Annotated in this window: 45 protein-coding genes (2 of these 45 cut by a window edge); 13 read left to right on the top strand and 32 right to left on the bottom strand. The window is 52.6% G+C overall.

The window, feature by feature from the left end; genetic code table 11:
• Positions 1–578, top strand: partial view of an archaetidylserine decarboxylase gene (gene asd / locus MKY59_RS25450; RefSeq protein WP_236414578.1) — the 3' portion only. 217 nt of this gene lie to the left of the window's left edge; the window shows 578 of its 795 coding nt (coding positions 218–795); its start codon lies off the left edge, out of view; it ends in the stop codon at positions 576–578.
• Positions 579–705: 127 nt separating this feature from the next.
• Here asd and MKY59_RS25455 read toward each other — a convergent pair whose 3' ends face one another.
• Both MKY59_RS25455 and MKY59_RS25460 read right to left on the bottom strand, forming a co-directional pair.
• Positions 706–1,491, bottom strand: a complete 786-nt coding sequence (locus tag MKY59_RS25455; RefSeq protein WP_236414579.1) for an AraC family transcriptional regulator — start codon at positions 1,489–1,491, stop codon at positions 706–708.
• Between the two features lie 148 nt (positions 1,492–1,639).
• Positions 1,640–3,091 (bottom strand): PLP-dependent aminotransferase family protein, encoded by a 1,452-nt coding sequence (locus MKY59_RS25460; protein WP_339274420.1) that lies wholly within the window; start codon positions 3,089–3,091, stop codon positions 1,640–1,642.
• Positions 3,092–3,237: 146 nt separating this feature from the next.
• Between MKY59_RS25460 and MKY59_RS25465 the strand changes: the two genes are divergently transcribed.
• The 3 genes from MKY59_RS25465 to MKY59_RS25475 all read left to right on the top strand — a co-directional run bounded on the left by MKY59_RS25465 (position 3,238) and on the right by MKY59_RS25475 (position 5,709).
• Entirely contained in the window at positions 3,238–3,855 is a 618-nt protein-coding gene (locus MKY59_RS25465) for a pyridoxamine 5'-phosphate oxidase family protein (RefSeq protein ID WP_339274422.1), read from the top strand.
• A gap of 177 nt (positions 3,856–4,032) precedes the next feature.
• Complete coding sequence (locus MKY59_RS25470; RefSeq protein WP_236414582.1) at positions 4,033–5,331, top strand: aminotransferase class I/II-fold pyridoxal phosphate-dependent enzyme; 1,299 nt, start codon at positions 4,033–4,035, stop codon at positions 5,329–5,331.
• A gap of 252 nt (positions 5,332–5,583) precedes the next feature.
• A complete protein-coding gene (locus MKY59_RS25475) occupies positions 5,584–5,709 on the top strand; it encodes a YjcZ family sporulation protein (RefSeq protein WP_236414583.1) in 126 nt (41 codons plus the stop codon).
• Between the two features lie 138 nt (positions 5,710–5,847).
• Here the strand turns inward: MKY59_RS25475 and MKY59_RS25480 are convergent, their stop codons facing one another.
• The 5 genes from MKY59_RS25480 to MKY59_RS25500 all read right to left on the bottom strand — a co-directional run bounded on the left by MKY59_RS25480 (position 5,848) and on the right by MKY59_RS25500 (position 10,681).
• The gene (locus MKY59_RS25480; RefSeq protein WP_339274424.1) at positions 5,848–7,065 is read right to left on the bottom strand and encodes an ABC transporter permease; all 1,218 of its coding nucleotides are present in this window, start codon (positions 7,063–7,065) and stop codon (positions 5,848–5,850) included.
• 2 nt (positions 7,066–7,067) lie between these two features.
• Complete coding sequence (locus tag MKY59_RS25485; RefSeq protein WP_236414585.1) at positions 7,068–7,817, bottom strand: ABC transporter ATP-binding protein; 750 nt, start codon at positions 7,815–7,817, stop codon at positions 7,068–7,070.
• Positions 7,818–7,844: 27 nt separating this feature from the next.
• The gene (locus tag MKY59_RS25490) at positions 7,845–9,212 is read right to left on the bottom strand and encodes a DEAD/DEAH box helicase (protein WP_236414586.1); all 1,368 of its coding nucleotides are present in this window, start codon (positions 9,210–9,212) and stop codon (positions 7,845–7,847) included.
• Between the two features lie 181 nt (positions 9,213–9,393).
• Positions 9,394–10,167, bottom strand: coding sequence for an SDR family oxidoreductase (locus MKY59_RS25495; RefSeq protein ID WP_236414587.1), 774 nt, complete (start codon positions 10,165–10,167; stop codon positions 9,394–9,396).
• A 55-nt stretch (positions 10,168–10,222) separates the two neighbouring features.
• Positions 10,223–10,681 carry a chemotaxis protein CheX gene (locus tag MKY59_RS25500; protein WP_236414588.1) on the bottom strand — a complete coding sequence of 153 codons (459 nt, stop codon included), beginning with the start codon at positions 10,679–10,681 and terminating at the stop codon, positions 10,223–10,225.
• 690 nt (positions 10,682–11,371) lie between these two features.
• Here MKY59_RS25500 and MKY59_RS25505 point away from each other — a divergent pair.
• Complete coding sequence (locus MKY59_RS25505) at positions 11,372–12,274, top strand: LysR family transcriptional regulator (RefSeq protein ID WP_236414590.1); 903 nt, start codon at positions 11,372–11,374, stop codon at positions 12,272–12,274.
• A 29-nt stretch (positions 12,275–12,303) separates the two neighbouring features.
• Positions 12,304–13,113, top strand: coding sequence for a histidinol-phosphatase (locus MKY59_RS25510; protein ID WP_236414592.1), 810 nt, complete (start codon positions 12,304–12,306; stop codon positions 13,111–13,113).
• 232 nt (positions 13,114–13,345) lie between these two features.
• On the opposite strand, the gene MKY59_RS25515 is transcribed toward MKY59_RS25510, so the two are convergent.
• The 6 genes from MKY59_RS25515 to MKY59_RS25540 form a co-directional block, all read right to left on the bottom strand.
• Positions 13,346–14,002 (bottom strand): GNAT family N-acetyltransferase, encoded by a 657-nt coding sequence (locus MKY59_RS25515; RefSeq protein ID WP_339274428.1) that lies wholly within the window; start codon positions 14,000–14,002, stop codon positions 13,346–13,348.
• A 140-nt stretch (positions 14,003–14,142) separates the two neighbouring features.
• The gene (locus MKY59_RS25520) at positions 14,143–14,877 is read right to left on the bottom strand and encodes a metallophosphoesterase family protein (RefSeq protein ID WP_339274430.1); all 735 of its coding nucleotides are present in this window, start codon (positions 14,875–14,877) and stop codon (positions 14,143–14,145) included.
• Between the two features lie 29 nt (positions 14,878–14,906).
• Positions 14,907–15,683, bottom strand: coding sequence for a metallophosphoesterase (locus MKY59_RS25525; protein WP_339274431.1), 777 nt, complete (start codon positions 15,681–15,683; stop codon positions 14,907–14,909).
• 412 nt (positions 15,684–16,095) lie between these two features.
• A complete protein-coding gene (gene sdhB / locus MKY59_RS25530) occupies positions 16,096–16,860 on the bottom strand; it encodes a succinate dehydrogenase iron-sulfur subunit (RefSeq protein ID WP_236414600.1) in 765 nt (254 codons plus the stop codon).
• A gap of 428 nt (positions 16,861–17,288) precedes the next feature.
• Entirely contained in the window at positions 17,289–19,031 is a 1,743-nt protein-coding gene (sdhA, locus tag MKY59_RS25535; protein ID WP_236414602.1) for a succinate dehydrogenase flavoprotein subunit, read from the bottom strand.
• Positions 19,032–19,070: 39 nt separating this feature from the next.
• Complete coding sequence (locus MKY59_RS25540) at positions 19,071–19,739, bottom strand: succinate dehydrogenase cytochrome b558 subunit (protein WP_236414604.1); 669 nt, start codon at positions 19,737–19,739, stop codon at positions 19,071–19,073.
• A gap of 295 nt (positions 19,740–20,034) precedes the next feature.
• Between MKY59_RS25540 and MKY59_RS25545 the strand changes: the two genes are divergently transcribed.
• Positions 20,035–20,961, top strand: coding sequence for a LysR family transcriptional regulator (locus MKY59_RS25545; protein ID WP_236414606.1), 927 nt, complete (start codon positions 20,035–20,037; stop codon positions 20,959–20,961).
• Positions 20,962–20,998: 37 nt separating this feature from the next.
• On the opposite strand, the gene MKY59_RS25550 is transcribed toward MKY59_RS25545, so the two are convergent.
• Together MKY59_RS25550 and MKY59_RS25555 are read right to left on the bottom strand one after the other, a co-directional pair.
• Positions 20,999–21,670: a TrkA family potassium uptake protein gene (locus tag MKY59_RS25550; RefSeq protein ID WP_236414608.1), complete on the bottom strand. Its 672-nt coding sequence runs from the start codon at positions 21,668–21,670 to the stop codon at positions 20,999–21,001.
• Positions 21,671–21,687: 17 nt separating this feature from the next.
• A complete protein-coding gene (locus tag MKY59_RS25555; protein WP_339278476.1) occupies positions 21,688–23,019 on the bottom strand; it encodes a TrkH family potassium uptake protein in 1,332 nt (443 codons plus the stop codon).
• Between the two features lie 474 nt (positions 23,020–23,493).
• Between MKY59_RS25555 and MKY59_RS25560 the strand changes: the two genes are divergently transcribed.
• Positions 23,494–25,191, top strand: a complete 1,698-nt coding sequence (locus MKY59_RS25560) for a type II CAAX endopeptidase family protein (protein ID WP_339274434.1) — start codon at positions 23,494–23,496, stop codon at positions 25,189–25,191.
• Here MKY59_RS25560 and uvrC read toward each other — a convergent pair.
• Complete coding sequence (uvrC, locus tag MKY59_RS25565) at positions 25,160–27,250, bottom strand: excinuclease ABC subunit UvrC (protein WP_339274435.1); 2,091 nt, start codon at positions 27,248–27,250, stop codon at positions 25,160–25,162. The two genes, MKY59_RS25560 and uvrC, sit on opposite strands and share 32 nt — an antisense overlap.
• Before the next feature lie 85 nt (positions 27,251–27,335).
• Positions 27,336–27,653: a thioredoxin gene (gene trxA / locus MKY59_RS25570; RefSeq protein ID WP_236414614.1), complete on the bottom strand. Its 318-nt coding sequence runs from the start codon at positions 27,651–27,653 to the stop codon at positions 27,336–27,338.
• A 260-nt stretch (positions 27,654–27,913) separates the two neighbouring features.
• Between trxA and MKY59_RS25575 the strand changes: the two genes are divergently transcribed.
• Positions 27,914–28,069 (top strand): YqzM family protein, encoded by a 156-nt coding sequence (locus tag MKY59_RS25575; protein ID WP_236414616.1) that lies wholly within the window; start codon positions 27,914–27,916, stop codon positions 28,067–28,069.
• A 133-nt stretch (positions 28,070–28,202) separates the two neighbouring features.
• On the opposite strand, the gene dnaI is transcribed toward MKY59_RS25575, so the two are convergent.
• Positions 28,203–29,156, bottom strand: a complete 954-nt coding sequence (dnaI, locus tag MKY59_RS25580; RefSeq protein ID WP_236414618.1) for a primosomal protein DnaI — start codon at positions 29,154–29,156, stop codon at positions 28,203–28,205.
• Between the two features lie 443 nt (positions 29,157–29,599).
• Here dnaI and MKY59_RS25585 point away from each other — a divergent pair, with 443 nt between their 5' ends.
• Both MKY59_RS25585 and MKY59_RS25590 read left to right on the top strand, forming a co-directional pair.
• Complete coding sequence (locus MKY59_RS25585; protein ID WP_339274437.1) at positions 29,600–30,205, top strand: TetR/AcrR family transcriptional regulator; 606 nt, start codon at positions 29,600–29,602, stop codon at positions 30,203–30,205.
• An 86-nt stretch (positions 30,206–30,291) separates the two neighbouring features.
• Positions 30,292–30,747, top strand: a complete 456-nt coding sequence (locus MKY59_RS25590) for a DoxX family protein (protein WP_236414622.1) — start codon at positions 30,292–30,294, stop codon at positions 30,745–30,747.
• Positions 30,748–30,877: 130 nt separating this feature from the next.
• On the opposite strand, the gene MKY59_RS25595 is transcribed toward MKY59_RS25590, so the two are convergent.
• The 12 genes from MKY59_RS25595 to MKY59_RS25650 form a co-directional block, all read right to left on the bottom strand.
• Positions 30,878–33,694, bottom strand: a complete 2,817-nt coding sequence (locus tag MKY59_RS25595) for an alpha-mannosidase (RefSeq protein ID WP_339274439.1) — start codon at positions 33,692–33,694, stop codon at positions 30,878–30,880.
• Complete coding sequence (locus MKY59_RS25600) at positions 33,691–36,918, bottom strand: alpha-amylase family protein (protein ID WP_339274440.1); 3,228 nt, start codon at positions 36,916–36,918, stop codon at positions 33,691–33,693. Before MKY59_RS25600 ends, MKY59_RS25595 begins: the two co-directional genes overlap by 4 nt.
• On the bottom strand, positions 36,915–38,234 hold the full coding sequence (locus MKY59_RS25605) for a glycoside hydrolase family 125 protein (RefSeq protein ID WP_339274441.1): 1,320 nt from the start codon (positions 38,232–38,234) through the stop codon (positions 36,915–36,917). The genes MKY59_RS25600 and MKY59_RS25605 overlap by 4 nt, the downstream gene beginning before the upstream one ends.
• 246 nt (positions 38,235–38,480) lie before the next feature.
• Positions 38,481–41,789, bottom strand: a complete 3,309-nt coding sequence (locus tag MKY59_RS25610) for an alpha-mannosidase (RefSeq protein ID WP_339274442.1) — start codon at positions 41,787–41,789, stop codon at positions 38,481–38,483.
• A gap of 4 nt (positions 41,790–41,793) precedes the next feature.
• Complete coding sequence (locus MKY59_RS25615) at positions 41,794–44,130, bottom strand: glycoside hydrolase family 3 N-terminal domain-containing protein (protein ID WP_339274443.1); 2,337 nt, start codon at positions 44,128–44,130, stop codon at positions 41,794–41,796.
• Between the two features lie 60 nt (positions 44,131–44,190).
• Entirely contained in the window at positions 44,191–45,105 is a 915-nt protein-coding gene (locus MKY59_RS25620) for a carbohydrate ABC transporter permease (protein ID WP_339274444.1), read from the bottom strand.
• A gap of 24 nt (positions 45,106–45,129) precedes the next feature.
• The gene (locus tag MKY59_RS25625) at positions 45,130–46,059 is read right to left on the bottom strand and encodes an ABC transporter permease subunit (RefSeq protein ID WP_236414633.1); all 930 of its coding nucleotides are present in this window, start codon (positions 46,057–46,059) and stop codon (positions 45,130–45,132) included.
• 79 nt (positions 46,060–46,138) lie between these two features.
• On the bottom strand, positions 46,139–47,620 hold the full coding sequence (locus MKY59_RS25630; RefSeq protein ID WP_339274446.1) for an ABC transporter substrate-binding protein: 1,482 nt from the start codon (positions 47,618–47,620) through the stop codon (positions 46,139–46,141).
• Between the two features lie 280 nt (positions 47,621–47,900).
• Complete coding sequence (locus MKY59_RS25635; protein ID WP_339274448.1) at positions 47,901–49,430, bottom strand: response regulator transcription factor; 1,530 nt, start codon at positions 49,428–49,430, stop codon at positions 47,901–47,903.
• Between the two features lies 1 nt (position 49,431).
• Positions 49,432–51,219: a histidine kinase gene (locus tag MKY59_RS25640; protein ID WP_339278477.1), complete on the bottom strand. Its 1,788-nt coding sequence runs from the start codon at positions 51,217–51,219 to the stop codon at positions 49,432–49,434.
• A gap of 1,088 nt (positions 51,220–52,307) precedes the next feature.
• Positions 52,308–53,843: a DnaD domain protein gene (locus MKY59_RS25645; RefSeq protein ID WP_236414636.1), complete on the bottom strand. Its 1,536-nt coding sequence runs from the start codon at positions 53,841–53,843 to the stop codon at positions 52,308–52,310.
• 381 nt (positions 53,844–54,224) lie between these two features.
• The gene (locus MKY59_RS25650; RefSeq protein ID WP_236414637.1) at positions 54,225–54,518 is read right to left on the bottom strand and encodes a YuiB family protein; all 294 of its coding nucleotides are present in this window, start codon (positions 54,516–54,518) and stop codon (positions 54,225–54,227) included.
• A gap of 229 nt (positions 54,519–54,747) precedes the next feature.
• Between MKY59_RS25650 and hemQ the strand changes: the two genes are divergently transcribed.
• Positions 54,748–55,494, top strand: a complete 747-nt coding sequence (gene hemQ / locus MKY59_RS25655; protein ID WP_236414638.1) for a hydrogen peroxide-dependent heme synthase — start codon at positions 54,748–54,750, stop codon at positions 55,492–55,494.
• Positions 55,495–55,584: 90 nt separating this feature from the next.
• On the opposite strand, the gene MKY59_RS25660 is transcribed toward hemQ, so the two are convergent.
• Entirely contained in the window at positions 55,585–55,836 is a 252-nt protein-coding gene (locus MKY59_RS25660; RefSeq protein ID WP_236414639.1) for a hypothetical protein, read from the bottom strand.
• The gene (locus MKY59_RS25665) at positions 55,833–57,026 is read right to left on the bottom strand and encodes an NAD(P)/FAD-dependent oxidoreductase (protein WP_339274451.1); all 1,194 of its coding nucleotides are present in this window, start codon (positions 57,024–57,026) and stop codon (positions 55,833–55,835) included. The genes MKY59_RS25660 and MKY59_RS25665 overlap by 4 nt, the downstream gene beginning before the upstream one ends.
• Positions 57,027–57,668: 642 nt before the next feature.
• Here MKY59_RS25665 and MKY59_RS25670 point away from each other — a divergent pair.
• On the top strand, positions 57,669–57,671 hold the beginning of the coding sequence (locus MKY59_RS25670) for an NAD(P)/FAD-dependent oxidoreductase (protein WP_339274453.1). The gene runs 999 nt beyond the window's last position; only the first 3 of its 1,002 coding nucleotides appear in the window; the start codon lies at positions 57,669–57,671; its stop codon lies off the right edge, out of view.

Consider the following 57,671-nt stretch of genomic DNA (forward strand, 5'->3'; position numbering starts at 1 on the left):
CGCTTGATCTTTCGGAGCATGCTCTGATCAGTCCGGTCGATGCCAAAATCACGGCCTCCGGACCCATCTCTTCGGGCACGCTCCTTAACGTGAAGGGACAAAATTATACACTTGCCGAGCTGTTGAACCATTCTCCCCACCAGGAGAAGTACAAACATGGTTATGCCTTTGTCCTTTACCTCAGCCCTCGCGACTATCACCGCATTCATGCACCCGTAAGCGGCCACAAAATCGAGACGGAGCACGTTAAAGGCAAGGTTTACCCCGTGAACGATTTCGGACTCACCCATATGCGAGCGGTGTTAAGCCGGAATGAACGGCTGATTACCTACATTGCTCACGATTTTGGCGAAGTGGCCGTCGTCAAGGTCGGCGCCATGAACGTAAGCAGCATCCAATACGCCGATGAAACAACAAGTGCCTGGGCACAAGGCGATGATTTGGCTTATTTCGAGTTCGGTTCAACCGTCGTCCTGTTAACGCAAAGCGGGACATTTGAACCTCGAACGGACTTGCAGCCTGGAGATACCGTCAAAATGGGAACACTTCTTGGACGGTTTAAACGGGTCAATCCATAACGACTGAACGCAGGCAAAAAAGGCACAGCCCCTGAACCAGGTACTGTGCCTTTTTTGGTTTGATCGGAAAACCCGTCCGCCGCATTTCTCCCATTACGTGGTGTTGAGATTGTAAACTGTCATTAACTTAACGGATCTCGGATGGGCTTTTGCCGGTGTATTGCTTGAATTGACGACTGAAGAAAAAAATGTCGCGATACCCGAGCGCATCGGCCACCTCGGTAACGTTCATGCCTGTATGCACGAGCAGATGCTCGGCACGCTCAATGCGCATGCGGATAATGTACGATTGCACGGAGGAACCGACAAGTTCCTTGAATTTGATGGAAAAATATCGCGGGGATAATCCCGCACGAGCTGCCAGATCCTCCACGCGATGGGTTATTCCGGGATGCTGCCGGACATAATTGGCGACTTCCTGGATCACATCGGAGAGCTGGTTGCTTACTTTCCGTTCGGCAGGCGGTTCCGTATCGGCCCGCAGCAGATGAATCATAAGCTGTTTCAGAATCAGCTTGCTCTCCTCTTCCCGTCCGTACACATCGGACAAAAACAGCCTCACATACCGGGCAAGCAGATGCTCAAACTCCACCGTCTCCTGTACCGTGCGGTAGGGCTGCGGAGTTTCCGTAACATGCCCTTCCACATCAAAATGAATGTACGTGAGCACAAGCGGCTTTTGCCGATTATGAGTCGCACTGGTATGGTCGCCCGGCCGAAACAGGAAACAACTGCCCTTGCCAACCTCATACGGCTGATCATTGAGGACAACCGTACCTTCACCGCTCCATACATAAAACAAATCGTAATTCTGCATCGGTTTTTCCCGCTTCTGCCACTTCCAGCCCGGCTCGCAGACAATTTTGGCGACTGCGGGCAAAATAACAAAAGATGACGGCGATGCCTGCAGCATGTCGCCACTCCCCCTTGAATGTTGATCTCTCTTCATGCGTGCCATACTGTTCGTCCAACATAAAACGACGCACGGCACGCTCATCTATGGATGTCAGCTCCCTCCGGAGCATAAAACCATACAACCTTATCCTATTATACAGCGGAATTCACCGAAACGAAAATATGCACTTCTCCCACGCACGCCGCATGATGGCGATGCCTTCGGCCAATGCCTTCTCGTCGAGATGGGCAAATCCAAAGCAAACGGCAGAAGAGAACGGCTTCAAGTGATACCGGGCCGCATCACGAAATCGAACGCCTTCCTGCGCAGCCAACCGTTTGAACCGTTCAAAGGATTCGGAACTGCCGTTCCATGTCGCATAAACGTGCAAGCCTGCATCTCCCGGCTGCACCGTAAAAGCTTCCGGCAGCTGCCGCTCCAGCTCGTTCACGAAAAAATCATGCCGCTCCCCGTACAGGCGCGTCAACCTTCTCACATGCCGCAAATAACAGCCCCGGGTCATGAATCGGGCCAATGCACGCTGCTCCAGCAATGCGGGGGAAACGGGTTCATACAACGTTTTTGCCGCCAAAACAGGACCTACGAGGCTTTGCGGCAAAACGGCATACCCCAGCCGAACCGCCGCCGGCATCGTCTGCGAGAACGAGCCGATATAGATCACTCGCTGTTCGCGATCAAGTACTTTGAGCGGTTCGATCGGCCTGCCTCCCCACCGGAATTCGCTGTCATAGTCATCCTCAATAATGACGGCATTCCGCTCCGAAGCCCAGGTCAGCAGTTTTTTCCGACGCTCCAGGCCCAGCACCGCCCCTGTAGGATATTGTCTGGTCGGCGTAACGAACAACACGCCTGCTTCCCACGCTTGCGGAATGATTCCGCCCGCATCCACGGGAGCCGGCAGGAGACGGCCGCCTCCCGCCTTTACAGCTTGGGCAATGCCCGGATAACCTGGATTTTCCAGCACAACGGAGTCTCCTTCGGAAACGAGCAGCTGGGTCAGCAGCGTTATTCCCTGCATCGACCCGCTGAACAGCACAATCTGCGAAGGATCGGCGTGTATTCCTCTCGTCCATCTCACATGCGAGGCGATGGCCTCACGCAGTTCCAGATCCCCTGCCACGCTGCTCTGCCTCCTCCAATCACTGCGCTGGGCAGCGGCAAGCGCACTTCTCCACTCGGCTTGCGGAAAATGCTCGGCAGGCATGCGCTGCATGTTGAAATCGATGACGGGCTGGCGGACGGCGTCGATGGGCACGTCCCCGTTCACCATATGAAAGTTGGCTACCCTCTTCCCCCAAGGGGACAAGCTGATCTTGGCCTCGCGCCCAGTATACTCCTTTTCCGTCAGCGTGTCTGAAACATATGTCCCTTTCCCACGGTAGGCGCGCACGTATCCGTCTGCAAGCAGCATGTCGTACACCTGGGCAACGGATCCGCGCGAAAGATTGTATTGGCGGGCCAGATCTCGCGTCGACGGCAGCCTCGTTCCGCTTGCGAGCGTTCCCGCATGGATGGCATCGCGGAGCGCGTGATACAATGCGGCATATTTGAAACGGTGCTGGCGTTCATAGCTTTCCATGGGGAGCCAAAACTCCATAACAACCATCACCTCCACGTTACCCGATTCAAATTGGCCTATAAAAATGAATGTAAATTGGATCTATTTTATTGTCAATATAGCTTATATCTTAGAAGTACGCTCTACGACGATTCAGGCCATACCAACCAAGGGGGATCTTGCAGATGAGAAGAAAAGAATTCAGCGTGAGTGAAGAACAGGAAATCGAAGCATTTTTGAACGAGGCTTCATTTGGTTTTCTGGGAACGATTGGCACGGACGGCTCGCCTCGGGTAACGCCGCTGAACTTTGTTTATATGGAGGGATGCTTCTATTTCCATGGCAGTCTGGCCGGAGAGAAGATGAAACAGATCAAACAGGATTCCTCCGTCAGCTTTACGGTCGCCGAGGAGTTTTCCTTGATTCCTTCCTACTTCAGCGATCCCGAGCTCGCTTGCCCGGCAACCTCGTTTTTTAAAAGCGTCATGGCTTTCGGACAAGCCGAAGTCGTCTCCGACCTGCACACCAAAGGGAAGGCGCTGCAACGATTCATGGAAAAGCTTCAACCGCAGGGCGGTTACGTTCCCATCGATGCGAATGATTCCCGTTATGCAGGCCGCCTCAAAGCGGTCGCGGTGGTCCGCATCGTTCCCGAACGCCTCAGCGCCAAATTCAAATTCGGGCAAAACCTGGCGGCAGACCGGTTCGAGCACATTAACGGCGAACTGCAGCGCCGAGACGAAGGCCGGGATGCCGAAACCGCCGAAATGATGCGAAAGTACTGTCCTTTTCACCAGAAGTGACCGTTCATTGTATGTGAAAACAGGGAGCGCTTTTTCGTCTTTCCAAGCCAATTCTCCTCCTGCAACAACGCGGTGAAGTGTAATAACTGTCATTATGCGTAATTTCCGTGACGGGTTGCATGCAAGGTGATATAATGTTAGGCAGTTGAATCCCAAAGACTTGGAAGGATGAAAATAATGAATCCACTGGCTGAACAGTTGAACGAAAGTATTCAGGCAGGCAGCAGTCACGTCTACTCCATGCTGTCGCAGCTCGGAAAGGAAATCTATTTCCCGAAAGAAGGCATTCTGAGTCAGTCTGCCGAAGCGGCAAGCCTGGCCAAAACCTATAACGCAACGATTGGTATTGCCCTTGAAGGCGGCGTACCGATGCATCTTCCTGTCATTCAGGAGAAGCTCTCCGCATATGAACCCAAGGATCTGTATCCTTACGCTCCGCCTGCGGGCAAGCCTGAGCTGCGGAAAGTTTGGAGAGAGAAGTTGCTGAAGGAAACGCCTTCCCTGGAAGGCAAAAGCTTCGGCAATCCGATTGTAACCAATGCATTGACGCACGGACTCAGCATCGTAGCCGACCTGTTTGCCGATGAAGGGGACGCTGTGATTTATCCGGATAAAAACTGGGAAAATTATGAGCTGACCTTCGGAATTCGCCGTCACAGCCAGTTGGTTCATTATCCCCTGTTTAACGAAGACTTGACGTTCAACAGCGAAGGTCTGCTGAATGCACTTCTTGCACAGAAAGACAAGGGCAAAGCCATCGTGCTGCTTAACTTCCCGAACAATCCGACAGGTTACACGCCGGGTGCCGAAGAAGCAGACCTGATCGTGGATACGATTCGCCAGGCTGCGGAAGCAGGCGTCGATGTGGTTGCTGTTACGGATGATGCCTACTATGGCTTGTTCTTCGAAGATTCCATTCACGAGTCGTTGTTCGGTAAGCTGGCCGGCATTCACCCGCGGGTCCTTGCTGTCAAGATCGATGGCGCGACCAAGGAAGAATTCGTATGGGGCTTCCGCGTCGGTTTCATCACGTATGCCCACGAGGACGCCGGCGTTCTGAATGCACTGGAGCAGAAGACGCTGGGCATCATCCGTGCCACGATTTCCAGCGGTCCGCATCCGTCTCAAACCTTTGTGCTGGATGCACTCAAGGCAGAAGGGTTCGAAGCCCAAAAACGGGAGAAGTTCGAAATTATGAAAGGCCGTGCCAACAAAGTAAAGGAACTGCTTGACAGCGGCAAATACGGCGATGCACTGCAATATTATCCGTTCAACTCCGGTTATTTCATGTGCCTGAAGCTTAAAGATGTCAGTGCGGAAGCACTCCGCAACCATCTGCTGCAGCAATACGGCGTAGGTACCATCGCATTGGGAGAAACGGATTTGCGCGTAGCCTTCTCCTGCATCGAGGAGTCCTCGCTTGAGGATCTGTTTGATACCATTCATCGCAGCGTTCTGGAACTGCAAGCCAATTAAATATAGGATAAAACGCCTATTCCATAAAAACGGAGACGGGGCTGCATTGCTCTCCTCATTCCGAACACCTCTCTTGAAACATGCCCGCATGCGACAAGGGAGGTGTTCTTGCGTTTACGGAAGTGCAATCCGGCGCCCAAACCTTCTTTTTCCTTTGGAAACGGGGCACTTGCCCAATCAACTTATACCCACGGCTCATAATATACGGTGTACGCAAAGGCGTGCCAACAACGAACCGAAAGGGGAATGACCATGTCTGGCGTTGAAGAAACAAGAGGCGGTTACGGATACTGTGGCGGTGGATTCACAAGTACAGGTGCTATTCTTGTACTGTTCATCCTGCTCGTGATCATTACGAAATCGTTCCTCTGTTGTTAGTACCATAACTCCGGCGCGGTATAAACGCTTCGGCCCGAACTAACGCAAAAACGGTTGACCCGGAACTTCCCCTGGATCAACCGTTTCTTCAACTCTAAGAACTGTCGCAAATGCCATTAACCAAATAGCGAATGAGCTCTATATGTCCTCTTCTTCCTTCAACCATTTGTTTCTTTGGGATCTTCTCATCAGGTACGCAACCGCAACGCCAAGGACCAGTGCTGCCCCGATGATCCCCAAACCGTCCATTCCCGCGGTGAGCATCGGCAGCCATAGCAGGAGTGCGAAACCCGCATGGAGGTGAAAAATAAAACCAAGCACCTGGGAACGACGGCTTTCTTCGGTAATCGGATAAATCATGATCCAGAACGATTCGGCATGGGCACGGCGCAACGACCCCAGCTGGACCCCGGCGATCAGCAGGAAGAACAAATACACGCCGAGGCCAAAGTAAGTGCCTGCCGTCCACCACGTCAATAACATGCCCAGCAAAATCAGACGCACCACGATCGGAAATACTTCGGTCCGAATAAACGTTTTGGTGATCAAATACTGGTAAGCCTTCTCGGGTTTCCAAGGCAAGCCGCTTCCCCACTTGCTCAACCAGCGGCGTGCGCTGACCTTCTGCCCTGAAGATGGGACATCCACAAACCATCCCAGCGTTTGCATGACTCTCGCGCTTTGGGATTGCTCCACTCGAATCAGGCGTTCCCAGGCTACCCGATGTTTATGCGGAATTCGCAATGCCACGAGGTAAAGCACGGCAAGCAGCAATTCGAACCAGATGCTTCGCTGCAGCGGATGCCACAACCAGGCGGCCACCGCCAGAATGACCACAGCCCAGCGCAGCAGCCGGTACCCTCGGGCTGCGCCGTATTGGACCATGCGGAGCTCCTGCCAAGCTCCATAGCTGGACACTCCTTTCCATGCGAGCAGCAGCAGCAAAAACCACCCGAACGGACGCGCATCCGCGTCGGCGCGCACATAGAGCGGCCATAACGTCACGTAAACGATCAGTAGTCCGATACACTTATAGATCACGCCGCGCGAGAAACTGTTTTTCAAATACTCTTGCATCCGATGCTCCTGCGGCCTGAGAAAAACGATGTCTGCCGGCTGTAAATACGTACGATATCCCGCAAAAATGGCCAGCGGGGCAAGCAAAAGCAACGCGACCCAGCGAATTGGAAAACCTGCAGGAATACGTTGTACGAAAGAGGTATACCAGGCGGAAAATGCAATGACCACAAACAGAAAGACCATGGCAACGCCGCTCTGGATCACGTAACCTATGTACGGAACGATGTTGTTCCAGAACCCTGTGCGTCTTTGCTTCCAAAGCTGTTTCAGATCCATGCCTAATCCCTGCCTTGCACGAGCGAATAGAACATTTGCTCCAGCGTGGCATCCGGCTGCCCGGACTGGTTCCGAAGCTCGCCCAGCGTGCCTTGGGCAATGACATGCCCGCGATGCAGCACCACGAAACGATCGCAGTAATTCTCGATGGTCGACAAAATGTGGGAACTCAGCAAAATGGATGATCCGGCCGCTTTCATCTCAAGCATGAAATCCAGCAAGGAACGTATCCCTAGCGGATCAAGCCCGAGGAAGGGTTCGTCAATGATATAGAGCGGCGGCCCGGCCACGAACGCACACATGATCATCACCTTCTGCCGCATGCCTTTGGACAGATGCGTGGACAAGCTGGCGCTCTTTTCGCGCATGCGGAACAAGTCCAGCAGCTTCTCCGTACGCTGCTTGAAATCGGCTTCCGATACGCCATAAGCCCGTGCCGTGAATTCCAAATGCTCCATGACGGTCATCTCATCATATAACTCCGGCGACTCGGGGACAAAAGCCATCGCAGACTGATAGATTTGCGCATCCTCTTCCCGCGTCTTGCCCATCACCCGCACATCGCCCTGCTGCGGGCTCATCAAACCCAAAATATGCTTCATGGTTGTGCTCTTGCCCGCGCCGTTCAGGCCAATCAGTCCAACCATCTCTCCGCGTCCGACCTGAAGGTCGATGCCATGCAATACAGGGCGCTTGGCACTGTAACCTCCGCTCAGGCCGCTGATTTGCAACACAGGTTCAGTGTTATTCATGCATCCATGCACCTCTTTCGTCAGCGATTATTGTTCGGAACGAGGCTTGTTCTCCTTGCTCCATTTCGGCGCTCCTTTGTTTTTTCGATCCTGTTCGCGCTCGGATCTGCCGCCGGCGGCTTTGCTGCCTCCGCGCTGGTTGGATATCGCTGCCCGCGCTCCGCTGCCACGGCTCGCCTGACCAGGTTTGCGCCCCTTGGAAAGGCCGGCAGCCCCTGCTGCTCCACGTTCGCCGCCTGAGCGTGCATCGGTATGCTTGTCGGATTCGATGACCTTGCCGCCGTATAGTGCACGTTCCTTGATGTCGATACCCAGTTCACGCGCAAATTTGCGCATGATAAACACCTGTTTCTCGTCCACGATCGACAGCACGATCCCGCTGCGTCCCATTCGCCCCGTTCGGCCCGCACGGTGGACATAATGTTCCGAATCGAAGGCCGGGTCATAGTTGATGACCATAGGCAAGCCTTCGATGTCTAGCCCTCTGGCCGCCACTTCGCTGGCGATCAGCAATTTGATTTTTCCGTTGCGGAAGCTGGACAGCACGTTGCTGCGCGTCACTTTGTCGGCATCCCCGTACAATGCGGCGGCGGACAAGCCGAGATGGTTCATTTTCGCCTCAACCTCGCCAATGTCCTCGGTTGCGTTGACAAAAACGATGGCCCGATCCGGATTATATTGTCTTACCAGACGACGCAGCAGGTCGATTTTATCCCGTTCCTCCCCGACGAAGTAATAATGCTCCAATCCTGAAGCCGTAGCTTGGTCCGGCGCAATCCCGATATGCACCGGTTCCTTCATTTCGCGTTTGGCCAGCGCCGACGTATGTTCGTCCATCGTGGCCGACAGGAAGACGAGTTGACGATCCCGCAGCGCGCTTCGCAGAATGAAATCCACGTCGCTGGCTCCGCCAAGCTGGAACACCTGATCCGCTTCATCGATCACGATCGTCGATACGTTGTGCATTTTCAGCTTTTTCATCGTAATCAATTCCTTGAGCCGTCCTGGCGTACCTACGACCAATTCCGGGTGTTCACGCAATTTCTCTACCTGACGTTTAACCGCTGCGCCTCCGATGAGTCCCAGCACGCCAATGCCGCGACCTTCTCCATACCGTTGTCCCTCCCGCACGATTTGCATGGCGAGCTCTTGAGTCGGGGCGATGACCAGCTTCTGCGTTCCTTTCACGTCGCTTTTGACGGTTTGCAGCAGCGGCAGCAAATATGCCAGCGTTTTGCCTGTTCCCGTTTGGGATTTGGCGACTACGTCGCGCCCTTCCAGCATGACCGGGATCGTCTGAGCCTGCACGGGGGAAGGCTGTGTAATGTCATGGCTGGCCAGTACCGCTTCCAGGTCCTGATCCACGCCAATTGAAGCAAATGTTTCATTCGTCATGATTGTCCATCCTTATTTAAAGTAATAGTTGCGCCAGTCTATCTTCACATTACCTTTCATTATATGCGAAAAAAGTCCACACACCAAATATCGGTTTGCAAAAAGTGGCATGTTCAAAAAAAATAAAGCCCCTCGCGGAGCTTTTTCGGATGTTCCATATGATAAAACGATGGGTGCGACCTTATTTCTGATTCATCATGCCGTGGGTCAGACGGTCGGCAAGACGTGGGAACAGCTGGTACAGGCGTATGCCCGCCGACGCCAGTCGGGGCAGATTCACTTCTTCCTTGCGTTTCTTCATCGCCCGGATCATGTGCGCGGCAACATCCTCCGGCTTCAGCATCATCCAGCGCACATTGTTGACATAGTTACCGGACGGGTCGGCACGGTCGAAAAACGGCGTATCGATCGGTCCTGGATTAATCGTGGTCACCACCACGCCCGTTTTGCGCAACTCCTGGCGCAGCGCATTGCTAAAACCAAGAACGGCATGTTTCGTCGCCGTGTAGGAAGCCGACTTGGCTGTACCGATCTTTCCGGCCATAGAGGCCACATTGACGATCTGGCCCTTGCCACGTTTCAGCATTTGGGGCAGCACGGCTTTTGTACAGCGCACAATCCCCATGTAGTTGACATTCATCATCTCTTCGAACTCCTGCACCGTCATGTCTGCGATTGCCGCAAACCTGCCGTAGCCTGCATTGTTCACCAAAATGTCCACTTGGCCGTACTTCTTCATCACGCTGTCCACGGCTGCCTGAACCTGTGTATCATCGGTGACATCCAGCTCAAGCAATTCATGTCGTCCTGTTAACGAAGCTCCGATTCCTTCGAGCCTGTCCCGCGAACGGGCAGCCAAAACGGGAATGGCACCTTCTTCAATCAGCATTCGGGCACAGAGCTCGCCGATGCCGCTCGATGCGCCCGTAATGAAAACGATCTGGTCCTTCAACATATCCGAAATCCTCCCGTAATGAACGCTAATGCCCTTTCAGGCGTTTGGTTCCATTTTACGAGATCATGACTTGAATATCCATCTCACCGATACCGTCCATCATAAGCGGTATGCATAGTGCTTTCGAGGCATTGAACTCCGTCAGATGTTCCGACTTCATGACTTGTGGAGGCGTAATGTCTACAACTACGCCCTGGCTGGATAGTATGGTGCTTGCATTCCCGCTGATCATGTTGCCAAGCTCCGAAATGGCGCTTTTGCTCATGTCATCCATCTCCGTAATCACAAAACCGCCCATCATGGCAGAAACGATTTTGAGCGCAACCTGCTCCTGAATGCCAAATACGATGTTTCCGCTCAGCTGCCCTGTCATGCCGATCACGATCCAAACATGGTCAGCAATGTACTCCACGTTCTTCACGCCCAGATTCCCGGTGGAAGGTGAAACCTGAATAAGTTGCTCAAATACGTTTCGCGCGGATTCCAGGAAAGGATTAATCACTTCCGCTTTCACTGTTTAATGTCCCCCTTACACTGGGTTATGGGTCACACACCAAAAGTCCCATTTTCAATAATTTCATTATACTTTATCACGTCCAAGAATTCATCATGAATTCGGCAAGGCATGTGCTCTATAATTTATCGTCATTGATAGATCAAATGTTTATAGCTGTTATTGGCGAATTCTCACAGCTTTTCTCCCCTGCCGGGCAAGAATTGGCGATTCCAGGGGGTAGAACTTTGGTTTTAGGACTATTTTACCTATATTTCGATGAGCTTCGGCGGGGAAAGAGAAAAATCATGTCCAGTGATATATGTACCAACCCGTTGTACAGATTGTGCAAAAGTTGCTTCCATCTGCTTCATTGCCGTGCTGCCCCGTTTCCCATATAATTTAAAGTAACAGAACGATGACATGTTTGCGGGATTTTTTTACTCCCCCCTATATAAGTTGAACTATATATTTACACAACAACGGAGAGGACAGAACAAATCTGGAGAAGCGAAGCGTTCGCTTAAAGCTTTCTGAAAGAAAGCTGCATCGGAAGCGTAGGCTTATCCCCGGATTTCCCTCTTTGAGACAAAATTCAAAAAAATCTGGGGATAACAGCGATCGGAAGATGGTTCTGACCGCGCAGTGGTCCCGTGTAAAATCTTTTATTCAACTTATATAGTTGACAAGTTGATCGCAAGGAGGCCAACCATGAATATCAGCCAACTGGAAACGCTGATTACGATTTCCAAAACGATGAGCTTCCGCAAGGCAGGCGAGCTTTTGAATCTGACTCAACCTGCCGTTTCCGCCCAGATCAAAAGTCTGGAGGACGAATTCAACACCGTGCTCGTGGATCGCAATCAGCCCGTTACCCTCACGGACCGGGGGAAAGTATTTTTGGAGCATGCAGAGCGCATGCTGGATATCGTGGATGAGCTGAAGCAAAAACTCTCGGATCTGGATGAGACCCCTCAAGGACATATCGTATTAGGGACAACCACTTCCATTGCCATTCAGATTTTGCCGCGCGTGCTGTCCTATTTTCAGGATCAATTTCCCTTGATCAAGACGAGCATTCAATCCATGCCCTCCTCGCAAATTTATACGCTGGTGGAGAGCGGGTTAATCGATATCGGCATCGGTTATCTGACGGAGCGCAATCCAAACCTGAATACGTCCGTGTTGTATTATGATACGTTTGAACTCATTGTTTCTCCTGCCCATCCTTTGGCCAAACTAAAACATGCTTCAGTGGACGTACTGCGCGATATCCCGCTGATCCTGCTGTCGCCGGACACGGTTGGCCGCAAGTTTACGGAAGGCATTCTCAAAAAACACGGCATCGAACCGAATGTGGTCATGGAGCTGTCCAGCAGCGAGGAAATCAAAAGGATGGTTGAAATCAACCTCGGAGCCTCGATCATTTCCAAGCAGTCGGTCGCGCATGAACTCCGGCAAGGGACGCTGAAAATGATCCCGCTCGGCGAGCTTGAAGTCAGCCATCCTGTGGGCGTCATTTACAAAGCAAGCCGTTATCTCAACTCGGCCATGCAGCAGTTTTTGAGCGACCTCAAAGGCATGCCTGAAACGCAGTTCATCAGTTCGGAATAAGAAATTTGCCCGAGAAAGGAAGAACAGTCATGAAATTCGATCTTCATACCCACCATTTTCGCTGCGGTCATGCAGACGGAAACATTCGCGATTACATCGAAGCAGGCATCCGTGCCGGACTGCAAGCGATCGGCATCTCCGATCATACGCCGTATTTCGGCAGCGAAGAAGAGCATGCATTCCCCCGAATTGCCATGGCTAAGTCGGAATTGCGTCATTACGTGGAAGAAGTGCTTGCATTGAAAGCCGAATATGCAGGCAAAATCGACGTTCTGCTTGGCATCGAGTCCGACTTTTTCCCAGCCCATGCCGAGTTATACCGAAGCACGCTTGGTCAATATCCTTTTGATTATGTGATTGGTTCCGTCCACCATACCGAAGATGTCAGCATCTTCAACAAAACACGTTGGAAAGGACTAAGCGATGCAAGAAAGATCGAAGTCAAAGAAAAGTATTACGATTTGATCAGCCAATCTGCACGCAGCGGCATGTTCCAGATTCTCGGCCATATCGACGCCATGAAGGGCAACTATCCTCCTTTCTCGGAAATCAAGACGGATCAAGCGATCGATCATACGCTTAAAGTCATTGCCGAATGCAACGTGGCCATCGAAATCAACACTTCAGGCAAAACCAAACTGAGCGGCGGCTGGTATCCTTCGGATGCCATTTTGGAAAGAGCCCGTTTTTACGGGGTCAAAGTCACGTTCGGATCGGATGCCCACAAGCCTGCACGCGTAGGAGACGAACTGGAAGCGGTCCGCGACAGGCTGAAGCAGATCGGTTTTACCGACTGGGTATATTTCAAACAGAAGCAGATGCAGGTGGTGCCACTGTAACCATAACCCGTTGCCAAGAGCAGTGCTCTCTTCAGGCAATGGGTTTCTTTTTGTTCATGGAACCCTGATTCTGGAGGCAAAAAAAATGAACCCGTTCGCACGGGTCCCAACAGCATAATCTATTTATCAAAAAGGGGGTCATGAGATAAGTTTACCCCTTGTCTGTTAGAGTTCAATTGCAGCTATATTTCAATTGTGTAACAAATGATCGATGTTTGTTACATCCTGATGGCTAATATAAATTATGCGCTTCAGGTTTGCCGAATGCCACCGGTTGCAACGTATGCAGAAAATCTTGTTTTTGAGCGAATTCATGCTGTTCCTTGCAAATGCCGTAAATGTGCACGTCCAGCTCATGGCCTGGCATGGCTGCATCCGCCCGAGCCGGCCCGTATGACGCAATTGTCCGTTCCCGGCTCATCCCGAGTTTGCGCAGTACCTGAAGGGACATTTGGTTTGCTTCATAACAGCGTGCCTCCACTTTGGAGAGCTGCAATTCGCCAAAACCAAATTGCAGCAAACGGCGTACAGCTTCCGTCGCGACGCCTTTGCCCCACATCGACTTGTCCACAATGTACCCCACTTGCGCGGTTCGCCCATGTTCGTTCCAATTCTGAAAGGAAGCAAGGCCAATTACGCTTCCCGTCTCCCTCCAGCAAATGCCGTAATGAATCGAATCGAGATTGGCGCTGCTGCTGCGGATTTGATTCAGCAGTCTTCTCGCACGAATGGGCGCAGGCTGACTCCCCCTGTTCACGTACTGGATAACCTGCGGATCGGAAAGCAAATCGGCGATCATGCCGAAATCGCTCTGGCGCAATGTCCGCAAAACCAGACGCTCCGTCTGCAGCATGGGCAATCCTTCCATCAGCATCTCTCGCGTCAACATGATCATCGCTCCTTTTGCCTGTCGAATAAGGTTCCGATAAGACAAGCTTGCTCCCAAGAAATTCCGGCAGCAACCGTATGCATCGACGATCCAAATCAAAGTGTAGCTTTCCTTCAAACGCCCTTTTCTATACTGCGGCTCTATTGATCCTGCAAACCGCGATAAACGCCTGTTCGCAGCTCACGGATATAAAAATCCAGAAACGGCACATTGGCCTGCTCCGCCGCGCGCACCTCTTGTTCGATATCATAAGGGACACGCACGAATTGCAGATTAAAGGCACTTTTAACATCATTGCTGTTTTCGCCTTCGATAATGCAATAGGACGCTTGAGTCATATCCAGAGGATTGCCCACGCTTCCAACATTAAAAAGCATCTTGCCGTTCAGATGCTGCAAAAACGCATTGTGCACATCACCATAACCGACGATATCGGCTGTTCCGAATCCCGTCGCCTCTTCCGGAGCATCGAACATCGCCATTCTCTGCTCCAGCTCATCCCATGGCTGCACGCGATGATATACGCTCTTCGGCGAAGCATGCACCAGACGGATGGCACGCCCGCTAAGCCGAAGCTCATAGCTGAACGGAAGATTGGCCAAATAGGCCAGGCGGTTTGCTCCCAACCGTTCTGCCTGCCAGGTGAAATTTTCATTGTCCTTGTTCACGGCCACCAACTCGTCCCAATTGCCGCGGATCACCTGCTCGCAGGTTGTTCTCACGGAATCCACAGCCTCGGCAGGTGCCGGGCCTTTGCCCACGAGGTCGCCGAGACAAAATATGCGCGTGATTCCGCGATGACGAATATTATCCAGCACTGCATTCCACGCCGTCATGTTACCATGAATGTCCGAAACGATCGCTATTCTTTCCATCCGGCTGCCCTCCTTTGCCAAGATCATATTTATATGTTCTCCAATGAAGCGGACGATCCTGCCGTTCTTTCAGGCATCCCTTTAAGTTGAAATACCGTTAACTCCGGCCTGCACAAAAACCGGATCGGCAGCTGTGTCATGCCAAACCCTCGGTTAACGTAGACCGGCATCCGCTGCTGCCCAACGTGATACAAGCCTTTAATATACTTGCGGGAACCCCGTGGTGTCGTCATCGCCCCAAGCAAAGGAAAACGCACCTGCCCTCCATGGCTGTGTCCGGATAGCTGCATTCCAAAGCCGAGGGGAGCGGCGAAATCTGCATAATCCGGCTCATGCATCAGCAGCAGCTTCCATATTCCGTCGTCCAAGCCCTGAACTGCCTTTTGTGGATCCGGATTGCCCGTGAGCCCATCATCCAGACCGACCAACGCAATCCGGGAATTACCGTTTTGCAGCACGGCATGACTATTGCATAACAAAATAAATCCGGCCTCCTGAAGCATGGCGGCTACTTGATTCTGCTCTTTGCCCCGATAATCATGGTTCCCCAACACTGCGAATTTACCATACTTCGCTTGCATGGAGCCCAGCACGGAAATATAGTCACGCATCGGAGCGGCTTCCCGTTCGACCATATCTCCGGTAAAACAAATCACATCCGGCTGCAGCTCCCCGATTGCGGAAGCGAGCTTCTGTACCTGCTTCAGATGGGTATGGAATCCGAGGTGCACGTCACTGAACTGGACGATGCGCAGCCCGTTCCATTCCTTGGGGAATCCCGGCAAACTCAGATCGACTTTCACCACATCGAGTAAGCGAGGCTCCCATAAGGCATACCCTCCAGAGAAAATAGCGGCTATGGCCAACATCAACCTTTTTTTGAGCCGATCACCCCATCGGGAGGCGTCATGATTTTTCTCCTCTCCGGGGAATAAAGGGGGGGCTGTGTGAAGATTCGGGATTCGAGACGACGGTTGGCTGTTTCTGTGTCCGTAGTTTCCCATTCCTGTCTCACCATCCGCTCATATTAATTCCATCAGTATATCATATTCTTTACCCATTCACGCTCCCCTTTTCTGTGTTACGGGTCGGGGGATGTATTTGTTATATTTATGCCGAATGCGTTCAAGCGAAACATGTTCAGTCGAGGAAAAAAAAGAAGCCGAATCCTCGGCTCCTTTGTTCGTGTTCGTGGTTTGTTCCTTTGGCAAAACGGAACTACATGCCCAACCAACGCTTGAACATGTGTTTCGTTGTTTGTTTGTTCATTTCTGCAATGGATGTCGTAAGCGGTATGCCTTTTGGACAGGAACGAACGCAGTTTTGCGAGTTTCCGCAACCTTCGATGCCCCCGGACTCCATGATGGCGTCCAGGCGCTCCTCCGCGTTCATTTCACCTGTCGGATGAGCATTGAACAACCGTACCTGCGACAGTGGCGCTGGTCCCATGAAGTTGGTCTTCTCATTGACGTTCGGGCAAGCTTCCAGACATACGCCGCAGGTCATGCATTTGGACAATTCGTACGCCCACTGGCGTTTTTTCTCGGGCATCCGTGGTCCTGGCCCAAGATCGTATGTGCCGTCGATCGGAATCCAGGCTTTGACCTTTTTGAGCGAGTTAAACATGCGGCTCCGGTCAATGACGAGGTCACGTACGACCGGGAACGTTTTCATCGGCTCGATCCGGATCGGCTGTTCCAATTTGTCGATCAAAGCGGCACAAGCCTGACGCGGCTTACCGTTAATCACCATCGAACAGGCGCCGCAAACCTCTTCGAGACAGTTCGATTCCCAACATACAGGGGCAATCGACTCTCCCTTGTTATTGACGGGATTGCGCTGAATTTCCATCAGGGCGCTAATCACGTTCATGTTCGGGCGATAGGGAAGCTCGAATTCTTCATTGTACGGAGATGACTCCGGACTGTCTTGACGGGTAATGATAAACTTGACGGTTTTGCTGGCTGTTGCTGTTTCCGCCATATCGCTGTCCCCTCCTTGTGGTGACGATGATTGATCGTTGCTCGTTATTAGGATCGATAGTGTCAGCACACAGTCACTCCGCTGCAAAAGTTACTTCCGATCGCTGTTATCCCCGGATTTTCTGGAACGCTTCGCTTCTTCAGTAATCTTTTGACGCTTCGTTTGATGTGCAATCCATTTCATCCTGCTAGACATCAACGTAAATAATCTTTGGGACGTATTCAGAGGAAGCGCCGCTTCTACAGGATATTGCCGCTACCTCCGCTACGCCGTGCAGCACTGCAACGTTTTACTGAAAATTGCAATATTCATGCTGGAATATAGCATTTAAAAGCTTACTGTACGCTTCGCTTCTTCAGTAATCTTTTGACGCTTCGTTTGATGTGCAATCCATTTCATCCTGCTAAACATCAACGTAAATAATCTACTTAATCTTTAGAATAGTCGCGTACCCGCGGCGGGATCAAGGAAACGTCCACAGGCTCGTACGAGATTTGCGGGCCGTCGGCTGTCCATGTCGCGATCGTTGTTTTGAGGAACTCCTCGTCGTTGCGTTTCGCAAATTCAGGCTTGTAGTGTGCGCCGCGGCTCTCGTTTCTGAGCAGCGCGCCCAGCGTCATCGCTTCGGCCAATTCGAGCATGTTCCACAGCTGACGGGTAAATGCCGCTCCCGGGTTGTTCCAGCCGGATGTGTCGTACATGTTGATTTTCCGGTAACGCTCTTTCAGTTCCTTGATTTTGCCGATCGTTGCTTCGAGCTTGTCGTTGTAACGAACCACCGTCATGTTGGCGGTCATCCACTCGCCCAGCTCTTTATGGATCACGTAGGCATTTTCGTTGCCTTGCATTTTCAGGATGCCTTCGTATTTGTCGGTTTGGCGCTTCGTGTATCCGTCAAACACGCTGGAACTGATGTCTGCCGACGACTTTTTGAGTCCTTTGATGTATTCAACCGCTTTGGGGCCTGCGACCATGCCGCCGTAGATGGCGGACACGAGCGAGTTCGCGCCCAGACGGTTTGCGCCGTGGTATTGATATTCGCATTCTCCGGCAGCGAACAATCCCGGAATGTTGGTCATCTGATTGTAATCGACCCACATGCCGCCCATCGAGTAGTGGACCGCCGGGAAAATTTTCATCGGGATTTTGCGCGGATCGTCGCCCATGAATTTTTCGTAAATCTCGATGATGCCGCCCAGCTTGACGTCGAGTTCTTTCGGGTCTTTGTGGGACAGGTCCAGATAAACCATGTTTTCCCCGTTAACGCCCAGCCCCATGTCCACGCACACGCTGAAGATTTCGCGGGTTGCAATGTCGCGCGGGACCAGGTTACCGTAGGACGGATATTTTTCTTCAAGGAAGTACCATGGTTTTCCGTCTTTGTACGTCCAGATCCGTCCGCCTTCGCCGCGTGCCGATTCGGACATCAGGCGCAGCTTGTCATCCCCCGGGATGGCTGTCGGGTGAATCTGGATGAACTCACCGTTGGCATAGTTCACGCCTTGTTGATACACCGCGCTTGCAGCCGTGCCCGTGTTGATGACCGAGTTCGTCGTTTTGCCGAAAATGATGCCCGGCCCGCCGCTGGCGAGAATAACCGCTTCCGCAGGGAACGTCTGCACCTTCATCGTTTTCAGGTCCTGCGCTACGATGCCGCGGCAAATGCCTTCGTCGTCAATAACGGCCTGCAGGAACTCCCAGTTCTCGTATTTTGTGACGAGTCCGGCAGCTTCCCAGCGGCGCACCTGCTCATCGAGCGCATACAGCAGCTGTTGGCCTGTCGTTGCACCCGCAAATGCGGTGCGGTGATGCTTCGTTCCGCCGAAACGGCGGAAATCGAGCAATCCTTCCGGCGTGCGGTTAAACATAACGCCCATCCGGTCCATCAGGTGAATAATGCCCGGTGCTGCTTCACACATCGCTTTGACCGGAGGCTGATTGGCAAGAAAGTCGCCGCCGTACACCGTATCGTCAAAGTGTACCCACGGGGAATCGCCTTCCCCCTTGGTGTTTACCGCGCCGTTGATGCCGCCCTGGGCGCATACGGAGTGGGATCTTTTTACGGGTACCAGCGAAAATAAATGAACATGGACTCCGGCTTCAGCCGATTTGATCGTCGCCATCAAACCTGCGAGACCTCCGCCCACGATGATTACGTTAGATGATGCCATTTCTTTCACTCCCTTATATGTCGGCATTGAGCCCAATGCTTAGATGAAAACCGATTTGACTGCTTCGATCATTGAAGTGGTCGTTTGGAAATCCACGTTACGGAACGCGATCAGCGATGCGATGAACATGATCGACACGATGCCGAACAAGCTCATGCAAATGTAGGAGGATACGCGTTGAGCACGCGGCCCGACGGTAATGCCCCAACTGACGAGGAACGACCACAGACCGTTCGCGAAGTGGTAGGAAGCCGCGATCACGCTGATCAAGTATAAAATGAACGTCACGGGATTCGTTACGACATCATGGATGATGCCTCCAAGTTCCTCATGCGTGACCTTGCCGAGCGCAACCTGTACCCGCGTCTCCCAAACGTGCCAGATGACGAATACAAAGGTAATGACGCCGCTGACCCGCTGAAGCGTATAACGCCAGTTGCGCTCATTGCCAAAGCGGCCAACGTTGGGCTTCGCCTGATAGGCTATATACAGTCCATACACGCCGTGATAGAATAGCGGCAACCAGATCAAGAGCGTTTCAAGTACGATCACGAGCGGCAGGCTGTTCAGAAAAGCAACAGCGCCGTTGAAGCCTTCTTTGCCGCCCTCTACCGCAGAGAAGTTTGTCACCAGATGCTCAATGAAAAACAAACTGAGCGGGATGACGCCAAGCAGGGAGTGCAGCTTTCTGGAGTAAAACCCTTTCATAAAATGTCGTTCCCCTTTCGAAATAACAACGTTTTCATAAATTCGTTCACACATCCGATGAGTTGATCTCCCCAATGGGGGGATTCAAACAAATTGTTCTGTTTTATTCAGGTGTGAACAACTTGTGTCACAATTCATGTTACTCTTTTTTTTCTTATAAGGGAATTGCAATATAATTATTAAAAGATATACCCTATATGCATAAGGGATAAACACTGATGCATCTTTTCTTACCTTAAAGGAACGCCACCATCTATGACAATCATCACTCTCACTGGAAATGGGGTCTGCCGACATGTTCGAGGAATTAAACGCATTTGCCGCAGTTGTGGAGCAATCCAGCTTGAACCGCGCCTCCAAACTGTTGAATCTGTCTCAACCTGCTCTCTCGCGCAAAATTGCCAAACTGGAAGACGAGCTCGGGGTCACTCTCTTCCATCGCCGCGGCAAACGTCTGGAGCTGACCAGCGTGGGGCAGCTCGCTTACACCTTTGCCGTGGAGCAGCAGCAGCAGCAGCACAAATTTTTGACCATGCTGGCACAATATAAAGAAGAAGAACAGAGCTCAATCACGCTGGGAGCCAGTCTCACGACGCTCCAAACGACGCTTCCGCCGCTCGTAAACGCCTTCATGGAGAAACACCCCAATGCGGAAATCAAGCTGCTGACAGGCAAAACCCATGAGATCGTCTCCTTTGTCCGGGAAAGGAAGGCCGATGTCGGCATCGTTGCATCTTCCATCAATGAAGCGGGTCTGAACTGCATTCCGCTGTTCGATGACCATCTTGAGCTGGTTGTTCCGCGAACGCATTCGCTCGCCGGACAGGAGGCAGGCATGGAGCACCTGCAGGATTTGCCGATGATCATTTTTTCCAAAGGCACTTGGTACCGCAAACTCACCGATGACCTGTTTCAGCGCTGCGGGGTCATGCCTGACATACGCATGGAGATCGACTCGTTCGAAGCCATCATTCGGCTCCTTCCTACGGGAAAAGCGGCGGCACTGCTGCCCAAATCGTATCTTCGCCCCCAACTGCTGGCCGACAATGACCTGGTATCCGTTTATTTGCCCCAGCTTCAGCAAACCCGCCGCACCACAAGCATGATCTACGGCGGAAAGGAATTCCTGAGCGAAACGGCCAGGCAATGGGTCAAGGAGACGGCCGCTTTATTTACGACGAAAGCGCCGTTATCCTCCAGGAGGACAACGACGCCTACGTAAAATACACGGCGATGTAGATCGCCTAAGAAGCAATACATCAGCCTTCCTGACTGACGACCTGTTCTTCGAACCGTTCAATGTCGTCATTATTGCCGATGATGACCATAATGTCTCCCAATTGCAGCGTGTCCAGCGCAGTCGGAGCAATGATGACCCCGGCTTCCTTCTGCAGCGCCACGATGCTGATATTGAAGCGGACGCGCGCATTCAGGGTGGACAAGGTCGTATTGTGCATGCAGGCTGGAACCTTCATCTCCACGATGCTGTAATTATTGGAAAGTTCAATGTAATCCATCAGGTTCGGAGTCACGAGCTGGTGTGCCACACGAATGCCCATGTCACGCTCGGGATAGACCACGCGATCGATGCCCAGTTTGTCCAGGGCGCGTCCGTGCAGCACGGAAATGGCCTTGGCCACAACGGTTTTCACGCCAAGTTCCTTCAACAGAATCGCCGTGAGAATGCTCGTTTGAATATCGTCACCGATCGCCACGATGCCGCAGTCGAAATTGCGGATGCCGAGGGAACGAAGCACTTCCTCGTCCGTGGCATCCGCAACGACGGCATGCGTGACCAATTCGCTCATATCCTCCACAACCTCTTCGTTCTTATCGATGCCCAGCACCTCATAACCAAGCTCCATTAATTCCTGCGCCAGGCTTGAGCCGAAACGCCCGAGCCCGATGACCGCAAACTGCTGTGTTCTCATCGTTTTTCACGAACCCCTTATCCAATAATCATTTTGCCCTCAGGATACCTGTACAGTTCCTTACCCTTTTTCTGCGTAAGCGCATATGCCAGCGTGACCGGACCCAATCTTCCCACAAACATTGTCAGACAGATCATCACTTTGCCAAAGGTCGTCAGCTTCAACGTAAGCCCCATGGACAGACCTACCGTGCTGAATGCGGAAGTGGTTTCGAACAGGATCACCAGGAAGCTGCTGTCCTCCGTCGTACTGAGCACCATCGTCACGCCGATGATAAGCAGCAAGGCCAGCAGCGTGATCGTCAGCGCTTTGAAAATCCGTTCCTGCACCAGCCGGTAGCGAAAAAACACGATATCTTCCCGCCCGCGCATCATCGCGATGACGGCCCCGGCCATGATGAGAAACGTGGTTGTTTTAATGCCCCCACCCGTCGAGCCGGGGGAAGCCCCGATAAACATCAATATAATGATAAAAAATTGCGTGGCCTGCCTGAGGCCGGCAATATCCACCGTGTTGGCCCCTGCCGTACGCGGGGTAACCGATTGAAAGAACGATCCCAATATTTTGCCGCCCCAGTTCAGTCCGCCAAGCGTGCGTGGATTGTTGAATTCAAATATAAAAATGACAAGCGCGCCGAACACGATCAGCAGCCCGGTCATCATGAGCACCACTTTGGTATGAAGCGAAAGCTTGCGCGTTTTGCGATATTCCGCCAGATCGGACAACACGACGAACCCGATGCCGCCGGACACGATCAGGAACATCGCCGTAAAATTCACCATTGGATCATACACATACCCCGTCAGGCTGCGGAAATCCCCGAATAAGTCGAACCCTGCATTGTTGAACATCGAAATTGCATGCCAGTAGCCGTAATATGCCGCTTTTCCCAGCGGCATGTCGAACGCCCAACGTATGGCGAAAAGGGTCCCGCAAGCTGCTTCGAGAATAAGGGAGTATGCCACGACTTTGCGAATTAACCGCACGATGCCTTCCATCGTGCTCTGGTTCATCGCCTCCTGCAGGATCAACCGCTCGCGCAGCGAGATTCGCCGTTTGAAGGCAATGGCCACAAGCGTTGACATCGTCATGAATCCCAGCCCGCCGATCTGGATCAGCACGGCAATGATTACCTGGCCGAACACCGAGAAATGCGTGCCTGTATCCACGACGACCAGTCCTGTGACACATACTGCGGAGGTTGCCGTGAACAGCGCATCGATAAACGGCAGGCTCTCCCCGTTTCTGCCGGATAGCGGTAGCATCAGAATGAACGTGCCGAGCAAGATAATGCCCGCAAAACCCAAAACGAGAATACGCGGCGGAGATTGCAGCAGCGATCGAAACATCGGTTTCACTTGGTTATCGACCCCCTTTGCCGAAATGAAAATGACTCCATCTGATGGAGTCCTGTCCGAAGTCACGCAAGGCATACCCATGGTGGATGCGCTAACAGGCGTCTATTCGGCTCATGATGAATATATCGTGTTTCTGTATCATTTCCCGTAACGCCGCATATAGTGCTTGGCGGGTTATTTTTATTCGTTCCCTTGTTTGGCCGAAGCATGCGATTTATACGCATTGGCATCAAAAATTATAAGCGTTCCGCTTCTTGCAAACAAAACGGCTTTTCCCGGAAATAGCATCGAATTTCGCCGAATTGGGAAAAACTCTGATATGTGGATGAATGAAACCAACTGTTTCGATCGTTTTCATTCATTTTCAGGGATTTGCACCCGTTCTCGTTCCGGGATTGGCGCTCCATATCCACCCTATGATATCTTTACTGTTATAACACATGGTTAAAGGAGGAAACATATTCAATGAATCCCTTAGGGCAGCCTCTGCGGGTTAAGGCCAATTTCAAGCGCTTGGGGTTGCTTGCGGCGATCGGTCTGATTTTATTTGCGGTGCTGCAGATTTTCCCATCCACCTCAACACAAACGACGGATATCCAGTCTGCACCTATTATTACCAAGGCACAGGCGGTGCAATCTGCCCGATCCTTCGCGGCGTCCCTGCCAGACTATTCTCTTCCTGTCGACGAGGACGATGCGCTGGTCACGTACCATACCCATTCCGATGTGTACGGGTATATGGCCAAAACCAAACAGCTGAACGATTACAACCGGAAATGGGAAGAACAATACCCTTATGACGTGTTTCGGGTCCGACTGCCCGATGAGGTCAAAGGCGGTTATCTGCATGTTGACGTACATATGAGAACAGGTAAAGTTGTAGCTTTCAAACACGAGCTTCCTTCTTCATTATACGCATCCATCGAAGCGGAACCGGACAAGAGCAAAACCAACTCCGCCTTGCGGCTGGCTGAAGACAATATGACGTTGGAGCAAAAAGTGCAAAGCGTTGCAGGCATTGTAAAAGAGTTCGGATACGATGCTTCGCAATTGGAACTGGAAACCGGAGAAAACGACGGGGGGCTTGTATACTCCGATCCCACGAAACAAATTGGCGATTCCCGGCTTGAACTCCGCTTTACCTTCCAAAATGAAGAAGTCCGTTCGTTTGACGCCGTCTTCTCCGTACCTGACGCGCACAATGCATATGTAAACCAACAGACTCGTCAGGCCAACTGGATGACGTACGCCGGCTATGGATTTCTAACGTTTGTCCTTGGCGTGCTCGCCATCATTTACAGCATCCTGACCCGGTCCCATACGTCGTTCAAACGGGGCTTTGTGCTGGCACTGGTGCACTTCGCCGCTTCCGTCATCGGCACGCTGAATATGATGCCGCTTTTCGAAGCCCAAGGATTGTCCAGCTTTATGCTTGTGTTTCTAATGGTCATTCAACTGGGCGTCAATCTGGTCATGAGCGCAACGATCTACTTGTCTCTCGTGGCCGGCGACGGCATGTGGCGCAAAATCGGTTATAATCCTTGGCCTCGTGCCAAAGAACCCGGTTACGGAAAATACGTGCTGGACAGCATGGTTGTCGGTTATTTGTGGGCCTTCATTCTGCTCGGCGTGCAGTCCATTTTGTTTCTCGTTCTGGAAAACAGCATCGGGACCTGGTCAACCACCTCGGCAGACCAATCCACGTATAATATGACATACGCATGGGTTTTCCCGATCATGGCATGGATGGCAGGGATCGGCGAAGAAGCGGTATATCGCCTGTTCGGCATACGCATGATGCAAAAAATCGTGCGCAATACGTTTATCGCCTGCTTGATCCCTACGCTGATATGGGCGCTCGGACACACCCTGTATCCGATTTATCCCGTCATTACGCGTCCGATCGAACTGACGGTCATCGGTTTGTTGTTCAGTCTGATCATGCTGCGGCACGGTTTTATCGCGGTCGTATTCAGCCACGTCATTTTCGACAGCTTGTTGATGGGTCTTAGCCTGATATTCATGGGAGACGTACTGAACGTTTCTGCCGGGATATTCTGGATCGTGCTTCCAGCCATCGTGGGTTACGTGATCTATCGTTTCAATCCACGCAAAAAAGAGAAGCCGTATGTTACGACTCCTCATCACGAAGCGCTGCAATAATTTGTTTGGCGAGCTTGTCGCCGATCGAGAGAGGCCGGAAGTCTTCGACGCTGGCCTCTTTGATTTTGCGCAAAGACCCGAAATGCTTCAGCAGCAGCTTGCGCCGCTTCTCTCCAATACCCGGAATCGAATCGAGCTTGGAGGTAACCATCGATTTGCCGCGCTGCTCGCGGTGAAACGAAATGGCGAAGCGGTGAACCTCCTCCTGGATGCGCTGCAACAAGTAAAATTCCTGGCTGTCGCGCGGCAAAGCCACGACTTCCGGCGGATTGCCGATCATGAGCTGCGACGTTTTGTGCTTGGCATCCTTGACCAGGCCGCATACGGGAATGTACAGCCCGAGTTCATTTTCCAGCACGTCCACGGCTGCCGAAATTTGCCCTTTGCCGCCATCCACCACGATCAGGTCCGGCATGGTCAGGTTTTCCTTCAGCACGCGTTCATAACGCCGCCGGATAACCTCTCTCATCGTTTCGTAATCATCCGGTCCTTCGACCGAACGTATTTTGTACTTGCGGTATTCCTTTTTGTCCGGTTTGCCGTCGGTAAACACGATCATGGCCGAAACCGGGTTCGTTCCCTGAATGTTGGAGTTGTCGAACGCCTCGATCCGGCGCAGCTGGTCCAGACCGATCCAACGTCCCAAACCTTCCGACGCTTTGGATGTCCGTTCCTCGTTGCGTTCGATCAGCCTGAATTTCTCTTCAAGCGCAACCTTGGCATTGTCGACGGCCATTTTGATCATTTGCCGTTTCAGTCCGCGCTGCGGCACATAAACCTTGATGTCCAGCCATTCCTGCAATGCCGCGGCAGCCTGTGCCGGCTCTTCCAATCCCGACAACGGCTGGTCGGCCGGCTCCATTACCGATGCGGCAGACTCATCCTGCGGATGCATCGAAGGTTCGCCCGTTTCCCCGAGATCGCCGGACGGCGCATAATCTTCTCTGGATTCGGCCACCAGCAGCTCTTGCCCGGCATCCGATTCACGGAAAGACGTTTCCGTTTCGACCGTTTCGGCCGTTACCGCAGCCGCCGTGTCGCTATCCGTTTCCCCGGCCTCTACATCGTTCAGTTCGAGCAATTCCTGCGGCATCTCCGGCAAAAGGATTTCTTGAGGCAATGCAGGGTTGTCGCTGTAGTACTGCGTCACGTAAGTCATGAAGTCGCTGTACGCATCCCCATAAAACGGGAACGTCGACACATGGCGTTCGATCATTTTGCCTTGGCGGACATACAAAATTTGAACGCACATCCAGCCTTTGTCGATCGCGAAACCGAATACGTCCCGGTCCCTGGCATCAGCCATCGTGATTTTTTGCTTTTCCATAATGGCGTCGATGGCAATGATCTGGTCGCGCAGTTCCTTGGCCCGTTCGAAGTAAAGGTCTTCTGCCGCCTCCTGCATTTTGCGCTGCAGGTCTTTTTTGATTTCCTCATGCCCGCCGCCCAGAAAGGACGCCATTTCCTGGGAGATCTGCTCATACTGCTCCTTCGGCACTTCCTGCACGCAAGGCGCCAGACATTGGCCCATATGATAATACAGGCAGACTTCCTTCGGCATCACGCCGCATTTGCGCAAAGGATACATCCGGTCCAGCAGTTTCTTCGTTTGATGGGCTGCATATGAGTTAGGGTATGGGCCAAAATACTTTGCTTTATCTTTAAGCACCCGCCGGGTGACCTCCAAACGCGGATGCTGTTCATTCGTAATTTTGAGGTAAGGAAACGTCTTGTCGTCCTTGAGCAATACGTTGAAACGCGGCATATGTTTTTTGATCAGGTTGCACTCCAAAATGAGCGCCTCCATGTTGCTGCCGGTCACAATATATTCGAAATCGCGGATTTCGGAAACGAGCCGCTGTGTTTTCCCGTTGTGGCTGCCGATAAAATAGGAGCGGACACGGTTTTTCAACACTTTTGCCTTACCGACGTAGATGATGGTTCCTTCGCCATTTTTCATTAAATAACAGCCTGGCAGATCCGGCAGCAAAGCCAGCTTGTGGCGAATCCGTTCCAGTGCTTCTTCTTGTGCTTGTACCGTATTGATAAATTGTTCCATGCTTCAGCGGGTCCTCCCTCCCGATGAATTGTGACGCAAAACGCCCCCGGCGCATAACCGGAGGCGTATGTGTGTAACCCATGAATTATTGATGTTTTTCAATGATCCCTTTGAGAGCTTCTTTGGAGTTCAGACCAACCACTTTATCCACAGGTTGACCGTCTTTGAAGAAGATCAAGGTAGGAATGCTCATTACGCCAAAGCGGGAAGCAGATTCCGGGTTTTCATCCACATTGACTTTCGCGATTTTGACGGAATCGCCAACTTCGGAAGCCAGATCCTCCAGGATTGGAGCGAGCATTTTGCAAGGACCGCACCAAGGCGCCCAAAAATCAACAAGAACCGTTCCTTCGCCTTCGACTTCGGCGTTAAAGGATTGATCGGATACGTTAACAATAGCCATGATATTTGTCCTCCTTATATATGCTTTACGGTTAATATAACCTGTAACGTCGTGAACGACACTGCCATTATAACACAGGAGCGTTAATGTTGTGAAACCAACTTGGAAATGTTCATCTCGCGAACATCAAATCTTCATTTTCCACCTTTAATGGACCAAATGCTAAATCTTTACAAACGCTTTCTTTTCCAAGTATACTAAAAGCACTTCGGGCTCAGCCACCATCGCGGCAGGCTGCTCATCCCAAAGGAGGCAATAACATGGACACCAATGTGAGAATCAGCGACCCGCGCGAACATGTCAATGAGGAGCCCCGCAACGACCTGTTTGATCTGGTTGCGGGCGTAACAGGCATGTTTGGCCTGATGACCGTCATCTTTTTCGGTATGGTGATCTTTAAGTTTTTGACCGAATAAGAGCCGTCTGCACGCAGGGACCCAAAAAGCCCGGTTTTCGCAGCATGCGAAGACCAGGCTTTTTGGGCTTATCGCTGTATTCGGGGTCCTGTGTCCCCAATAAGCACATCGGCACCGATTCCCACCTTAAAGGTTAGTCTTGCTTGCCTCGTTGGTTTTCACCGCGAACGGCCACGACATCCACAAACGGGCGAATACGGTCCATCAATCGCTGCCCCTTGTTCGTATCCTCGCCTTCCCTGCTCGTAAAACTCAGATGCTTTTCCAGACCATCCAAGTTGTAATTGGACGTATAAAAGGTAGGCTTGCGGTTCATGCGGTAGTTCAAGATCGATCCCATTACGTGATCCCGTACCCAAGGATTCAGGTTTTCCGCGCCGATATCGTCAAAGATGAGCACATCGCAATTTTTGAGGATTTCCGTCGTTTCCTTCAACTTCTGGCCCTCGGTGATCATGGATTTGAGGTCTTCCACGAAATCCGGCATATAAATGATGACCCCGGTATAACCCGCGATGGCCAGTTCATGCAGCAAGTAACACATCAAGAACGTTTTCCCCGTTCCGAAGGAACCCTCCAGGTATAAACCTCGCGTTGAAAGCCCGTTAACCTTTGCCTCATTGACATAACGCAGTACCTGGTTGACCGCAGGCGCACGCATCCGATCCCTGCCCATGATTTCCACGTCGTTGTATCCTGCATTCAACGCACGCTCGTCCACATAGAAACTGCGGATCCGTTTGCGGATACTCTGTTCGTTTTGCCAGGCCAGATGTTTGGCGCAAGGCGCCTTTTTATCTATGATTTCGGGTTTGCCGTTAAAATTCTCTACTTCCAGCTTGCAAAAGTGCCCCTGAAAATCGTTCGGACAGTTGTCCAATCCCGGGCAATTCGCGCAGTTTTTCGAATCCCTCGCAAATTGGTACAGTTTGCTCAGGTCGGTGATCAGGTGCGCGTCCTGCAATTCGGGATGCTTTGCGCGGAATTCCCGCACGTACGGGTCCTGAATCAACTGCTCCGCGATCCGCCGGGACTGCTCGCGAAAGGAAGGGTTCAGCTGCTGAAGCAGTCCTCCCAAGGATTCCATGGCTTCAAGCCCCCTTGTATATGCATTGTTGGAATTCACGATTAATGTTGCCTGCCCTTGAGACCATCCGCATTGAAACCTCGACGAGCGCATGGATCGGCACATCGGAAGGCAGCATTCGATTGAATGAAATCCTAACCTTCATTCTATAATAAGTTCGGGGAACAACTCAACCGCTTCGTTCGTCAATTTTTTGCCAGTTATTCATTCGATTCAACGTGTAGAATAGCGAAAATGCCTTCTCATGTAGAGTTTCTCGGTTGTTGATTAGGTCAGACTATGCGAAATAAAAGTGTTTACTCTATTTACAAACCAACGGTCTGTTTGTAAAATAAACATAATCATCAAAAATATAAAGAGCTTTGCAACTATAAGACAAACCGCTAGTCGGTTTATTATTACTTTTGAACGACCCGCACAGAAACCTAAGGAGGAGAAACTCTTTGAAAAATGAAGACCGCAGAAAACAGACCATCGCCCAGCTTCTGGGATCCACAAAGGAATTGCTGCAGGATAAGGGATGCCATGCCATCACTTTAAAAGAAATTATGGAAAAATCGGGACTTTCCAAAGGCGCCATCTTCCACTATGTGAAAAGCAAGGACGAAATCTTCGTCTGGATTCTGAACGAACATTTGGAAAAGATACACGCTTCCTTCCTCGCCACCGTCCATCACGCCAAAGTAAAAACATTCCAAGAACCGATGGATATCATCCGTTTGAATCTAACAGGACTCGAAGAAAAGGAAAATATCACCAACAAAATTTTATTGTATTTATTCGGGAAAGAAGAGGATGCCCCTCTGGTTTCTGAAGCACTACAGCAATTTCACGAGAAATCGGTCAGTTATTCAAGGCAATGGATCGAGCTTGGGCAAGAGCATGGTGTCATCTCTAAATCGGTTCATGCGGAACAGATGGCAGAATTGTTCGTGCTGCTCTCCTTGGGAATGCGAATAAAAAGCTCGTATGGTTCGAAAGACACATCAAGCTTGGGCTCTAACGAAGTATCCCAATTTATAGCCCGCATGCTGACGCAGCAGGATTAATCGGAAAGCGATCGTTTTTTTCGGCTGATATTATTCAAACCATGCGCGTCATTATTGAAGATAAACAACGATAAGGAGGAAATTACATGGCACCCTTATTGACCCTCTGTACCACTTTTTTGCTGCTTCGCGGACTTGGTTGGATCGGAGTACCTATGCTGGATCATTGGCATCCTGCCCTCCAAGGAGGCGTTGCCTGCATGTTTCTGCTGACCGCTTCTGCGCATTGGGGGAAACGAAGACCCGACTTGGTACTTATGGTGCCTCCGGGTTTGCCATATAAGGAAGGCATCGTGACTTGGACGGGAGTCCTTGAGATTGCGGGCGCCATCGGCATTCTTATTCCCGGCACCGCCTGGCTGGCTTCCAGCGGTTTGCTCTTAATGCTCCTGTTGATGTTCCCGGCAAATGCATATGCGGCTCGAAAAAAAATGTCCATACACGGAAAGCCCGTATGGCCGTTCTGGCCCCGTTTAATGCTCCAATTGATCTTCATCGCGGCTGTTATATTAGCTTCCCCCCTGTTCCTGGAAGGCGCTTAACAGCGCAGTACGCTCTTTAGAAGCATTCTTGCAGGTGAAGAGGAAGAGGCGAGCCGCCAGGATTCGGCGGCCCGCCATGATGTTTAATGCGCATGGTTTCGGGAAACCATAACCATGCTTCCTTCGTTTTTTATCGCCGGATCCCGATCGTTATGATTTCGCAAGGCCCCGCTGGTACCAACCAGCTTTCTCTTAACATGGATGTGCCTTCCTTCTTCTCCGGTGCATGCGCTCCGATTGGAGCCACTGACTCGCCCGGGATCTCCAATATGTTGCTTTTGTACAGTGCTGCTCGGGGTTGGGCATCCTCCTTAGGGAGCGTCACCTTCAATTCCGTGCCTTCACCCGTCATGTTGTACCATCGCAGCATCAGGTCACCCGTCTCTTCGTTCACTTTCAATGAAGAAAAAGCAACCCCTTCTCCATGCCAATCAAACGGAGCGTGGCAAGATGCAAGCGTGCCCGGATGAACCCCGGTTTGTGCCGCCGTCCACGGAATCTGGAATTGGTATGCTGTTCTATACGCACCGTTTGTCGCTCCATTCCCGTCATGAGGGATCAAGCATAAATGAAATTCATGCTCTCCTTGGCACTGCGCCTCCGGTGTCGGAAAGTATCCCCAGTCGCCGAGCTCGCCTACGGCACGCAGCAACGTCACGGCAATCGTATTGCGTTCATCCCGCAGCACTTCATACTCGTTCAACCCAAGGTTCGCAACGGTAAGTCCGGCCTGTTCTCCACCAACATCGACAAAACATTGCTGGTGCTGGGTATTGCTCGGGTTTTGCCATTCGGAAGCCGGTATGTTGTCACGCGTTGCGATTTCGAAAATCGAATCGACGCGGTGCACGTCAGCCTCAAGATCGGTCGGGAAAAGCACGCGAACCCGATGATCGCGAGCATGATTGTCCAACTTGACCGCCATTTCAACGCCTTCGCCATTCCGTTCAAGCGATACGCGGGTACGGATCGTAAGAACTGTGGTCTTGTTGGAGCGATTGGCTTTCCGATTAGGGTAATAGACCAATTCTCGCTGTTCCTCATCCAATTTGGCATCGGCAGATTCCGGTATGCTCCATTGATGAACGATCTCATAAGCGGCCCGATAAGGGGTGTCTTCCACGACATGAATATCTGCACGCAGATCCCGAGTCGTCAGCGGAGCTTCTCCATCCGGCTGGCGGAACATGTACTCGTTGCCGATATCCCCGGTATTTTCGAAAATGCCCTGATCGTTGTAGACTTGGCCGGTGCGTTTATCCTGAATCGAAAATGAACCGTTGTCCGCAATGCGTACGATGAATTTGTCGTTTTCCATCCCACGGTCATGGCGCAGCAAGCTGGATTCGCCATTCAGGCTTCGGTCTGCCGTTGCCCTGCCACGCTCATCTCGTTCTGCACGGTCGGCTTTCACCAAAGCATACGTTTTCCATCCCAAGGCGGGAACCTGCCCGGCTTCGAACGTCAATTTGACGCGCCGGCTGCTGTACGGCTGGCGGAACCGGTCATCGGGCAGGTCATACCCGAATTGCAGCCCCATATCCTCCAGCGTGCAGTCTACTTGGCCTCCCTGATCATCTACCAATAGATATCGGGATAGATCAATGGATTTCATGCGGGTTGCATTTTCTTCCAGACCAAGCCCATCCCTGAAATAAAGCCGGGCTGCGTCCATTTCCATCTGCACGACACCGCTGCGCACCCACCCCGACGTGTTGAACACGACCAGTGGACGAGCATCGTTTCCGTATTCGCCGAACCGGCGGGTGTCTACGGCTTCCGCAATAGCCCTTGAGCTGTCTTCAATCAGCGCTTCCGCCGCATGGCGGCTCTTGTCAAAACGCGTGACCATCTCGCGATGCACTTCGTCCACGCTGCAGCCGCAAATGCTGTCGTGCGGATGGTTCTGCATCAGCATTTTCCAGGCATAGTCCAACTGATCATGCGGGTAAGCATGGCCCAACGTGTAAGCAATGGATGCCAGCGGCTCGGCTACCTTTTCCAACAATGCCTGCCCCTTTTGGTTCATTTGCTTCAAATACACGCGTGCGGAAGCGGTGTTTACGAGCGTTCCCCAGCCGTCGGTGCGCTGGCTGCGCAGCTCGCCTTTGACGACGGACAGCTCGCGGGTCGAGGATGCCTTCAGCGCATCCAAATAATCCTCCAGGCTGGAATGCACGAATTCAACGTCAGGGTGCAGCTTGCGGGCTACACGCAGTGCTTCGGGCAAATCCAGCTGGATCGGTTGATGGTCACAGCCGTTCATGTATAACAGCTCGTCGGTGGACGCATACTTCACCGCATCGGCAAGCTTGGTATGCCAATACGAGCAGGCCGATGCTTCGTCTGCCGGAATCTCGTTGCCGTTGGAATACCAGTTGGCAAACAGGATGCCGAGCACCTGCGAGCCGTCCGGACCCTCCCACGTCAACTCCGAATAGCTGGACTCATACCCTTCGTCGGACACGGTATTGTTGAAGCCCGTCGGTTTGACGCCTCGCCCGAAAAAAACGTTGTCGATGCCGGATTGCCGCATCAGCTGCGGCGTCTGGCCGACCAGTCCGAACGTGTCGGGGAAATACCCGATTTTGGCCGGCATCCCGTAACGTCTCGCATCACGATGCCCGGTCTGCATATTGCGCACATGGGCTTCGCCGCTCGTCAAAAAGGCATCCTGCAAAATATACCATGGTCCGATGATGATCCGGCCGCTGCGGATATGGTGCTCCAGCCGCTCTCTCTGTCCTGGGCGTACCTGCAAATAATCCTCGATGATGATCGTCTGCCCGTCCAAATAAAAGCTGCGGAACTCCGGCTCTTCGTCCAGCCGATCCAACAGGGAATCCATCAGGCGCACGAGGCGCATGTGATGTTTTTCGTAAGGCAAATACCATTCGCGGTCCCAGTGCGTGTGGGAAATGATGTGGGCTCTTTTGGATGTAGTCATGTGGTCTGTCTCACCTCGGCATCAAGTTGTGTAATTTCGACTTCTTCAGGACGGTAAACCTCCTGTAACTGACCGGATGCATCCACGGCAAACAGGACGCTGCGATTGCTCTCCAGCACGAAGGAATACGTGGCTCCCGTGCGGGCATCCCGCACGCAAACTTCGGCATCCCGGCCATACTCGGAAACAAACACATACAGGCTTCCTTCCGCAAATGTCAGCTTACGGCCATACACCCCGGCAAGTTCGCCTCCGGTCAGCCATTCCATATCGGAAACGATCCCCGCCGAATGCATGGCATACCGATACGTGGCCGCGAGCGCTTCTTCCCGTTCGTTCAGCTCCAGCGGCAGCGGGCACCAGATCAGCTTTCCTTGACCCAACGTCACCTTTGTAATGGAGTCTAGCTTTGCTTTGCTTCCATCCGTTTGATTATGACCGTTCCCGTTCACGAGGACCTCTTTGCACACTTCGGCAATACGGCGGCGACCATAGGCAAGCGCATAAGAGGTTCCGTCGATATCCAGCATTTCTTCGCGCTGCACGTTACGCTGCTCACGTTCGCCGACGAGGAGGTCTGCACGATCCGTCTTCTTCCAGTAGGCATCCAAGCCGAGCGGCCCGGTAAACAGCAGCGTGGCCCCTGCCTTCTCCGTGAACGATAGCAATCGTTCCAAAGCACCGCTGTCCATATTGTGCGGACTCGGCACGATGATCAGCTTCGGCGGTTGTTCTTCCAAATGCGCCAGATGGTACTCGGACATGGCCCTGAACGGTTGTTTCAGTTGATAGGCCAACACTCTCGTAAGCTTGGTCGTGGCATCATAGGCAAGCGCGCGATTGGAAAAATCGTTGGAATACGGGAATACCACCGCGATATCCTCCAGCTCACGTTCCCGGAAAAGATCGCGAATGCCGCCCATGAAACGGCCGAAATCATAGGATACGTCCGCCTCCGGCTTCTCTGTGCCATCCGCCCTGAGCGCACCGATATGGGATTCGTTGGCATTGTCCATGTAAAAATTCGTGTTCCAGATCCATTGCACGGCCCCCGCGCCGCCTGTGGAAAAAGCATACGCGTATTTCCGTTCCAGGATGCTGCGCAGTTCCTCCTCCGTGCGTTTGGCCCGGCCGTCCGGCGTTTCGACGTACATTATGCCCGTTTCCTGGATCAGGTTCGGTTTATGCGGCGTTTTCGCAAAAATGCCATCCCATACGAGATCGTCGTTGAGCCACCAGGAATGCACGGTCGTATAGTCCACTTCGCTTTCATAGAAAAACGGAGAGGGCCGCTGTGCGCCCAGCGCTTCATCTTGTCCCACCGTCACGAGGTGATCGGGCACCAGATCCTTGATCGTTTGCACGAGTTCCCGCGCCCAACGGTTGTGCATCTCCATCGAGAACAGGCAATAATCCAGCCAGCGGGTTCCCTTTTTGGCCTGATGCATGTCCTGCACGTCGAAATTGATCTCTTCGGCTTCGGGGATGCGAGCGGCTTCAAAGTTCGGCAGCTGCGCCGGAGACATGTTCCACGCTTCCTGCAACACCTCGATCGTGTCATGACGTTCACGCAGCCATTGCACAAACGCCTGCTGTTCGTGCAGATCCCTAGATGAGCGTGGCCCGCTGGAGAAAATGCGCGCCGGATCGAACATCGAAGGTTCGTTGATCAGGTCCCAATCTACATGCGTCGCATGGGTATAACGACTGACGATGCTGCGAATGAAGCGTTTCTGGGCTTCAACGCTTTGCGGGTCCAGATACGGATTCGTCCCTTCCCATGTCTCTGGCGTAAATGAAAAGAAGGTAAACGTCACGCGCAACCGGTGGCGCTTCGCCGTGAGCAGGAAGGCGTCGATCGATCGCAGCACCTCTTCCGACATGTGGCCGTCCACCTGCATCATGTTGCGGTAAGCGGTCCAAATGCCGGTGCGAATCCAGTTGATGCCCGCTTTGGCCATCTGGGCCATGTCCCGGTCCCATACCTCGGCGTTGGGCAGGAACAGGAACTTTCGGGCCACGTCGGATGCCATGTACGTCATGCCCACTACGGGAAGCGGGCGACCGCCCTGCAGGAAGTAATCCCGGCCGCGAGTCAGCAGTTCCCCTGCTGCGAGCAATTCAGCATCCTGTCCCCAGAAGCCTTGGCGAAGCATGCGTGTTTCGCCATCCGGTCCCGAAGCCTGGCACACGATCCGATAAAGCCCGTTTTGAATCTCAAACGGGAGAGGAATTCGCGCAAAACGCTGTTCCCCCGTCAATGCCAGCTCCAACTGGTGATGGCATACTTGTTCAGCCTGACCATTTTCAGGGTCTGCCCGCTCTACTGCAAGTTTAAATATCCATGTTTCCGCCGTATCCATGCCAACTCTGCCGCGGGCTCTATGCTGCAAAATTTGTCCTTGCAGCGTCAGGATCGCCCGTTCTCCGGGTTCATACGAAGCATAGTTCGGCTTCAGCGAAAGCTCGGTCACACCTTTGGCGCAAAACTTCGCCCACCTTACGATCTCTTCCACTCCATCCTGCTGCCAGAATAAATCGGTTAAGGGTGCATGAACGAATAGCCAGCGCGAGCCGGCAAACGTACCGCGGGAATTTTCCCACAAGACGACAGGGGCGGACACGCTGCGGCCATCCGTGCTGATTCCTTTGAGCAGGGGATAAATCTGGGTGCTCATCGGACCGGCGGAACCCATCTGGTGGGGCAAATCGCTTGATTTTGTCGTATGCGGAACCAGATTCCACGTCGGCGCAACAGGAAACAAGCCTTGTCGTCCCTTCAGCAATGGTATGCTCGTGGACGGCTGCAAGCTAGCCACATTGTCCCCCGATACGCGCAGCGTTTCATGGATATAAAGCTCCTGATGATATGCCGTCTGTTCCGACTCCGCCACCCATGCATCATGCTCGCGCCGAACCGGCCGCTTGAATGGTGCGCCGCCGACGCTGACCAGGCTTCCTCCCTGATGAAGGAAATCGCAGATCGCCTTCCAGGCTGACTTCGGAAAATAAGGCGCATGCAGATTCACCAAACAACCTTGCCCATTCATCGATTCCAAGGCAGCTGCTAATTCATCCGCACGGACGACCAAAATGCCCTCCGTTTCCGGCCAGTTCTTTTGCTCTTCCGGCGCAGGCAGAGCGATCTCGACCGGAAAGCCGGGATCGCACAACATGACGATCGGTGAGGCGGATTTACGTTTTTGCACATCGTTCAGGCTCATAACAACCCATCCTTCATCGCTTTATAGACCAGCTGGGAGAACAAGCTGTTGGACCAGGCAAACCATTTCCGCGTAAACACCGTCGGATCATCGGCATGGAAGCCTTCATGCATATATCCCGTATCCGCATCCGTCGCTTCCAGCAATCGAATCATCTCCAGCTTCTCTTCGGCCGAGGTGGCCGTCAGTCCTTGCATGGACAATCCCATATGCCAAATATAATCCGGCGGCGTATGCGGGCTGCCGAGGCCCTTCGCCACTTTGCCTTCATAATAGAACGGATTTTCTTTACTGAGGGCAAAGCGCCGCGTATTCTGGTACACCGGATCATCCGCAGTTACGTAGCCGAGGTACGGAATGGACAGCAGGCCAGGCGTGCCGGCGTCGTCCATCAGGCAATAATTGCCGAACCCGTCGGTTTCGTAGGCGTAGATCGGGCCGAATTCGGGATGGCGGTAAATGCCGTACAGCTCGATACCATGGCGCACTTCCTGCTCCAGCTGTTTCAGCTCTTTCAGCAAAGCCATGTCACGAAACACCCACTCGGCGAATTCCTGCATCTGGCGCAGCGCTACGACGGCGAACATGTTGCCTGGAATGTTGTAGTGGAAATCGCAAGCGTCATCGCTGGAACGGAAACCGGACCAGATCATGCCCGTGTAATTGACCGGCATGCCTTGCCCGTTGTTGCGGATAGAGTCCGTCGGAATGCCATTATCCCTCGTGAAGCGATATGGAGACTGCTCCATATGCCGCTGCTCCGTTTTGAACAGGTCCACAATTACACGCATGGCTGCTTTGAAGCTGGCATCGAAAATGTCGGTCAGCTCCGTTTCTTTCCAATACAAATAGGCGAGCCGAATCACGAAGCATAACGAGTCGATCTCGAACTTGCGCTCCCACACCCAGGGGGACATTTCCGTTTCATCCGTCGTGTTCCAATGCCAGTCATTGGCCGATTCGTTGAACGCGTTGGCATACGGGTCGATCTGCACGTACCGGATGTGGCGTTTGATCAGGCCGCCGATGATTCGCTGCAGCTCCGGGTCTTCCTTCGCAAACGGCACGTAATGGACCACTTGTTCCACCGAATCGCGCAGCCAGCAGGCAGGAATATCACCCGTGATGACAAAGGTCGTGCCATCGTTCATCAGTTTAGTCGTCGTTTCCAGCGTATTCGGGAAGCAGTTTTTGAACAGCTGGAGCAGCTTCGGTCTGTGAGCCAGCTTATCGTCCGCCTCGGCGAGTACCGCTTGAACCGATTGCGGCAAGGCAACCGAAGGCATCGGTATTTTGGGTAATCTGAATTGTTCCATGGTCGCTTCTCCTTTAATCTTTTTCCGTTATTTAAGCCGGACTAATGAATCGCACCAGGACACTTCGAGTGCAGTACCATCTTCCGATCACCGTTATCCCCGAATTTTTTGAACCCCCTTGTCAAGGGGAAAATCCGGTGATAAGACTACGCTTCCGATGGAGCTTTCTTTCAGAAAGCTTTTAGGACCGCTCCGCTTCTCCAGATTGGTTCTGCCTCTCCGTTGATGTGCTTATCTCAGTTCCTCTTATATATCGCGCAAAAGTACGGTTTTGATTTCGTACGGTGCGAAATGCAGTTCAATCTGCCGGTCGTTGGCTTCAAGCGGCTCTCCAACCTCTTCCAACGCATTGGAGAGATAAGCCTGCCCGAAGGCATGAGGCCATCTCAGGACGATCCGCTCGCGCGAGCCCGCCGATTCATAAAACCGGAGCACCGTGCCGTTGCCATCCTCAGCCGTTTTGACTGTATCCAGAATGACGTGTTTGCTGTCCAGCCGAATCCAAGCATCCCTGTCAGATGATGGACTTAACGCTGTATTTACCGCGCCATCCTTGTCTTCTCCTTCGATCCGCATTACGGCTGCTTCACTGTTTAGTTCGGATGCCCGGCGCACCGTATGCGCGCTTCGCCAATCCCCTTCATGTGGATACAACGCATACGTAAAGTGATGCTCGCCCAGGTCTGCCGTTCGGTCGGGCCATCTTGGCGCGCGCAGCAATGAAAGCCGGATGGTGCTTCCCTGCACGTCGTATCCGTATTTGCAATCATTCAGCAAACTGACGCCGTACCCGTACTCGGACACGTCCACAAAACGGTGCCCGCATACCTCATACTGGGCTTGTTCCCAGCTCGTATTGCGATGCGTCGGCCGCTCCAGCGCGCCGAACGGGATTTCGTACGTCGCCTTGGACGTCACCACGTCGATGGGAAAGCCCACTTTGAGCAGCTTGTGCTCTTCCTTCCAGTTCACCTTTGTTTTGAAATCGATGCGGCGGTCATGATGGTAGAACACGATGTCCTGCGTAATGAACGAATCATGCAGCCGCCAGCGGAAACGCAGCACGTCCTTCGTCCGGCCAGCGAGTACCCACTTTTGCTCCAGCAGCTCGGCTTCGCCAGCAACTTGATGTTCATAACGGCTGTCGATATCCCAAGCATCCCAGAGCAACGGACGGTCATGGAAAAAATAAAACCGGTTGCCTCCCTCCCCGGGCTTGAGGACGTTGCGCTTCGCCGTTTTGTCCCATAAGCGGATGATTTCGCCATTGGCATTGAAGCGTACCTGATAGAACGGGGTTTCCCAGGTATCCACGAATTCGCTGCATCCTGGGCTCGGGTCAATCACTTGCTGTGAATTGTCTTCTCTCGGTTCAGCATGTGTTTCCATCGACGCGGCCAACTCCGCCATAGGTTGTTGCCTGGAATCACTTTCCGCCAACGCATCTTGATTCATGCCGTTAACCGTTCCAGCATCCCGCTGGCCATCTGTGCCGTAATGGGCTTGCACATCGCAGGCCGTTAGCCAGATGACGCGATATCCGAAGGCCGGAATATCCTCGACGCGTACAGAAATGCCATCTTCTCCAACATCCATAGGCAATTCCTGTCCGGCACCGTCTGTGACGACATAGACTTTTGTTTTTGCCTGTACATCTATATCGTGGCTATCCGTTCCCGGCAGCTTCACTACCGGGCTGCGTTTCCAGCCGAAGCCGTTGAACACCGCGTATGGCACGCCGTCCCCCGGCCTGTTCACATCCATGCCTGCGGCCAGGCAATGCAGTCCTTGTGCAAGCCCCTGTTCTCCCAGCTCCATAACGCGCACATACTCCTGCTCGGAAGTCACGTAAGACTCGGTAATGGCCGAACCTGGGATGATGTCGTGGAATTGGTTAAGCAGGATCAACTTCCAGCCATCATGCAAACTCGAACGGAGCGAGGTATCGCTTTGCTCATCCAGTTCCGGCCGAGCCAATACATGCCACAGCTCCGCTTCCCGGTACAGATTCTCAGCCCGGCGATTGTGCCGCTTGTTGCGAGCATGCGTCGTGTACGTGCCCCTGTGCAGCTCCAGATACAGGTCGCCATGCCACGCCGGAAGCTCCGGCCCCCGCTGTTCGATCCCTGCGAAAAAAGCTGCTGCCGTGCTGTAACGTTGGCTCGGCTGGCCGACCATCAGCTCGGTGCGCTGCACGTACTCCAGCATTTCCCGGGTTACGCCGCCCCCGCCGTCTCCATGCCCGTACAGCAGCATCTGCTCGGGATGTTCGGCTTTTTGGCGGTACGACTGCCAATGGTCGTGAATGTCCTTGGACAGCGTGTGCTCATTGACGCCATGATTGAGGTAGGACAAAATAGCCGTGCCGTCAATCCCTACCCAATGGAACAGATCATGCGGAAACACATTGGTATCGTTCCAGCCCAGCTTGGTCGTCATGAAGTAATCCACGCCGCCATGCTTCAGGATTTGAGGCAATGAAGCGCAATACCCGAACGTATCCGGCAGCCATTCGATCCGCGACGTCTTGCCGAATTCCTCCTGATAGAAACGCTGGCCGTACAGCATTTGGCGCATCAGCGATTCGCCGCTCGGAATGTTCAGGTCAGGCTCCACCCACATGCCGCCAACGAGCTCCCAGCGCCCTTCGGCAATCCGGGCTTTGACCCGTTCGTACAATTCGGGATCGTTCTCCTTCAGGAAGGCATACAGCAAAGGCTGGCTTTGCGTGTACATATAATCGGGATATTCGTTCATCAGAGCATCGACGGTGGAAAAGGTGCGGCTGGTCTTGCGCACCGTTTCCCGCACGGGCCATAACCAGGCAATGTCGATATGGGATTGGCCGATCATATGCTCCAGCCCCTCCGCATTGCCGCCGATGCCGCGCACGTTCGTACGCAATTGCTGCTCAATCGCGCGGATGCCTTCACCCTGCTCGATCTCCTGTTTCGTCATGCCCACGAAAGCATCCATGCCCTGGTGCAATGCTTCCAGCAAACGCACCCGGCGCAGCTCAGCTTCCGGCATTAGCGCCGCCGAATCACGCACGATGGTGACCGTATACATCAAACTGCGCACCGCCTCGTTCGGTCGGACCAGCAAACTTGACACGGACGTAATCGGCGGTTGGATCACCGCTTGATGGTTGAGCGGATCGACGGGCTCCGGCACAGGATCGAACAGTTCGATTTCCAGCTCGGGACGATCCCCGATCCGGGAGGCATCCAGCGTCACGTAGGTATGATTGCGATCCAATCCTTGATAAGAGCGCCCATTAACCCTTAACAGCCCTTCTCCTCCAGACTCGAATACAAGCCCGAAGGGAGCATCCCTCCAAGATTCCGGAATTTCCAGTCGTGTCCGAAAAAAATACGTCGTGCCCTGCACGCTGGGGAAAACATCCAAGCCTTCGCCCTCGGTATACGCCGTCTCTTCCTCGTATTGTCCCGGCAAAACATAATTGGCGCGGCGGATCTCCCAGCTGCGCAATTCCCGCTGTTCCAGCCATTGATGCCGGGACAGCTCGGCGATCCATCGTTTGATACGTTCCATTTTCCTATCCCTCCCTTACGTGCAGTTCCGCATATTGCGTATCGTTCACGTTTCTGCCGATATGGACGCGAAACAGCCCTGGCTCGACAACAGGCTGCAGATGCCGGCCAATGTATTGCAGCTGCTCCGCCCCGACGCAAAAGCTAACCGTCTTCGTTTCGCCGGGCTCCAGCATGACCTTTGCGAATCCCTTCAGCTCCTTCGCCGGACGGGTCATCTCGCTGGTGACGTCGGTGACGTACATCTGCACCACCTCGGCACCGCTTCGCGGCCCCACGTTGGTTACCTCTATCGATACCGTAACCGTTTCGTGCAACGTAATGGATGCGGCATCGAGCTTTGGCACGCCATACTCGAAGGTGGTATAGCTAAGCCCGTATCCGAACGGATACCGCGGCTCCAGGTCTTCCTCCAGATACCGTTTGCCGCGCGAACGTTTGCCGTTGTAATAGACCGGCAGCTGGCCGACATGCTTCGGAATGGAGATCGTCAGCCTGCCGGACGGATTCACGTCGCCGAACAGCACGTCGGCGACGGCATGGCCGCCTTCCTGACCGGGATACCAGGCCTCCACGATGGCATCGGCGTGTTCATCCACCCATGGCTCCGCGATGGGACGGCCGTTGATATACACCACGATCAGGTTTTTGCCCAGCTTGCCGATTTCCTGCATTAACTGCAGCTGCACGCCGGCCAATCCCAACGTCATGCGGTCGATGCCTTCCCCGCAGTCCATGTCGTTCCACGAATGGCCTGATACGACAGAAGCTCCCGTTCGGAGGTCGATCGTGCCCTCGCCGAAATCGCGCGCGCTGGAGCCGCCCATCACCATGATGACCGTATCTGCGGCTTCCGCCGTGGCGATTGCATGCTCGAAGCCTTCCGCAGCATCCCCTTTGATGCGGCAGCCTGGCGCATACAGGACCCCATCGTCCGGTTTCGCCCGCTCATCTTTCAGCGCCTCGTGCGAGGCGGCCACTTTGGCGCGAATGCCGTCCAGTACGGTGACGACTCGCGATCTTGGCTGGGGCGATGTATAGTCCCCAAGCTGGTTGTAAGGCTGATCGGCGTTTGGCCCGATCACTGCGATGCGTCCTGCCGAAGCCGTGGACAACGGCAGTGTCTTATGCTCGTTTTTGAGCAAAACGATGCCCTCTGCTGCCAGCTGGCGAGCCAGCCGCACATGTTCTTCGCTGCCGATCACGTCAGCGGCCCGGTCCGCATCCACATAAGGATGTTCGAACAGGCCCAGCCTGAATTTCAGCGTCAGCACCCGGCTTACGGCCTGGTCCAGCTCATGAGGCTCGAGCTTGCCTTCCTGGACGGCCTGCATCAGATATTGCCCGAACATCGTGCCGGACATCTCCATGTCGATCCCGGCCCGCAAAGCCTGCACCGCTGCATCCATGCCGTCCGCCGCCACGTCATGACCGCTGGCAAGCATGTCGATGGCGCCGCAGTCCGTAATGACCAGACCGTCGAACCCCCATTGCTCGCGAAGAACGCCATCCAACAGTTCCCGGTTTACCGTGCAAGGCGTACCATCAATTTCGTTGTAAGCCGGCATCACCGATTGCGCGCCAGCCTGCACCGCTTTCCGGAACGGGTACAAATCAACCTCCAGCAGCTCGCGCCACCCCATATGCACCGGTCCGGCATTGCGCCCGCCTTCCGAGCTGCCATAACCCACGAAATGCTTAAGCGTGGCTGCGAGTGCATCTTCCGCGTCGAGCCGTTCGCCTTGCAGCCCCTCCACGGAAGCGACCGCCATTTCACCGATCAGGAACGGATCTTCGCCAAAACATTCCTCCGTGCGTCCCCAGCGCGGGTCGCGAACCACGTCCAGCACCGGGGAATACGTTACGGCTCCCCCCTGTGCCCGTGTCTCCCTCGCAACGGCACGGCACATCTTCCGGTAAAGATCGACGTTCCATGTGCTGCCGAGCAGCAGCGGGACCGGAAATACGGTACCGCCAATCGCCATGTGGCCGTGCGAACATTCTTCCCCGATGAGCAGCGGAATGCCGAGCCGGGAATGCTCCACGGCGTATTTCTGGATCAGGTTGATCGCTTCGGCTCCTTCCCGTGCGGACAATCCGGTGTCTAACGTCACTCCTGTCCACGGATCGGCGCGCAGGGTGCCGTACAGCGAGCCGACGCCTCCGCTTGCGATCTGATCCTTGAATGCTTCGGTCAGCGTGATCCGCCCTGCCTCATGGCTGTACACTTGCCAGCCGAAAGGCTGGACAAGCTGGCCTACCTTTTCTTCCGTCGTCATCAGGCTCAGCAGGTGGTTCACCCGCTCTTCAACCGGCTTGCTGGGATCCTTGTAGATCATCATTGTGTGAACCGCTCCTTCCATCGATTATCCCGATCAGCTCTTATGCTTTCTCTCTCGACCCTATTCTTTGACGGCTCCGACCGTAAGTCCCTGCACGAAATAACGCTGGAAGAACGGATACGCGAAAATGATCGGCAGCGTCGCCAGCACAACCATGGCCATCCGCGACGTGTCTTGCGGAATCGACTGCATTGCCGCCAAGCTCATCGAGCTGTTGGCCGAATTTTGCTGGATGAACTGAATGCTGGATTCGATTCGCATCAGCATCGACTGCAGCGGCACCAGGTTGGGGTTATCGATATACAGCAGCGCGTTGAACCAGTCGTTCCAATAACCGAGCGTGCTGAACAGCCCGATCGTGGCCAGTCCCGGCAGGGACAACGGAAGCACGATTTTCAGGAACACATAAAATTCGCCCGCACCGTCGATTTTCCCGGATTCGATCAACGCGTCGGGAACGCTGGTGGAATAAAACGTACGCAAAATCATGATATAAAAGGCATTCATCGCCAGCGGCAAAATCAGCGCCCATATCGTATCCTTCAATCCGAGCAATTGGGACACGACCATGTACGTCGGGATCATGCCTCCGTTGAACAGCATGGTCAAAATGGCGAGCACGGAAAAAAATCGGCGGTATCGGAAGCTTTTGCGGGAAACGGCGTAGGCGTACAGCGACATCAAAATCAAGCTGATGATCGTGCCCAGCACCGTCACCAGAATGGTGACGCCATACGCGCGCAGCAATGTGTCCCCGCTCTGCCAGATAAATCGGTATGCAGCAAAGCTCCATTCGGACGGAATGACCCGGTACCCTTCGCTCGCCAGCACCTTCTCGTCGGTAAGCGAGATGATGACCACGAACACGAACGGAAACACGCAAATCAAAGCGAACAAGCTGGCCACAATATTCAAAATGACGTTCCAGCCGCGGGATACGTGGTGGAAGTCGCGTTTTTTAACGAGTTGTGCCAAGGTGAATCTCCCCTTTCCTTTGCGTCAGAACAGGCTGCTGTCCTTGTCGATTCTGCGGACGACGTAGTTGGAAATGATGACAAGCACGAAACCGACGACGGATTGATACAAGCCTGCCGCAGTGCTCATGCCGATCTCTCCGCTGACCTTCAGACCACGGTACACGTATGTGTCGATCACGTTGGTCACGGCGTATAACGTTCCCGAGTCGCGCGGCACCTGGTAGAACAGCCCGAAGTCCGCATAAAAAATGCGCCCGACCGCAAGCAGGGTCATGATAATAATGATGGGAGACAGCATCGGGATCGTAATGTTCCGAATCTGCTGCCATTTGCTCGCGCCGTCGATCATCGCGGCTTCATAGAGCGAACGGTCGATACCCAGAATCGAGGCCAGGTAGACGATGCTGTTGTAACCCACCGTTTTCCATAGAGCGACGAGAATCAGGATGTATGGCCAATACTTCGTTTCCGAATACCACTGAACCGGTTCAGCTCCAAACCAGCCCAAAATCTGGTTCAGCATGCCGCGGTCCATGCTCAGAAAGCTGAACACGAAATAACCGACGATGACCCAGGACAGGAAGTATGGCAGGAACATGGCCGTTTGGTACGTTTTCGCCAGCCGTTTGTTCACAAGCTCGGATAACAGAACGGCAAGCCCGACCGCAAATACGAGGCCCAGAAAAATGATGGCAACGTTGTACAGCAGCGTGTTGCGCGTGATCAGCCAGGCATCGTTGGTGCTGAACAAAAATTTGAAGTTGTCCCAGCCTACCCATTCGCTCTTGATCAGGCTTGCCCAAAAGCCTTCGCGGCTGAATCGGTACTCCTTGAACGCGGCGATGGTGCCTACGAGCGGCAAATACGAGAAAAATAGAAACCAGATGGCGCCTGGCAGCACCATGAACAGCAAAACCCGGTTTTTGAACAGGTTTTTCAAAAATGCAGTCATCAAAATCCTCCCCCTTCAGGCATGAATGGAAAAGGACCGGACGCAAGCATGCAGCCGCCCGATCCTTTCTCCCTTAATCCTATTGATTCGCCGCTCTCCACGCGTCCAGCTGCGTTTGCGCTTCGGCCATCACCTTCTCCAGCCCGGCCTGATTGAACTTCTCGATCACTTGGTCCAGGTTGGTTTCCGGGTCGAGCGTGCCGGTCATCAGTGCCGCCCAGTATTGTTCCTTCACGTTTTGCACGGCCGTCAGTTCGGCGGACACGTTGCTTGCATCGAAGTTGAAGCTCAGAATCGGAGAGTTGACCCCTTCTTCGTTGAATTTTTTGAATTGATCCCACTTGTCGTCCGGATCGTTGCTGTTCAGGTTGAGCAGCATGTTGTTGCCGAGCGAGTAGGAAGGCATGTCGTAATTTTTGGACTCAGGCAGATTTTCCATATGCAGGTCATCCACCATTTTGTAATGGACGCCTTCGATGCCGGAATCCACCATGTTGCGCAGAACAGGGTCCGTATTCAGCAGGTTGAGGAATTCCATCGCTTTCTCCGGATATTCGGAATTCGCGGAGATGGCCATGATCGAACCTTGAACGGATGTGTTCGTAATGATCGCGTCACTTGCCGGCGTCGAAACGACCGGGTAACCGTAGCTTGCGGACCACAGGTTGTCGGCAAGCGGCTGCGTCTGCGCCCGATCCAGGAACCATTTGCCCGACGTTGTCAGGTCATTGGTTGAACCGGTGGTTGCCGCTTCCGGCGATACGTAACCAGCCTTGTAGTATTTGCGCATCGTTGTGAGTGCTTCCTTCATTTCCGGCGTCTCCAGGATGTTCACGATTTTGTAATCCGTCGTATCCAATTTGACGGCCATCGGCAGGTTTTGAATGACGTAGTCATACGGAACGTATGGCACGTAGTTTTTGTCCATGGCAAACGGTGTGATGCTCGGTTCCTTTTCCTTGATGACTTTCAGCAGCGGCTCCAAACTCTCCAGGCTGCGAACGCCGGAAATGTCCAGGTTATATTTGTCCAGCAGCGTTTGGTTGAATCTCCATACTTCCTGCTGCGGAAGCTCTTTGTTCGCCGGAATGCCGTAGTTGTGGCCATCCACCTTCGACCCTTCCAGGAAAGCAGGGTTGATCGTTGCCGTCAGGTCCTTGCCGTACTCGGTAAGCAGATCGTCCAGCTCCAAGAAGGCGCCTTTTCTGGCGTTTTGCACGTAATCGAATCCGCCCGAAGCGGTAAACAGAATGTCCATCGGTTCACCCGAGGCGACGTTAACCTGCATTTTTTGCGGGTAATCGCCCCAGTCCACCATTTTCATCTTTACCGTGGCATTGATTTTTTCTTTGGTATATTTGCTGACTTCCTCCATGACCTTGTCGACGTCTTTTTGCGGCGTGCCGATGGTGTACCAGATCAGCTCTACCGGCTTGTCATCCGCATTGTCCGAATCTCCCGGTTCTGCGGCGTTGTTGCTCCCCCCGCACGCTGTCAGAACAAGCGTAAAGGCCATGAATAATGCAAGGATGTGAGAAAAACGTCTTCTTTGTTTACTCATTTCTAATCCTCCCTTTTTGAGTCGTTGTGTGATGCCCGCAATTGGTGCTGCGTTGTTCGACCTGCTTTAACCTTAACGAATGAAAGCACTTTCAAATAGAAGATAAACTTAATATTTCGAGGTACAAATTAAATGGATGTATCCGATTGCCCCTAATCCGGCATGCCTTTTAGCCCAAAATCCTTACAGCAAAAAGACATGCAGGAACACATGAAGCTTCCTTTCTGGAAGACCTTTGTTCATCTGCATGCCTGTGCCGACGTCACCTGCCCATCTGTAGCTACCCCATCACTTTGAAATCGGTTGGCGATATGCCCACGTATTTGCGGAACTGTTTATAAAAATATCCTGTCTCCCAATACCCTACGTTTCTGGCGATTTCATGCACTTTCCGGTTGGAGCTTCTCAGCTGCTCCTTGGCGCGTTCGATCCGGTATTTGTTGATGTATTCGGCAAACGTTTCGCCCGTCTCTTTCTGAAACAGCTGTCCCAAATATACCGGATGAAGATGATATTTGGCACCCAGAAGCTTCAACGACAGCTCCTCTGCATAATGTTCGTCGATATGCTGCAGCACTTGCGCAACGATCGGGTTTTTCATGTCCTGCTGCAGGCAGCGGATCGCCTCCGTTCCGACCTGCTGCAAGGCACTTACCAAGTCGTCGAACGTCTCACTCTCCGTAATGCGGCGGAGGGCCTGTTCGAAGAGGGGCAGTTCTTCCGCATGCCGGATGCTCTCCAGTTCCATTTTGAAACGAATGACCAGCTCCAAAGCGGTGCTGCGCAGAACGGCAGGCGTCGCCCTCTCCCTGTAATGTTCGAAATCGGCGCGAATCGTATCTGCCAGCTGCATCGTATTCCGGGCCAGCATCAGTTTGGCGTATTCCTTCCAATCGAGCGAAGAAGAAGAGCGTCCGCCTTCGGCGGACACGTCTGCGGCTGCCAACTGCGCATGGTCAATCACCCGCAGTTCGGGATAGATCATGACATATTGGAGCGCCCTTTTCGCCTCCTGATAGCTGGTAGATGCCTGATCCAACCCGGCAACAAGGCTTCCCGCTCCGATCAACAGCGAGGGATGTGTGCGAATCAGGCGTTCCGACAGCTCCGTCATACGATTCACAAAAGCCTGCTGCGCAGCCTGCGTCTCGTTCAGGTTTGCAATGACAACGACATCCCCATCCTGATCGCGAAACGTGTGAAGATGTTCTTCATTCGCCAGCTGCTCGACCGTTCGAGCGAACAAGCCGGATTCTTCTCCCTTCGCACGAAGAATGGCCACGGCAAAATGCGATGCCGGCAAAGAGAGATTCATCGTTCGGGTCCGTTCCTCGAACTCCCGCATGGCGATCTGCCCGTTCAGCCAGCGATGAAAAATGTTGTCCTTCAAAATTTGCATGCCGTACGCATCGTAAGGCGTATCCGCCGCCGAAACGTGATGAAGCTTGGAGACGGCATTCCGCAGCGTCGATTCGAGTTCTTCCACATTGATCGGCTTGAGCAAGTAATTTTCGATGCCAAGCTTCATGCCTTCTTTTAAATATTCGAATTCGTTGAATCCGCTAAGGATGATGACCTTTAACTCCGGCTGCACCCGTCTTGCCTCCCGGATCAGCTCAAGCCCGCCCATGACCGGCATCGAAATGTCCGTGACCAGAATATCCACCCGCTGCTCCGCAAGCACGTCCAGCGCGGTCTTTCCATGGCTTGCATGCCCCACGATTTGAAGACCGAATGCGGGCCAATCCACCAGATCGTATAACCCCTCAATGATAAACGGCTCGTCATCCACAATGCACACGTTGTACATATCATGCACCTTTCCCTTCTGTATAAGGATATCGCACCTGAATGAATGTCCCTTCCCCAACGATGCTCTGCACCCGAATCCCGAATCTCGGACCGTACAGGAAACGCAGTCGGCTGTGCACGCTGCGCAGTCCGAACATCTGGCCCGACTCCTCCGGCCGCTCCAATTCCTCCGCAATTTCCGTCAACCGCTCGGGCGTGATGCCTTTGCCATTGTCCCTAATGTCCACCTGAATGACGTCATTGTCCCGTTTGACCACGATCGACAGCTTGTTGTCCGAGCATTCGGTCCGCATGCCGTGCACCACATAATTTTCGACGATGGGCTGCAGGGAAAGCTTGACCGCAGGAAGTGCGTACAGTTCGGGGTCCAATTGGATCGTATAGATGAAATTGTCTTTGTACCGGATGCGAAACAGCTCCAGATACAATCGGCAGGCTTCCATCTCGTCCCTGAGCGTATAGTTTTTTTTCTGCTGCACCAGGCTTTTGAACAGTACGGACAGGCTGTAAATCATTTCGCCGACGTCCCTCGCCCCCTGCGACACGGCTCTCATACGGATGACCTCCAGCGTGTTATACAGGAAATGCGGATTGATTCGCGCCTGCAATGCCACCAGCTCCGTTTCCTTCTGCCTGATCTCGGCTTTATAAACGCGTTCAATATACAAGTTCAGCTCATCCAGCATGTCGTTGAAGCTGTGCGAGATTTGACCCAGTTCGTCGTCGCGCGGATCGTCGATTCTCGCCTTCAGGTTGCCGTATTTCACCATTTGCGTGAACCTGATGATTTTGCGCGCACGCTTCGCGAAGTTGATGATGAAAAAAGCCGGAACCAGCACCGCGAACAAGATACAGACCGTGCTGATCATCAGGATGGTGTTGCGAATGCCTTGGTAAGCCTCGGCCATCTCCGCCGCGGGAATGCTGCCAACGACGACATATCCCTGGTCGGCGGAAACGAACTTGTTGATATACCTGTTGCGTTCTTTCTTCATCGAGTCCAGATCGGTCTGCTCGAAGAGGGATTCAACGACATTCAGGTAGGGGTAGGATTTTCCGTAAAATTCGTTCTTCGAGTCAAACAATACGTTGCCCTTGGCCGACAACACGACGATTTCGCCCTTAAGGTTGTCTTCGTAGCTTGCCAGTGAGCTGGCAATGTCCGCCGAGTCGAGAAACACGAGAAATTGTCCCATATTTCTTAACGTTTGCGGGTCGTTCAGCGGTACGCGGATCGAATACAGCGCAGGATCAAGCTCGTTTACAGCTTTGCGGATCCACGGGTTCGGCGCTCCGATGCTGGGCGACTCCATTGCCATCACGTCGGGAATGTACGAATGTGCCGAATTGGCGTCCAGCTTGCGGAACGGCCTGCCGTTGCCAAAGGTGGACATGTCCTGACGCTCCGCGCTGTAAAGGATCACCTGTTTCATATCCGGATTGCGATCCATCGTGTTCTGAAAATGCTTCAGCACGTCAGCCGAATAATCATCCTGGTTCGCGTAATACCCGTTCGTCAGATGCTGCACGTAATCGGCATAATCATGGTTCATCAAGTAAACGACATTGGACAGCAGCGCTTCATTCTGATGGATGTCCCTGACCATGTTTTGCACCGATTCGGCCTTGAGGCGAAGATAACGGTCCACGCTTTCCATCGCGGCTTTCTGGATATCCAATTCCCGGCGGATGATGGAATCCGATACGGAAAGGTAGATGATGTAGGACAGCGTGATCACCGTGACAATGGAGATGACCGAAAAAATCAGCAGCATTTTCATGAACATGTTGTTGTGGAAGAATTTTTTGTAAACGCTAACAATTTTCAAGTCGCAGACTTCCTCTCCTTGCCGTTTTGCTGTCTCGATTATAGCATTAGCACTTTGACATGAACGTGCCGCACCAACATTTTCTTTAGTTTGTACCTGCCAATCTTTAATTTGGCCCTATTTGAAAACGATTTCATATATTATGTTAGCCATACGTTTTATAAAGGACGTGGACGCCGGCTTTGTCGTGCTTGCTTGTACCGCACGAATCAATCACACAAGGCCACTGCGAGTGCAGTACCATCTTCCGATCGCTGTTATCCCCAGATTTTTTTGGATTCCCCTTATTAAGGGGAATATCTGGTGATAAGCCTATGCTTCCGATGCAGCTTTCTTTCAGAATGCTTTCCGGCGAACGCTTCGCTTCTCCAGATTGGTTCTGACTCTTCGTTAACGTGTGTATGTTTTTTGCGGTTTATATATTTCGATTTTACGATGTAATTGCATGTTCATAGCATGACAAAGGCGAGCCCCTTCACTAGGGAAGCTCGCCTTTGATTTATACAGGATGGTTGCATTCGCATAACATCACTTTGTGCAAGACGCCATCGGTGCGACGAACGGTACTCGGTGGAACATTCATATACTGTGCTCGGCACGTTGCCTTTGGCAGCCCTCGTTCCCCTTGCGGCGCTAACGAACCTCACACACCTTATTCCGGGTTATGGTACCGTCTTGGGATTCTAACGAACCTCAGGCACGCTATTCGGGCAACCGACGCTACTTTGAGGCCAAATAATGCCAAATAGCGGCGCTCATGTTCGTTAGAAATTTCAGCGCAACTACAACCTGCAAATAAGACGTCTCATGTTCGTTAAACGTTATGCGGTTAAGCGTTAGCGTTGTGCGCTAAGCGTTTAGCGTTAAGTGTTGACGTTCTGCGTTAGCGTTAGCTGTTAGCGTTAATCGTTTTTGCGTTAGCCCTCCGCGTAAGCTTTCTGCGTTAAGCTTCAGCGCTTAGCATTCGCATCCAGGCACTGCCCTTTACATAAGCTTGGCACGCTATGTCCCTCTTGCACAACGCCCTCGCCTAACCATTTCCCAATCTATGATGTCCCTTGCTGTTTGCTGGCCTGCATCTGCTGCGCGAACCGCATCATTTCCTCGAACTCTTCCTCGGATATGGCGTCGCTGTCCGCCACGGCATCCTGTACGATCGGAATTTCCGGTTTAGGTTTGGTGCCCTTGCCGTATGTACGCGTGCGTGTTCCGGCTGCACCAGCAGCCTGCTTGCCTTTGACCTTGGATTGGTCACGTATATACTGAACGGCCTTCTCGTACGTGTTGACTTGTTTGAGCAGCATGTTGGACGCGATCGCTTCGACGAAATTGCGGTTGATCCGCTGCTCGCTGCCGGAAACCATCAATGCCATCAAATAATGAATGAGCACGTTAATGACTTCGCCCGGCAATTTGTAGCTGAGATCGATTTTCTCGAAGATGTCGATCAGGTTGTCCGGCACAGCCCCGGGGAAAAAGGTCTGCAGCAGCCGGGTATACGGCTCGTTGCGCAGCATCATGTTGTACTGATGAATGTCGCATTTGCTCGCAAACTGCGGAGGCACCTCGACGTAATACTCCATCTGCACCACATGCTCCACGGGCGGTTCCGCATCCGCCTGCTGCGCCGATTCATCCATAGTCTGCCTTAGCGCAACCACTTTCGCCGCCTGCACGGTCTGTTGGTCCCGGCGCCGTTTCGTTTGCCGCGACAACAGACTTGCATTGCGCTGCAGCTCGTCCAGCAGCAGTTCGCCCTGCGGCGTAAAGATATCGTCTTCGTCCAGCAAACGGCATACGTCCTGCACGCTGAGATTGAATTTGTTCACCACGTAGTTGACGCTGCCCAGCTGCTCATGGTCAAAACGAAGCTTTTCCACATGGCGGCGATTCGCCGACTCGCGCGGAAAACGCAAAATGATGTCGGCATAATTCAATGTCGGTTCTTCCATGCCAATCTTCGCGACCCCACGCTGAGCCGACGTCGACACCTCGGACAGCGCCTGCTCCAGCTCATAATCGATCACATGGGTGTTCAGCTCGAAAATCTCGTAAAACGGAACCGAAATGTTTTCCTTGTTCGCCGCTGCCGGATATGGCGCCTCGCCGCTCTCCAGGGCAGAAAAACCGGCACGAAGGGACAGAACGGCGAATTTGCCGATTTTGTCGCGAAGCAGCAGCGTCAGATGCTGGGTCCTGAAAAATTCAGCCGGAGACAGCGGTGCCTGCAGCTCGTATTCGTAGATGTAATCGTCGTTTTCCGGAATATACAAACGCGAAGTCTGAAGGAGCCCTACTGCTTCCAGTTTGGACGCTTGCTCCGCCAAATATTTACGCCCTTTTTCGCTAGGCTCAAGCCCCAACGTCATAAACAGCCTGCGCTGCTGCTCCAGTGGTGAATATCCGACCTGTTCTCCGGGGAGATGCTGGAATAGCAGCCGATAAAGACCAATCGCAAATGCACCTACCATAGGCTGGTAAGCCCCTGTCAGCATACGGTCGTCCAGGGCGCTAAGCCCAAACTCCCTGTATACGCAATAGCGGTGATGTTCGGTAAAATGCAGCAAATTGTTCATGCGCATGGCCAGTATCTCCTTCTCCCCAAAAGTTTGTTTATCTATTCTATCACAAATGCCCGATCCTCAAATGCCCAAAAACAGGCGAAAAAAAGGTCCGTTCTCGCTCCGTTTCGTCCTAGGTCGACAGCATTCACGTTTTCGCAAAGTTGCTAGAATACTATAAAAGCTGCGGCACCGAAATACAAGTGAAACTATTGAGAAATAGAGGATCTTTATGGAAAATACGCTTGTTTCCCTATGCTATGCAGCCTAATTGCAGCAACATTCCTTTTTTGGACATAAAAAAAGAAACCCTGTTCTCGCCCCATTCCGCAAAAAGCGGAAAAGAAGGCACAAGGCTCCCCTTATTTAACGGCTGTTGCATCAAACCAACTGCTGTCTGTTTCAAAACATTTTGTAACCGCCAAGCCTAAGTTTCCGAATAGCCCAGCCGCTGATGACGGCTCCGGCCAGGCCGGCCACACCCGTGAGATAGTCAACGATCTGGAATGAAGCCAGATGAGACATGAGGGTGCTCGCATGATCCCATAGCGAATAAACCACGACAGGCAAAATCACGATCACGAATAGATAGGAAGGAAACCATGTCGTTTTCATTAACATATTCAAAATGAAACCGATACCAAACATCATTACAAAAAACAAAACCATCAGCACCAGCACAGGGATAAACTGCATCGGGCGACGTTCACCTCTTCCTTCCGCTCTTGGGCATCTCTTCCGGTTCGTAGTTAGTTTACCGTAAAAAATGTGGCGAAGCAACGAACTTTCTGGATAAAATCCCCTTTTGTTTGCCGCGAATCATTTGCCCTTCCGCTTCCGATTGGGATACAATGAAAACGGTATTGTCACTAACCCGTCCCGTTCGCGGGATTCGGAAAATATAAACCTCAGGAGGAACAAGTCAATGAACGAAGCAGCATCAACGCTGGAGGGCTGGTATGCCCTGCACGATTTTCGGTCGATTAACTGGGCAGCCTGGAAAGCAGCCGACGATGAGGAACGCGCCGTAGCGCTGGACGAGCTGCAGGAATTTTGGAAAGAGTGGAAGGACGTTGAGGAATCCTCCAAAGGAAGCACCGCGGTATACACCATCGTCGGCCAAAAAGCCGATTTCGTCATGATGCATCTGCGCGAGACGCTGGAAGATCTGAAAGCCGTCGAGAACGCGTTCAACAAAACGATGTTTGCCCAATATACAACCAAAGCCTACTCCTATGTAAGCGTGGTCGAGCTCAGCAATTACCTGGGCAAAGACGGTGGAGACCCGATGCAAAATCCGGAAATCGTCGCTCGCCTCAAACCGGTATTGCCTCAAAAACAATACATTTGCTTCTATCCAATGAACAAAAAACGGGACCTGGCCGACAACTGGTACATGCTGTCCATGGACGAGCGCCGTTCATTGATGCGCAGCCACGGCCTGATCGGCCGCAGTTATGCCGGCAAAGTAAAACAGATCATCACGGGTTCCGTCGGTTTCGACGACTGGGAATGGGGCGTTACGCTCTTCGCGGACGATGCGCTCCAATTCAAGAAGCTCGTGTACGAAATGCGTTTCGATGAAGTCAGCGCCCGCTACGGCGAGTTTGGTTCCTTTTATGTGGGAAGCTTGCTGAACGAAAGCTCGATGGAAGACATGCTGAAGCTGTAGCAGCGCCGTCCAATCCAAGGCACAAAGCAAGACCAAAAAGCACCGAGCAACATCCATCCCCGGATGCCTGATCGGTGCTTTCTTTCTATGCTATTCATCTTCGGCGTCTACCGCTTTCAACGATTCCAAAAATTCGGCTGTAGCACGGTCCCTGTCCCGGCTCTTCTCCTTCAATCGCTCGATGGCAGGCAAAATAAGAATGTCGACCTCTTTTTGCACGATGTAGGCGAGGTCGTACTGATTTTGGTCCTCCAGATAGCCGCCGACCTTCATCAGATCGTTGTACCGGTCAAGCTCATCACGCGTCAGCAATCCCCGAACCTGAACACTGCAGTGTCTCATCCAAAAAACCGTCCTTTCTTCAGCACGAGTGGAATGCCTCCAATAATGAACAGATAACGAAGATCCACCAGCTTTTTCAACTGAGCCGCCTTCCAGCCCTTGTATTTCTTGCCGTTGACCACGGCGATGGCTTCTCCTTTTCCAAGCGAAGCTACCGTACCTTTGCTGGCAAATGCAAAAGACTGCGGCGCTTTGCCGCGAATGTCGGCCACGATGTTTTTGGCACAGTTGACGCCTTGCTGCATTGCGATCTGGGCCGTAGGCGGATACGGTCTGCCTTCAGGGTTAAATACGATCGAATTGTCGCCGATGACATAAACGTGCTCATGTCCGGGCGCACGCAAAAATTCGTCCACCTTCACGCGGCCCCGCATCACTTCCAGTCCGGCCTGCTCCAACAATCCATTGCCACGAATGCCGCCGGTCCATACCACGGTTGCAGCTTCGATTTTTTCCCCTTCGCCCACAATGACGCCATCCGGCAAACATTGTTTGATCGGAACGCCGATTTTGAAAGTGACGCCTTTTTTCTTCAGCACGCCCATGGCATGTTCAACCAGTTCGGGATCAAAGCCCGGCAGCGCCGACGGGGCAGCCTCCACATTGTAGATGCGCACTTTTTTGGGATTCACGTCGAACTCCTTGCATAATTTCGGAATGCGATCGGCAAGCTCTGCTACAAATTCGACGCCGCTGAATCCTGCCCCGCCGACGACAAATTGGATCCGGCTAGCTTTATTGTCGCTTTTATATAATGCAAACTGATATTCGATATGCTCCCGAATCAATCTGACCGAATTGATGCTGCGAATGGTCATCGCATGTTCCTGCATGCCCGGAATGCCAAACGTCTCGGGTTCCCCGCCAAGCGCGATAATCAAATAATCATAGGAAAGTGTGCCGTCTTCCAGAATGACCTTGCGATCTTGAAGTCTGATTTCCTTGACGGAAGATTTGACCAAGTCGATTTTGAACTCGTCAATCAGCTTCGAAATCGACACCCGCGAATTTTCGATCGTATCCGTGCCTGCTGCCGGCATATGTAGGTGAGTCGTAATATAATGATAATCATGCCGATTCACCAAAGTGACGTCGGCTTCATTATAGTTCAGTTCTTTCTGCAGCCTCTGGGCCGTCAATACTCCGCCATACCCTGCCCCGAGGATGACGATCTTGGGAATGCTGCTCATGTCTTTACCCCTTCCGGTTTCGCTTGCATCCACCATATGTCTGAATGGTTGCAACTTGCATTTACTTACAACTATTGAACAGGTCTTATCCATTATGACAACAAATGTAAAGTCGAAAAAGTTTGATGGTTTTTAGGAAATCGTTTTACGTTTTACGTTCTACATTCATCCAAACTCCGCTTGCGGAATGCATCCGTGTTAAACGTTCGGTGGAATCGCATGCATAATATGAAAGAATCGTTTCGAATCTATATTTGTCCCGTTGGAGGGCCGCACGCTCATTGCAACGCAATTCAACTGTGAAATTGGACACATGTATGCCTAAAGTATGGATGCTGTCCTCCTCCGCCAAAAAGGAAAGGATTCTGACAAAAAAACACATAGTACAGGACAAGAATAGCTGTAATCCTAGTAAATATCAAGGCTTTTTTGCCACTTTTCATAACCTTTCATTTCCAATTTCATCCTTTTCTCACCGGATCTTCATCAATTATTCCCATATTCAGCGAATACGCAACTTTGCAACCCCGTTTTCAACGTTTATAATTGAGAAGGATATTCAGTTACGCGTACGGATACGGTTCGATCCGTCCATTTTTTTTCGGTAACTACCTATATAAACTAGAAAGGTGTTGTTGATTGTTG

This window comes from Paenibacillus sp. FSL W8-0426, assembly GCF_037969725.1.
Taxonomy (GTDB): Bacteria; Bacillota; Bacilli; order Paenibacillales; family Paenibacillaceae; genus Paenibacillus; species Paenibacillus hubeiensis.

Excerpts from the sequence above, each read along its gene's own strand:
- MKY59_RS25625 (WP_236414633.1), bottom strand. The coding sequence starts at position 46,059 with ATGACTGCATTTTTGAAAAACCTGTTCAAAAACCGGGTTTTGCTGTTC.
- sdhA (WP_236414602.1), bottom strand. The coding sequence starts at position 19,031 with ATGGCATCATCTAACGTAATCATCGTGGGCGGAGGTCTCGCAGGTTTG.
- MKY59_RS25465 (WP_339274422.1), top strand. The coding sequence starts at position 3,238 with ATGAGAAGAAAAGAATTCAGCGTGAGTGAAGAACAGGAAATCGAAGCA.
- MKY59_RS25555 (WP_339278476.1), bottom strand. The coding sequence starts at position 23,019 with ATGTTTCGATCGCTGCTGCAATCTCCGCCGCGTATTCTCGTTTTGGGT.
- MKY59_RS25550 (WP_236414608.1), bottom strand. The coding sequence starts at position 21,670 with ATGAGAACACAGCAGTTTGCGGTCATCGGGCTCGGGCGTTTCGGCTCA.
- uvrC (WP_339274435.1), bottom strand. The coding sequence starts at position 27,250 with ATGGAACAATTTATCAATACGGTACAAGCACAAGAAGAAGCACTGGAA.
- MKY59_RS25605 (WP_339274441.1), bottom strand. The coding sequence starts at position 38,234 with ATGGAACAATTCAGATTACCCAAAATACCGATGCCTTCGGTTGCCTTG.
- MKY59_RS25510 (WP_236414592.1), top strand. The coding sequence starts at position 12,304 with ATGAAATTCGATCTTCATACCCACCATTTTCGCTGCGGTCATGCAGAC.
- MKY59_RS25665 (WP_339274451.1), bottom strand. The coding sequence starts at position 57,026 with ATGAGCAGCATTCCCAAGATCGTCATCCTCGGGGCAGGGTATGGCGGA.
- MKY59_RS25660 (WP_236414639.1), bottom strand. The coding sequence starts at position 55,836 with ATGAGACACTGCAGTGTTCAGGTTCGGGGATTGCTGACGCGTGATGAG.
- MKY59_RS25480 (WP_339274424.1), bottom strand. The coding sequence starts at position 7,065 with ATGGATCTGAAACAGCTTTGGAAGCAAAGACGCACAGGGTTCTGGAAC.
- MKY59_RS25455 (WP_236414579.1), bottom strand. The coding sequence starts at position 1,491 with ATGCTGCAGGCATCGCCGTCATCTTTTGTTATTTTGCCCGCAGTCGCC.
- sdhB (WP_236414600.1), bottom strand. The coding sequence starts at position 16,860 with ATGGCGGAAACAGCAACAGCCAGCAAAACCGTCAAGTTTATCATTACC.
- MKY59_RS25650 (WP_236414637.1), bottom strand. The coding sequence starts at position 54,518 with ATGCAGTTTATCCCTGTGCTGGTGCTGATGGTTTTGTTTTTTGTAATG.
- MKY59_RS25505 (WP_236414590.1), top strand. The coding sequence starts at position 11,372 with ATGAATATCAGCCAACTGGAAACGCTGATTACGATTTCCAAAACGATG.
- MKY59_RS25645 (WP_236414636.1), bottom strand. The coding sequence starts at position 53,843 with ATGCGCATGAACAATTTGCTGCATTTTACCGAACATCACCGCTATTGC.
- MKY59_RS25635 (WP_339274448.1), bottom strand. The coding sequence starts at position 49,430 with ATGTACAACGTGTGCATTGTGGATGACGAGCCGTTTATCATTGAGGGG.
- MKY59_RS25475 (WP_236414583.1), top strand. The coding sequence starts at position 5,584 with ATGTCTGGCGTTGAAGAAACAAGAGGCGGTTACGGATACTGTGGCGGT.
- MKY59_RS25540 (WP_236414604.1), bottom strand. The coding sequence starts at position 19,739 with ATGAAAGGGTTTTACTCCAGAAAGCTGCACTCCCTGCTTGGCGTCATC.
- MKY59_RS25460 (WP_339274420.1), bottom strand. The coding sequence starts at position 3,091 with ATGGAGTTTTGGCTCCCCATGGAAAGCTATGAACGCCAGCACCGTTTC.
- trxA (WP_236414614.1), bottom strand. The coding sequence starts at position 27,653 with ATGGCTATTGTTAACGTATCCGATCAATCCTTTAACGCCGAAGTCGAA.
- MKY59_RS25590 (WP_236414622.1), top strand. The coding sequence starts at position 30,292 with ATGGCACCCTTATTGACCCTCTGTACCACTTTTTTGCTGCTTCGCGGA.
- MKY59_RS25615 (WP_339274443.1), bottom strand. The coding sequence starts at position 44,130 with ATGATGATCTACAAGGATCCCAGCAAGCCGGTTGAAGAGCGGGTGAAC.
- MKY59_RS25560 (WP_339274434.1), top strand. The coding sequence starts at position 23,494 with ATGAATCCCTTAGGGCAGCCTCTGCGGGTTAAGGCCAATTTCAAGCGC.
- MKY59_RS25490 (WP_236414586.1), bottom strand. The coding sequence starts at position 9,212 with ATGACGAATGAAACATTTGCTTCAATTGGCGTGGATCAGGACCTGGAA.
- MKY59_RS25595 (WP_339274439.1), bottom strand. The coding sequence starts at position 33,694 with ATGACTACATCCAAAAGAGCCCACATCATTTCCCACACGCACTGGGAC.
- MKY59_RS25520 (WP_339274430.1), bottom strand. The coding sequence starts at position 14,877 with ATGGAAAGAATAGCGATCGTTTCGGACATTCATGGTAACATGACGGCG.
- MKY59_RS25600 (WP_339274440.1), bottom strand. The coding sequence starts at position 36,918 with ATGAGCCTGAACGATGTGCAAAAACGTAAATCCGCCTCACCGATCGTC.
- MKY59_RS25495 (WP_236414587.1), bottom strand. The coding sequence starts at position 10,167 with ATGTTGAAGGACCAGATCGTTTTCATTACGGGCGCATCGAGCGGCATC.
- dnaI (WP_236414618.1), bottom strand. The coding sequence starts at position 29,156 with ATGGAATCCTTGGGAGGACTGCTTCAGCAGCTGAACCCTTCCTTTCGC.
- MKY59_RS25485 (WP_236414585.1), bottom strand. The coding sequence starts at position 7,817 with ATGAATAACACTGAACCTGTGTTGCAAATCAGCGGCCTGAGCGGAGGT.
- MKY59_RS25640 (WP_339278477.1), bottom strand. The coding sequence starts at position 51,219 with ATGTTCATGAAAATGCTGCTGATTTTTTCGGTCATCTCCATTGTCACG.
- MKY59_RS25545 (WP_236414606.1), top strand. The coding sequence starts at position 20,035 with ATGTTCGAGGAATTAAACGCATTTGCCGCAGTTGTGGAGCAATCCAGC.
- MKY59_RS25515 (WP_339274428.1), bottom strand. The coding sequence starts at position 14,002 with ATGTTGACGCGAGAGATGCTGATGGAAGGATTGCCCATGCTGCAGACG.
- MKY59_RS25575 (WP_236414616.1), top strand. The coding sequence starts at position 27,914 with ATGGACACCAATGTGAGAATCAGCGACCCGCGCGAACATGTCAATGAG.
- MKY59_RS25610 (WP_339274442.1), bottom strand. The coding sequence starts at position 41,789 with ATGGAACGTATCAAACGATGGATCGCCGAGCTGTCCCGGCATCAATGG.
- hemQ (WP_236414638.1), top strand. The coding sequence starts at position 54,748 with ATGAACGAAGCAGCATCAACGCTGGAGGGCTGGTATGCCCTGCACGAT.
- MKY59_RS25630 (WP_339274446.1), bottom strand. The coding sequence starts at position 47,620 with ATGAGTAAACAAAGAAGACGTTTTTCTCACATCCTTGCATTATTCATG.
- MKY59_RS25470 (WP_236414582.1), top strand. The coding sequence starts at position 4,033 with ATGAATCCACTGGCTGAACAGTTGAACGAAAGTATTCAGGCAGGCAGC.